General features: G+C 63.6%; 50 protein-coding genes and 1 pseudogene (2 of these 51 only partly in view). 32 read left to right on the top strand and 19 right to left on the bottom strand.

Annotated elements, in window-relative coordinates:
* The 3 genes from NKH60_RS05475 to denD form a co-directional block, all read left to right on the top strand.
* Positions 1-301 carry the 3' end of a cation diffusion facilitator family transporter gene (locus tag NKH60_RS05475; RefSeq protein ID WP_352682539.1) on the top strand. Its footprint begins 683 nt before the window's first position, so 301 of the gene's 984 nt are visible here — the last part of the coding sequence; the start codon falls outside the window, past its left edge; its stop codon occupies positions 299-301.
* 62 nt (positions 302-363) lie between these two features.
* Entirely contained in the window at positions 364-570 is a 207-nt protein-coding gene (locus tag NKH60_RS05470; protein ID WP_352539338.1) for a hypothetical protein, read from the top strand.
* Position 571: 1 nt separating this feature from the next.
* Positions 572-1,549: a D-erythronate dehydrogenase gene (denD, locus tag NKH60_RS05465; RefSeq protein WP_352682541.1), complete on the top strand. Its 978-nt coding sequence runs from the start codon at positions 572-574 to the stop codon at positions 1,547-1,549.
* 25 nt (positions 1,550-1,574) lie between these two features.
* On the opposite strand, the gene NKH60_RS05460 is transcribed toward denD, so the two are convergent.
* From NKH60_RS05460 to NKH60_RS05445, 4 genes are all read right to left on the bottom strand, one after another.
* The gene (locus tag NKH60_RS05460) at positions 1,575-2,720 is read right to left on the bottom strand and encodes a nickel/cobalt transporter (RefSeq protein ID WP_352871450.1); all 1,146 of its coding nucleotides are present in this window, start codon (positions 2,718-2,720) and stop codon (positions 1,575-1,577) included.
* Positions 2,717-3,385: a DUF1007 family protein gene (locus NKH60_RS05455; protein ID WP_352469555.1), complete on the bottom strand. Its 669-nt coding sequence runs from the start codon at positions 3,383-3,385 to the stop codon at positions 2,717-2,719. Before NKH60_RS05455 ends, NKH60_RS05460 begins: the two co-directional genes overlap by 4 nt.
* 86 nt (positions 3,386-3,471) lie before the next feature.
* Positions 3,472-4,371 carry a LysR family transcriptional regulator gene (locus tag NKH60_RS05450; protein ID WP_352469556.1) on the bottom strand — a complete coding sequence of 300 codons (900 nt, stop codon included), beginning with the start codon at positions 4,369-4,371 and terminating at the stop codon, positions 3,472-3,474.
* A 1-nt stretch (position 4,372) separates the two neighbouring features.
* Positions 4,373-5,572 (bottom strand): amidase, encoded by a 1,200-nt coding sequence (locus NKH60_RS05445; protein WP_352837046.1) that lies wholly within the window; start codon positions 5,570-5,572, stop codon positions 4,373-4,375.
* 563 nt (positions 5,573-6,135) lie between these two features.
* Here NKH60_RS05445 and odc2 point away from each other — a divergent pair.
* Together odc2 and NKH60_RS05435 are read left to right on the top strand one after the other, a co-directional pair.
* Positions 6,136-7,269, top strand: a complete 1,134-nt coding sequence (odc2, locus tag NKH60_RS05440; RefSeq protein ID WP_352612858.1) for an ornithine/lysine decarboxylase — start codon at positions 6,136-6,138, stop codon at positions 7,267-7,269.
* Between the two features lie 208 nt (positions 7,270-7,477).
* On the top strand, positions 7,478-8,080 hold the full coding sequence (locus NKH60_RS05435) for a GNAT family N-acetyltransferase (protein WP_352837053.1): 603 nt from the start codon (positions 7,478-7,480) through the stop codon (positions 8,078-8,080).
* A gap of 60 nt (positions 8,081-8,140) precedes the next feature.
* Here the strand turns inward: NKH60_RS05435 and NKH60_RS05430 are convergent, their stop codons facing one another.
* Positions 8,141-8,425: an SCP2 sterol-binding domain-containing protein gene (locus NKH60_RS05430; protein WP_352448193.1), complete on the bottom strand. Its 285-nt coding sequence runs from the start codon at positions 8,423-8,425 to the stop codon at positions 8,141-8,143.
* Between the two features lie 179 nt (positions 8,426-8,604).
* Here NKH60_RS05430 and NKH60_RS05425 point away from each other — a divergent pair.
* Positions 8,605-8,805: pseudogene (locus NKH60_RS05425) on the top strand (chloride channel protein); the annotation flags it as partial.
* 57 nt (positions 8,806-8,862) lie between these two features.
* Here NKH60_RS05425 and NKH60_RS05420 read toward each other — a convergent pair.
* A complete protein-coding gene (locus tag NKH60_RS05420) occupies positions 8,863-9,873 on the bottom strand; it encodes a nucleoside recognition domain-containing protein (protein ID WP_352837043.1) in 1,011 nt (336 codons plus the stop codon).
* A gap of 118 nt (positions 9,874-9,991) precedes the next feature.
* On the opposite strand from NKH60_RS05420, the gene NKH60_RS05415 reads away from it, so the two are divergent.
* Entirely contained in the window at positions 9,992-10,444 is a 453-nt protein-coding gene (locus NKH60_RS05415; RefSeq protein ID WP_352682548.1) for an Lrp/AsnC family transcriptional regulator, read from the top strand.
* A gap of 85 nt (positions 10,445-10,529) precedes the next feature.
* Here NKH60_RS05415 and NKH60_RS05410 read toward each other — a convergent pair whose 3' ends face one another.
* The 6 genes from NKH60_RS05410 to NKH60_RS05385 form a co-directional block, all read right to left on the bottom strand.
* Complete coding sequence (locus NKH60_RS05410) at positions 10,530-10,775, bottom strand: MoaD/ThiS family protein (protein WP_023675441.1); 246 nt, start codon at positions 10,773-10,775, stop codon at positions 10,530-10,532.
* Entirely contained in the window at positions 10,775-13,039 is a 2,265-nt protein-coding gene (locus NKH60_RS05405; RefSeq protein ID WP_352767312.1) for a xanthine dehydrogenase family protein molybdopterin-binding subunit, read from the bottom strand. Before NKH60_RS05405 ends, NKH60_RS05410 begins: the two co-directional genes overlap by 1 nt.
* Before the next feature lie 2 nt (positions 13,040-13,041).
* Positions 13,042-13,518, bottom strand: a complete 477-nt coding sequence (locus tag NKH60_RS05400; protein WP_352539334.1) for a (2Fe-2S)-binding protein — start codon at positions 13,516-13,518, stop codon at positions 13,042-13,044.
* Complete coding sequence (locus NKH60_RS05395; RefSeq protein ID WP_352742808.1) at positions 13,518-14,378, bottom strand: FAD binding domain-containing protein; 861 nt, start codon at positions 14,376-14,378, stop codon at positions 13,518-13,520. Before NKH60_RS05395 ends, NKH60_RS05400 begins: the two co-directional genes overlap by 1 nt.
* Before the next feature lie 137 nt (positions 14,379-14,515).
* Complete coding sequence (locus NKH60_RS05390) at positions 14,516-16,159, bottom strand: MFS transporter (protein WP_352469562.1); 1,644 nt, start codon at positions 16,157-16,159, stop codon at positions 14,516-14,518.
* A 237-nt stretch (positions 16,160-16,396) separates the two neighbouring features.
* Positions 16,397-17,428 (bottom strand): histone deacetylase family protein, encoded by a 1,032-nt coding sequence (locus NKH60_RS05385; RefSeq protein WP_352539331.1) that lies wholly within the window; start codon positions 17,426-17,428, stop codon positions 16,397-16,399.
* 141 nt (positions 17,429-17,569) lie between these two features.
* Between NKH60_RS05385 and NKH60_RS05380 the strand changes: the two genes are divergently transcribed.
* The 16 genes from NKH60_RS05380 (at position 17,570) to amaB (ending at position 41,393) form a co-directional block, all read left to right on the top strand.
* Positions 17,570-19,237, top strand: a complete 1,668-nt coding sequence (locus NKH60_RS05380) for an amidohydrolase (protein WP_352814309.1) — start codon at positions 17,570-17,572, stop codon at positions 19,235-19,237.
* A gap of 139 nt (positions 19,238-19,376) precedes the next feature.
* On the top strand, positions 19,377-20,471 hold the full coding sequence (locus NKH60_RS05375; RefSeq protein ID WP_352767160.1) for an ABC transporter ATP-binding protein: 1,095 nt from the start codon (positions 19,377-19,379) through the stop codon (positions 20,469-20,471).
* A complete protein-coding gene (locus NKH60_RS05370; RefSeq protein WP_352524553.1) occupies positions 20,471-21,400 on the top strand; it encodes an ABC transporter permease in 930 nt (309 codons plus the stop codon). Before NKH60_RS05375 ends, NKH60_RS05370 begins: the two co-directional genes overlap by 1 nt.
* The gene (locus NKH60_RS05365; RefSeq protein WP_352833781.1) at positions 21,393-22,205 is read left to right on the top strand and encodes an ABC transporter permease; all 813 of its coding nucleotides are present in this window, start codon (positions 21,393-21,395) and stop codon (positions 22,203-22,205) included. The genes NKH60_RS05370 and NKH60_RS05365 overlap by 8 nt, the downstream gene beginning before the upstream one ends.
* A gap of 27 nt (positions 22,206-22,232) precedes the next feature.
* A complete protein-coding gene (locus tag NKH60_RS05360; RefSeq protein WP_352524551.1) occupies positions 22,233-23,261 on the top strand; it encodes an extracellular solute-binding protein in 1,029 nt (342 codons plus the stop codon).
* A gap of 62 nt (positions 23,262-23,323) precedes the next feature.
* Positions 23,324-24,520 (top strand): serine hydrolase domain-containing protein, encoded by a 1,197-nt coding sequence (locus NKH60_RS05355; protein ID WP_352833783.1) that lies wholly within the window; start codon positions 23,324-23,326, stop codon positions 24,518-24,520.
* A gap of 28 nt (positions 24,521-24,548) precedes the next feature.
* Positions 24,549-25,730 (top strand): serine hydrolase domain-containing protein, encoded by a 1,182-nt coding sequence (locus NKH60_RS05350; RefSeq protein ID WP_352871401.1) that lies wholly within the window; start codon positions 24,549-24,551, stop codon positions 25,728-25,730.
* A 119-nt stretch (positions 25,731-25,849) separates the two neighbouring features.
* Positions 25,850-28,162 carry a Tex family protein gene (locus NKH60_RS05345; protein ID WP_352850062.1) on the top strand — a complete coding sequence of 771 codons (2,313 nt, stop codon included), beginning with the start codon at positions 25,850-25,852 and terminating at the stop codon, positions 28,160-28,162.
* A gap of 242 nt (positions 28,163-28,404) precedes the next feature.
* Entirely contained in the window at positions 28,405-29,610 is a 1,206-nt protein-coding gene (locus tag NKH60_RS05340; protein WP_352577767.1) for an acyl-CoA dehydrogenase, read from the top strand.
* Between the two features lie 445 nt (positions 29,611-30,055).
* A complete protein-coding gene (locus NKH60_RS05335) occupies positions 30,056-33,418 on the top strand; it encodes a transglutaminase family protein (RefSeq protein ID WP_352871398.1) in 3,363 nt (1,120 codons plus the stop codon).
* Between the two features lie 6 nt (positions 33,419-33,424).
* Entirely contained in the window at positions 33,425-35,836 is a 2,412-nt protein-coding gene (locus NKH60_RS05330; protein ID WP_352833795.1) for a circularly permuted type 2 ATP-grasp protein, read from the top strand.
* A 7-nt stretch (positions 35,837-35,843) separates the two neighbouring features.
* The gene (locus NKH60_RS05325; RefSeq protein ID WP_352833798.1) at positions 35,844-36,728 is read left to right on the top strand and encodes a transglutaminase family protein; all 885 of its coding nucleotides are present in this window, start codon (positions 35,844-35,846) and stop codon (positions 36,726-36,728) included.
* Between the two features lie 118 nt (positions 36,729-36,846).
* Complete coding sequence (locus NKH60_RS05320) at positions 36,847-37,965, top strand: DNA topoisomerase IB (protein ID WP_352833800.1); 1,119 nt, start codon at positions 36,847-36,849, stop codon at positions 37,963-37,965.
* Positions 37,966-38,049: 84 nt separating this feature from the next.
* The gene (locus NKH60_RS05315) at positions 38,050-38,424 is read left to right on the top strand and encodes a YciI family protein (protein ID WP_292663532.1); all 375 of its coding nucleotides are present in this window, start codon (positions 38,050-38,052) and stop codon (positions 38,422-38,424) included.
* On the top strand, positions 38,421-39,695 hold the full coding sequence (locus tag NKH60_RS05310; protein WP_352448164.1) for an RNA polymerase sigma factor: 1,275 nt from the start codon (positions 38,421-38,423) through the stop codon (positions 39,693-39,695). The genes NKH60_RS05315 and NKH60_RS05310 overlap by 4 nt, the downstream gene beginning before the upstream one ends.
* Positions 39,696-39,878: 183 nt before the next feature.
* The gene (gene amaB, locus NKH60_RS05305) at positions 39,879-41,393 is read left to right on the top strand and encodes an L-piperidine-6-carboxylate dehydrogenase (protein ID WP_352833888.1); all 1,515 of its coding nucleotides are present in this window, start codon (positions 39,879-39,881) and stop codon (positions 41,391-41,393) included.
* A 59-nt stretch (positions 41,394-41,452) separates the two neighbouring features.
* On the opposite strand, the gene NKH60_RS05300 is transcribed toward amaB, so the two are convergent.
* The gene (locus tag NKH60_RS05300; protein WP_352833803.1) at positions 41,453-42,316 is read right to left on the bottom strand and encodes a hypothetical protein; all 864 of its coding nucleotides are present in this window, start codon (positions 42,314-42,316) and stop codon (positions 41,453-41,455) included.
* 718 nt (positions 42,317-43,034) lie between these two features.
* On the opposite strand from NKH60_RS05300, the gene NKH60_RS05295 reads away from it, so the two are divergent.
* Complete coding sequence (locus tag NKH60_RS05295) at positions 43,035-43,847, top strand: nucleotidyltransferase family protein (RefSeq protein ID WP_352849953.1); 813 nt, start codon at positions 43,035-43,037, stop codon at positions 43,845-43,847.
* A complete protein-coding gene (locus tag NKH60_RS05290; protein WP_352833808.1) occupies positions 43,840-44,592 on the top strand; it encodes a metallophosphoesterase family protein in 753 nt (250 codons plus the stop codon). Before NKH60_RS05295 ends, NKH60_RS05290 begins: the two co-directional genes overlap by 8 nt.
* 4 nt (positions 44,593-44,596) lie before the next feature.
* Here the strand turns inward: NKH60_RS05290 and NKH60_RS05285 are convergent, their stop codons facing one another.
* From NKH60_RS05285 to NKH60_RS05275, 3 genes are read right to left on the bottom strand one after another with little or no spacing between them, the layout of a single operon-like run.
* Positions 44,597-44,764 carry a hypothetical protein gene (locus NKH60_RS05285; protein WP_352448160.1) on the bottom strand — a complete coding sequence of 56 codons (168 nt, stop codon included), beginning with the start codon at positions 44,762-44,764 and terminating at the stop codon, positions 44,597-44,599.
* Between the two features lie 60 nt (positions 44,765-44,824).
* Positions 44,825-46,438 (bottom strand): DHA2 family efflux MFS transporter permease subunit, encoded by a 1,614-nt coding sequence (locus NKH60_RS05280; protein ID WP_352833811.1) that lies wholly within the window; start codon positions 46,436-46,438, stop codon positions 44,825-44,827.
* On the bottom strand, positions 46,435-47,610 hold the full coding sequence (locus NKH60_RS05275) for an HlyD family secretion protein (protein ID WP_352833814.1): 1,176 nt from the start codon (positions 47,608-47,610) through the stop codon (positions 46,435-46,437). The genes NKH60_RS05280 and NKH60_RS05275 overlap by 4 nt, the downstream gene beginning before the upstream one ends.
* 268 nt (positions 47,611-47,878) lie before the next feature.
* Between NKH60_RS05275 and NKH60_RS05270 the strand changes: the two genes are divergently transcribed.
* A complete protein-coding gene (locus NKH60_RS05270; RefSeq protein ID WP_023675469.1) occupies positions 47,879-48,310 on the top strand; it encodes a hypothetical protein in 432 nt (143 codons plus the stop codon).
* Positions 48,311-48,597: 287 nt separating this feature from the next.
* Here NKH60_RS05270 and NKH60_RS05265 read toward each other — a convergent pair whose 3' ends face one another.
* The 3 genes from NKH60_RS05265 to NKH60_RS05255 form a co-directional block, all read right to left on the bottom strand.
* Entirely contained in the window at positions 48,598-49,788 is a 1,191-nt protein-coding gene (locus tag NKH60_RS05265) for an NADH-quinone oxidoreductase subunit D (protein ID WP_352833816.1), read from the bottom strand.
* Positions 49,789-49,854: 66 nt separating this feature from the next.
* A complete protein-coding gene (locus NKH60_RS05260; protein WP_023675471.1) occupies positions 49,855-50,280 on the bottom strand; it encodes a hypothetical protein in 426 nt (141 codons plus the stop codon).
* A 147-nt stretch (positions 50,281-50,427) separates the two neighbouring features.
* Entirely contained in the window at positions 50,428-51,102 is a 675-nt protein-coding gene (locus NKH60_RS05255; RefSeq protein WP_352454118.1) for a DUF2161 domain-containing phosphodiesterase, read from the bottom strand.
* A 341-nt stretch (positions 51,103-51,443) separates the two neighbouring features.
* Here NKH60_RS05255 and NKH60_RS05250 point away from each other — a divergent pair, with 341 nt between their 5' ends.
* The 6 genes from NKH60_RS05250 to NKH60_RS05225 form a co-directional block, all read left to right on the top strand.
* Positions 51,444-52,271: a phosphogluconate dehydrogenase C-terminal domain-containing protein gene (locus NKH60_RS05250; RefSeq protein WP_352833819.1), complete on the top strand. Its 828-nt coding sequence runs from the start codon at positions 51,444-51,446 to the stop codon at positions 52,269-52,271.
* A 265-nt stretch (positions 52,272-52,536) separates the two neighbouring features.
* The gene (locus tag NKH60_RS05245) at positions 52,537-53,478 is read left to right on the top strand and encodes a D-ribose ABC transporter substrate-binding protein (protein ID WP_352833822.1); all 942 of its coding nucleotides are present in this window, start codon (positions 52,537-52,539) and stop codon (positions 53,476-53,478) included.
* 113 nt (positions 53,479-53,591) lie between these two features.
* Positions 53,592-54,245 carry a DUF2291 family protein gene (locus tag NKH60_RS05240; protein ID WP_352833825.1) on the top strand — a complete coding sequence of 218 codons (654 nt, stop codon included), beginning with the start codon at positions 53,592-53,594 and terminating at the stop codon, positions 54,243-54,245.
* Positions 54,242-55,786, top strand: coding sequence for a sugar ABC transporter ATP-binding protein (locus NKH60_RS05235; RefSeq protein WP_352469590.1), 1,545 nt, complete (start codon positions 54,242-54,244; stop codon positions 55,784-55,786). The genes NKH60_RS05240 and NKH60_RS05235 overlap by 4 nt, the downstream gene beginning before the upstream one ends.
* Entirely contained in the window at positions 55,783-56,847 is a 1,065-nt protein-coding gene (locus NKH60_RS05230; protein ID WP_023675478.1) for an ABC transporter permease, read from the top strand. The genes NKH60_RS05235 and NKH60_RS05230 overlap by 4 nt, the downstream gene beginning before the upstream one ends.
* A 1-nt stretch (position 56,848) precedes the next feature.
* On the top strand, positions 56,849-57,252 hold the beginning of the coding sequence (locus NKH60_RS05225; protein WP_352682593.1) for a Gfo/Idh/MocA family protein. 631 nt of this gene lie beyond the right edge of the window; 404 of the gene's 1,035 nt are visible here — the first part of the coding sequence; its start codon is at positions 56,849-56,851; its stop codon lies off the right edge, out of view.

Genomic DNA, 57,252 nt, shown 5'->3' with positions numbered 1-57,252 from the left:
CGACCGCGACCTGATCGCCAGGGACATCGAGGCGACAATCAAGGGCGTGCGCGAGGTGCATCACATGCATGTCTGGTCGATCGACGGTTCCAGCAACATGGCGACGTTGCATGCCTGCCTCAATGACGGCGTCGACGCGCATATGGCGGTCAGCGCGATCAAGAAGCGGCTTGCGGCGGAACATGGCATAGCCCATGCCACGGTCGAACCGGAATTCGGCCGATGTGCCGACAGCCATGAGCATGATGACGAGCACGATCACGCGCATGATGCGGCACCGCACCGCGGCCATTATCACTGACTTCGGGAGTTCTGGGCATTGGCAACGATCGACATGAACTCTCGCCACCCTGGCGCCGCGTGATGGACCGCGACACCCGCAATGCGGCAATCGGCGCCGCTTGGGTTTTGCTGCTGTTCGGCATCGCAGCCTATTATCTTCCAACAGTGATGCTGGCGGTCGGCAGGGTCTCGACGGTGCTTGCCGGTGTCGTCGCGGCGATCTTCATGGTGGCAATCTTCGTCGTGTTCTGGCTGCGTAGCCGCAGCCAGCGCAAAAAGGGAAAGTGACATGCGCATTCTGATTACCGGCGCGGCAGGCATGGTCGGCCGCAAACTCATCGCCAGGTTGGCCAAGGACGGGACGCTCGGCGGCCGCAAGATCGCCGCGCTCGATCTTCACGATATCGTGCCGCCGCAAGCGCCGGTGCTCGAAGGTGTCAGCATTACCCTCCACACCGGCGACCTTGCCGCACCGGGAGCGACCGCAAATCTGGTCGCGCCGCGCCCCGACGTGATCTTCCATCTCGCCGGCGTGGTGTCGGGTGAGGCGGAGGCCAATTTCGATCTCGGCTATCGCGTCAATCTCGACGGCACCAGGGCGCTGTTCGATGCCATCCGCTTGGCCGCCTATACGCCACGCGTCGTCTTCACCTCGTCGATCGCCGTGTTCGGCGCACCGTTTCCCGACATCATTCCGGACGAGTTCCACCCGACGCCGCTGACCTCCTACGGCACGCAGAAGCTGATCGGCGAGGCGCTGCTTGCCGACTATACGCGCCGCGGTTTCTTCGACGGCATCGGTATCAGGCTGCCGACCATCTGCGTCAGGCCGGGAAAGCCGAACAAGGCGGCCTCAGGGTTCTTCTCCGGTATCATCCGCGAGCCGCTGAGCGGCCATGAAGCGATCCTGCCGGTGCCGCGCTCGGTCATACACACACACGCCAGCCCGCGTTCGGCGGTGAATTTCCTGATCCATGCGGCTCAGATCGACGGTACCGCCGTCGGCCCACGCCGCAACCTGACGATGCCGGGCGTCGCCGTCAGCGTCGGCGAACAGATCGAAGCGCTGGAACGGGTCGCCGGCGCCAAGGCGGTGAAACTGATCCGCGAGGAGCCCGACGAGACGATCTGGGCGATCGTCAAGGGCTGGCCGACGCGCTTCGAGGCGCGGCGCTCGAGGGAGCTTGGCTTTGCCGCCGAAACGAGCTTCGACGAGATCATCCGCGTCCATATCGAAGACGAGTTGGGCGGCAATATCCCTAGTTAAAGCGCCCCGATCGGACGCAACGAGGTCAGGCGCCAGTCAGGCTGGCCGAAAGCAGCAGCAGGCCGAACAGGAAGACGAAGGCGGCGCCGCCGATCTCGACGAAGGAATGGATGCGGTTGCCCATGCGGCCGTCGCCGGCGAAATACACCGCCCAGTTCTTCGCGGTCACCGCAAGAGTCGCCAGAGCCGAGACGGTGATTGCGGTGCCGAGGGCCATGGCCAGCACCGACAGGATGCCGCCGAACCATAGCCCGTTCAGCAGGGCGAAGCTCAGCACGATCAGCGCGCCGGAACAGGGGCGGATGCCGACGGCAGCGACAGCCGACCAGGCCGTGCGCCAATCGAAGCGATCACCGGAAAGCAGCGCCGGGTCGGGCGCATGCGAGTGCCCGCAGGTCTCGCAGACCTCGCCCGCCGCATGGCTGTGGTGATCGTGCGCAGCATGGGCGTGGTCGTGGGCGCCGTGGTCATGCGCATGATCGTGGTGGTCATGCGCATCAAGCGCGTGGGAATGTGCCGCATGGGCATGCGCGGAATGTGAATGGCCGGCATGTGAATGGCCGGCATGGGCAGCCGAGAGGCTGTAGCCCGGATTTGCGCCGAACACGCGAAGGATGGCCGGGCCGGCCTTGCGCCACAGCAGCCAGGCGCCGAACAGAGTGACGAAGACATAGCTCATGATTTCGAGGAACCATGCGGCGTCTGTCATCGAGACAGCAGTGCCGCGCAGCAAGAAATAGGCGACCAGCATCACCACGATCGCGGTCAGCGCCTGCAGCAGGGCCGAGACGAAGGACAGCATGATGCCGCGCCGGAGCGCCACTTCATTGGCCACCATGTAGGAAGAGATCACCGCCTTGCCGTGACCGGGGCCGGCGGCGTGGAAAATGCCATAGGCAAAGGACAGGCCGATGAGCAGCCACAACTTGCTGCCGTCCTGGCGCATCGCCTTCATCGCGCCGGCAAGCGCATGATAGAATTCCTGCTGGCGCAGATTGATCCACATCAGGATGTGGGCGAACGGGCCGGTGGCGGTTGGAGCCATGCCGTCATTGGTGCCGATGCCGAGTGAACTCTGGGCGTGGGCGGAGCCGAGAAAGTGCGTCATCACAAAGGCGACGGCCAGAAGATCGAATGCCAAACGCAGGGACGGTTTGGTCACTGGATCTATCCTTCCGGCTGACAGGTCAGTTCAAGTTTGGTGGCAAAGATCTTGCTCATGTCGGTGCCTGTCGGATCATTGAAGAAGGCCTCGGTCAGGGTCTTCTGGTTCTGGGCGATCGCCTCGTCCGGGTTCGGGCGGACAACCTTGCTGGTGCAGGTCGGCGGCAACCCATCGACCTGCAGATTGGCATCCTCGGTGAAATCGATCGCGGTGTAGAAGGTCGGGTCGTAGACGCCGATATCTATCTTGCCGCTCAGTTTGATCGGTACCTTCGGTTCAGATTCAAACAGGATGATCAACTGGTCATTGTCGAAATTGGCCATCAAATGCGGCGGCGGGGTCATTGCCACGTCCTTGCCGTCGACGGTGACGAGCTGGAAATAGTTGAATTCGGCAAGCGAGGCATGGACGGTGTCGGCGACATCCTTCAGCTCCTTGTCGTCGAGTTTCAGGTCGGAATTCTTGTCGAACTCCATCATCACCGTGCTCGAAAACAAATCGTCGAAGCGCCAGACATGGCGCAATGCCTTCACAGTTTGGTGATCCGGGCCGAGGACCACTTCGAGGCGGGCTTCGGCGAAGACGTGGGGATGCACCTCAGCCGGTCCGACGGCGGCAAACGTCGCGGTCAAGGCCGAAGCCAGCATGATTGCTTGCCGTTTCAGGTGCATTCTCGGTCGCGATTCAATCGACTTCGGTGAATTGCCGACAGTTACCAGAAAGCGGGCGAAAATGGGACCGCAACGCGGCTGAAAGCTCATGCGTTGTCCAGCGTCTTGAACCACTGCACCAGGAAGTCGACGAAAACGCGAACTTTTGCAGGCAGATAGCGCCGGTGCGGATAGACGGCAAAAATGCCGCCGCCGGGCAGAATGCGGTCATCCAGCGCAGTCAGCAGCTTGCCGCTTTCGATGTCGGGCGCGGCGATGAAATCCGGCAGGACGGAAAATCCCAATCCAGCCACGGCAGCGGCCCTTGCCGCCATCGGGCTGTTGACCTCGATCGGGCCGGAAACCGAAACGCTCACCGTATCGCCGCTGTCGCCTTTGAACGGCCAGTTGGTGAGCCAGCGCCCATTGGTGTCGATGATGCAAGGCACGCGGGCAAGGTCTTGCGGCCTGACCGGCATGCCGTGCCTGGCGATCAGTTCAGGAGACGCGCAAAGCCGTACCGAAAATGGCGCCAGGCGTCTGGCGATCAGTGAGGAATTTTCCAGCCGCGAAATGCGCACTGCCAGATCGAAACCCTCTTCGACCAGATCGACGAAGCGGTCGTCGAGATGAATGTCGAGCACGATGTCGGGATGCTGCTTGGCGAAGTCGATCAGCGATTGGCCGATCGGCGCGTCGGCAAAGGTGCGCGGCGCCGACAGCTTGATCCTGCCGCGCACGTCGCCGGAGGATTCGCGCACCGCATCGGCAAGGCTGTCGACCTCGCGCACGATCTCCGAGGCGCGCCGGTAATAGGTGTGGCCGGCCTCGGTCAGGGAAAACTGCCTGGTGGTGCGGTTGAGCAGCAGCGCGCCGAGCTCGTCCTCCAGCTCGCGCACATATTTCGACAATAGCGCCTTCGAGCGGCCGATCTTGCGCGCCGCCGCCGAAAATCCTTCGGCCTCGACCACGTCGATGAAGGCGCGCATGCGGGTCAGCGTATCCATGTCATGCGCCTCCTTGGTGGGCCGAAAGGATGCGGGCGGCCAGCGCAATCAGCTGCCGGTCGCTGTTCTTCGGACCGAGCAGCGAAAGGCCGAACGGCGCCCCGCCGGTCTTGCCGAGCGGCAGCGTGATTTGCGGAAAGCCGGACAGGCCGGAAAGGCAGAGCAGTCTCAGCGCCCGCTCGCGATAGGTCTGCAAATCGTCGAATGACGCGGCCTTGAGCGGCGCGGCACCAGGAGCGGTTGGAAGCACAAGAACGCCGTCGTCGCCAAGCAGGCCGGCCAGTTCGAGGCGAAACGAAACGCGACGTTCCGTTTCACATTGCGCGGTTGCCGCGTCGATTGTCGCGCCGTGCTCGAAACGCTCCTTGACACCGGGTCCCAGCATGCGGTCGCCGCCGGCGATCCAGGCGCCGTGACTTTGCCAGGCTTCATAGCCTTGCAGCTTGCGGAAGCACCAATAGAGATCGTCGGTCGAATGCGACAGCGGGCCGACGCTGCGCGGTGCGCCCAGCACCGAAGCGACACTGCGGAGCATGGCGCGATATTCGTCGGCCTCGTGCGGGCCGAGCACGAGGCCGTCCAGCGCAGCGAGAGTGACGGGGCGTCTCAGTTCATGGGAATGCGGATCGTCGCCGAGCAGCACCGTGCCGACCTTTTCGTAGATGACGATGTCGCTTGCGAACCAACCGAATGTGTCCAGCGAAGGCGCCAGCGGCATGGCGCCGTCGAGTGGGATACGGCCATGCGTCGTCCTGAGGCCGATCAGGCCGCAGAAGCTTGCCGGCGCTCGGATCGAGCCGCCGGTGTCCGATCCGGTTGCAATGTCGGCCAGCCCGCCGGCGACTGCCGCGGCAGAACCGGAGGACGAGCCGCCGGTGACGCGGTCGGGTGCTGCCGGGTTGATGGGCGACGGGAAATGCGCGTTCAGCCCCAGCAGGGAAAATGCGAGCTCGTCGGTCTGCGTCTTGCCGACGAAGCGGGCGCCCGAATCAAGCAGCGCCTGGACGGCCGGCGCGGTCGCCATGGCCGGTGAAGCGTCCCGGTATTTCTGCGGATTGCCGCAGCCGGTGCGGTAGCCGGCGACGTCGAAGATGTCCTTTACGGCAAGCCGCAAGCCGGCAAGCGGGCCGGATTGCGCATTGGTAACAGGGACTTGATCAAGATCGAGAAAAACGTTCAGCGGGCCGCGAGTGCCTGTCATGCGTTCGATATCCGGATGTGCTTGCCGCAGCATTGTTCTTCTGGTTGCCGCAGCATTGTTCGATGCCACAAATTTTACAACCTGCCATACGATTTTTATTGATTGTGAAATCTTTCGATCTTATATCGCGCTTGCCCAAAGTCGCACGTGCCTGTGGGTGTCCGCCGATCCTCGAATGGTGAGGGTAATCGGTAAGGTAACTGGAGCCAACCCCTCCAGTCGGTTTAGCGGCCAACCGCCAACCGAGGACACCTTGAAGCAACGACGGTGCGGGCCTTTCTGGTGTTCTGCCGGTCGTCCAAAGACCGGGGTTACTGAAGAGGCACACCTTCATTGCCGGCAGTGCGGACGGGTCTCCCATCCAAGCCAAGGCAGACAAAGCGAACCGAGGCCGGGCAAGGCCAAGGTTCACCGCCGCGAGACGGCGCTTCATGGTTCCGGGGTCTCCACCGGCTGGTTCCATGGATTTGACGTCCCGCCTTTGTCCACCGCGTGTTCGCGAGGTCGAGAGCCCGCGTCCGCAAGCCTTTGTGCGCGCCGCAAGGCGCTGATGGAGAGACCCGATGGCTACTCAGCGCATCCTTGACTTTCTCGCCACCCGACGTCCGAACGGCCCGTGCCTGGTCGTCGACCTCGATGTCGTGCGCGACAATTTCCGCGCCTTCGAGAAGGCGCTTCCCGATTCGAAAATCTACTATGCGGTGAAAGCAAATCCGGCGCCGGAAATCCTGCGCCTGCTTGCTGCGATGGGCTCGTCCTTCGACACCGCTTCCGTTGCCGAAGTCGAGATGGCGATGGACGCCGGTGCGCCGGCGGACCGCATCTCCTTCGGCAACACCATCAAGAAGGAGCGCGACATCCAGCGCGCCTACCAGCTCGGCATCAAGCTGTTTGCGGTGGACTGCGTCGAGGAGGTCGAGAAGATCGCTCGCGTCGCTCCCGGCGCCCGCGTGTTCTGCCGCGTCCTGACCGACGGCGAGGGCGCCGAATGGCCGCTGTCGCGCAAGTTCGGCTGTGTGCCGGCGATGGCGGTCGACGTGCTGCGCCATGCCAGGGCGCTCGGTCTCGATGCTTATGGCGTGTCGTTCCATGTCGGCTCGCAGCAGACCGACCTGACCGCCTGGGACCGCGCGCTGGCCGACGCCAAGAAGGTGTTCGCGACGCTGGCCGACGAAGGCATCGTGCTGAAGATGGTCAATATGGGCGGCGGCTTCCCGACCCGCTATCTCAGGGATGTGCCGGTGGCGCAGGCCTACGGCCAGGCGATCTTCTCGGCGCTCAGGAAGCATTTCGGCAACGCGATCCCCGAGACGATCATCGAGCCGGGCCGCGGCATGGTCGGCAATGCCGGCGTCATCAAGTCGGAAGTCGTGCTGATCTCGAAGAAAGCCGATAACGACAATGTGCGCTGGGTGTTCCTCGACATCGGCAAGTTCGGCGGTCTCGCCGAGACGATGGACGAGGCGATCCGCTACCCGATCGTCACCGCGCATGACGGCAGCGAGACCGCGCCTTGCGTGCTCGCCGGCCCGACCTGCGATTCGGCCGACGTGATGTACGAAAAGACGCCGTACCCGCTGCCCCTGTCGCTGACCATCGGCGACGAGGTGCTGATCGAGGGCACCGGCGCCTACACGACGACCTACGCCTCGGTCGCCTTCAACGGCTTCGAGCCTCTCCGATCCTACGTGATCTGAGGGCTCGCAAGAGTTGCTCAGATCATCCCCGGTGGGCGCCTGTCGCCCGCCCAGGCTCGCCTGTGGAACAATCCGCTTGTGCAGGATCGCGGAAATGAACATTGCAGATCTCATTGTTGAAGGCGTGGGAATCTCCCCCCTCGAGGGGGAGATGGCCGCGAAGCGGCCAGAGGGGGTCGGTTCGACTGGACTCGGCCTCCTGCCGCAGATGGAGGCCGGCGCTTCACGCGCGACAACCCCCTCTGTCGCCTTCGGCGACATCTCCCCCTCGAGGGCGGAGATTGCGGTCGTCGCCGAAACCGCCGCCGACGTCCCGGCGCGCGAGGCTTTGCTCGATCGCGCCATGGGGCCGAAGCGCCGGAAGAAGTCGTCGGAAAAGCTGCGGCGCGGCCGCCGGCCTTCGGAGGGCCTTGCCTTTGTCGCGCGCGATGCGTCGGGCACTGTTGCCGGCACGGTGCGGCTGTGGGACGTGGTGCTGGGCGAGGGCGGCACGGCAGCGCTGCTGCTCGGCCCGCTTGCGGTCGACCCGGCGCTGAAAAATGCCGGCATCGGCTCGGCGCTGATGCGCCATGCGGTCACCGAGGCCGAGCGGCTTGGCCATGTGGCGATCCTGCTGGTCGGCGACGCGCCCTATTACGAGCGCTTCGGGTTTTCGGCCGCAAAGACCGGCTCGCTGGCCATGCCGGGGCCTTACGAGCGGCACCGCCTGCTGGCGCGGGAACTGGTTGTCGGCGCGCTCGACGGCGCGCAAGGCACCCTGAAGGCGGCAGGGCGCAAGTTGAAGGCGCAGAGGCTGCCGCTCGCTGCGTGACGGATCAGAAACAAGCCGCCCATTGCACGGCGGCTTGTTTTCATCCCTGACCGGAGTGGATCAGCCGATCAGCTGGCTCAGCGCCATGGCGACGCTCATGTCGCCTTCGACCTTTATCTTGCCGGACATGAAGGCCATCGTCGGGTTGAGGTCGCCTGATATCAGCGAGTCCAGATCGTCGAGCGACAGCTTTATGGTGCAATCGGCCGGCGCATCGGTGGTCGAGACATCGGCGCCGTCGATGACGATGACGCCGTCGCTGCCGGTGTCGAATTTCACCGAGCGATCGAACCCGGCACTCGCCACGCGCGACCTGATGTTGTCGGCAATCTCCTGAACGCTCATGGCGGTTCTCCTCGTCTGCTTGCGTTCGTCGCTCGCCGCTTGCCTGGTTTTACAGCCACGGCCGCCGGCGCATATAGCTTCGGGTTGACGTTTACGTCAACGCAGTTCCCCGAGGTGAAGATGGGCTTTATCGCCGCAGCATCACGCGGGCATGGTTGCCGGTGCTGTCCTTCGCCAAATTCAGGGATGCGGTGCTGGTGCCGAGCATGAACGTGCAGTCGGCGGCAGAGACCTTCCAGCGCGCCGGCGCCGAGGAATTGGCGGTGGTCGAGGATTTCACCGACCGCAAGGTGGTCGGGCTGCTGACCGAAGGCCACCTGATGCGGCGCTATGCCGAAGAACTCGACAAGGCGCGGCGCGATCTGTCGGGCGAGGGGTAGCCGCGTCCTGTCCCGATAGCGATTCGACACACATGTCGGCTGCTGCGTAAGGAGGGCTCACGTCAACGGCCCGCTAATCGCCGGCTCCGAAATCCGATTGCGCGGACTGTCTTCTTCCTTGTGGAAGAGTGTCTTGAAGAAAAGAGCGTCGGGAACCGCCTTGATTACTTTTGCGATCACGGCGGTCGCGAGCACGGCAAACGCTAGGCGACCGAGAAGCACGCTCGTAACATCAGCGCCAAGTGTGACAACGACCAACGTATCCTCAATGAGGCTATGGGCAAAACCCATGAACACGCAGGCAAGGAATATCTGACGCGGCTCCGCGCTAGGCGTGCGCGCCTCGCGGATCAGCAGTCCTGCGCCATAGGAAATCCCGAGAAACAGGCCGACAGCGGCGAAAGGTACCGTCTGCTTTTCGATGCCGGCGAGCCGAAAGAGCGGTGCAAGCCCTCTGTTCATCCACTCCAAAATGCCCGACATCTTGAGAAGCTCGATCACCCAGCTCAGCGCAAGCAGAACAACGAGCATGATGCCCAGGGTTTTGAGCGTACCCAGGAGAAAGCCGCCCCAGTCGGTGCTTTCATTTGTCGGCATCCACGCCGGCTTCACCGGTCCTGACAGCCATCCGGTCACGGCGAATATCTGATGCAGAAGGACAGCAAAGACCAAACCCCCGCCAATACGAAGCGCCGCGGTGACCAGGAAGCTCGGCCCGGCCCTCTTAATGATCCGTTGCTCGATCGGAATAGCATGTGCAAACAGCAAGAGAGCCGAAAGAACCGTCATGTCGGCAGTGCTGAGCGCCGAAACCGGAACCAAGGTGAATACGATCACAAGCGCGCCCCAGATCCCGACCAGCAATCCCGTCAGCCAGGCAAAGGCGAGTTCAGGTGGCAACCCCACCTGCAACATGAGCGGGGAGAAGAACGGAGAAATCGCCTGGATGACGCCAAGGTCCTGCAGCAGCCGCGTGGCAATCGCAACCGGAACGATCACGCGAACCAGTTCCCAATAGATTTCAAGCGTCTCCAATGTCTTGCGATAGAAGGCGGCGCAAATTGCCATCATGCTGCTCCATCATCCCTGGAGCCATCTGAGTAGCGTGAGACGCTTCGCATTTGTGGTCAAAGTTTGCGATTCCGTGCAATAAAATTGCAACGCACCGACGCTGAGCGCGACCGACATGGACAAGATCGACAGAAGGCTTCTCAACCTGCTCCAGGATGATGCCTCACGAACTAACGCCAAACTGGCGGGGTTAATCGGGCTTTCCCCTTCGAGCTGCCTGCGCCGCATACGACGACTGAAGAAAAGCGGTGTCATCAGCCGCGTCGTCGCGCTTCTCGCACCGGCAAAGGCTGGCCGGGGCTTGAAGGCGATCGTCACCGTCGAACTGGAGCGTCATGGTGAGCAGTATATGCGGGACTTTCTCGAGTTGGCCGCCCAGGAACCGGCCGTCACTCAGGCCCACAGTGTAAGCGGCGAAACCGACGCCGTCCTCATGCTCCGCCTGACGGATATGGAAGAGTTCGATGCGCTGTGCGAGCGACTGTTCCGAGACCGAAGCAACGTCGCGCGGTACCACACGATGTTCGTGATCCGAACGGCCAAAGAAGTGACCGCAATTCCACTGTAGATGTTAGGTTGCGATAGACTTGCTAGGCCGCGAATTCATAAACGAGCATTGGCCGCACGGAGCGCGGCTTGAGCTCGAGCCCAAATCATCCCCCGGCAAGGCGCGGCAGCAGGAAAATCTCCGCCCCTTCCGGCAGTTCTTTCGACCAGGTGTCGCGGTAGATCGTCCCGTCGATGGCGACGGCGATGCCGCGATCGATGTAGGGCTCGAGGCCGGGATACTGCTCAGCCAGTTTCCTGAACAGCTCCCGAATATCCTTCGCCTCGATTTCGACCTTGCTCTTGCCTCCGGCGATCGCGCCGAGCGACCCCCAGAGCGTTACTTCGACCATCAGCCTCCCCGTTCCGCCTCGATCGCCGCCAGGATGCGCGGCGGCGACATCGGGATATGGGTCATGCGCACGCCCGCGGCGTTCGACACCGCATTGGCGATCGCCGCCAGCGGCGGCACGATCGAGGTCTCGCCGACGCCGCGCACCCCGTAGGGATGGTTGGGATTGGGGATCTCGAGGATCTGCGTGTCGATCATCGGCAGGTCCGAGCAGACCGGGATCCGGTAGTCGAGGAAGCCAGGGTTCTGCAGCCGCCCGTCCTTGCCGTAGATATACTCCTCGTTGAGCGCCCAGCCGATGCCTTGTGCGGCACCGCCCTGGTATTGCCCCTCGACATAGGTCGGATGCACCGCCTTGCCGGCGTCCTGAACGACGGTATAGCGCAGCACCCTGGTGGAGCCGGTCTCGGGATCGACCTCGATATCGCAGATATGGGTGGCGAAGGAGACGCCGGCGCCGTCGGCGACGAGTTCACTGTGGCCTGCGATCGGTCCCCCCGTCTTCCCTGACGCGGCTGCGATCTCCTTCAGCGACAATGCTGCAAGGTTGCCGTATTTCTCGCCCTTGGCAATCGCGTGACCTTTTTCCCAGACCACATCGTCGACGGGAATGTCCCACATCTGTGCGGCGCGTTCCCGCAACACCTTGATGGCGTTGCGGGCGGCCGAGATCGTCGCCATGGAGGAGGAGAAGGTGCCGCGGCTGCCGTCCGTCATGTCGTTGTAGCCGAGGCTGGAGGTATCGGCGACCACCGCCTTGACCTGCTCATAGGGGATGCCGAGCTCCTCCGCCGCGACCAGCGAAAGCGACGCGCGGGAACCACCCACATCGACCGTGCCGACGGCAAGCGAGACCGAGCCGTCCATGCCGATGTTGAGGTCGGTGCAGGTCTGGCCACCGAAATTGAACCAGAAGCCGCAGGCCATTCCGCGGCCCTGGTTCTTGCCGAGCGGCGCCTTCATGTGCGGATGGTTCTTCACCGCCTCCAGCGTCGGCCCGATGCCGATCGGGCCGTATACCGGTCCATAGGACGATCTGGTGCCTTCCTGCGCCGCGTTCCTGATCCGGAACTCGACCGGGTCCATGCCGATCTCCTTGGCCAGCTCGTCGACCGCACTTTCCACTGCAAACGCCGCCATCGGAGCCGACGGCGCGCGATAGGCCGCGGTCTTGGGCCGGTTGACCAGCACTTCGTAGCCGACCGTCCTGACGTTCTCGAGCTTGTAGCAGGCAAAGGCCGTCATGGCGCCGATCTCGGCCCACGTACCGGCATAGGGGCCGCAGCTATAGCGCAGCGTCGCCTCGGCCGCCGTGATCGTGCCGTCCTTGCGGGCGCCGATCCGAACGTCGATCGAGGTGGCGCTGGTCGGGCCGGAGGCGCGGAACACCTCGTCGCGCGTCATGACCAGCTTGACCGGCCGCCCGGCCTTGCGTGACAGCGCCAGTGCCACCGGCTCGGCCCAGACATGGGTCTTGCCGCCGAAACCGCCGCCGATCTCCGAGGAGGTGACGCGCAGCTTCGAGGCTTCCATGCCAAGCAGTTGGGCGCAATGTTGGCGGTAGACAAAATGGCCTTGCGTACAGACCCACAGGTCGGCGGTGCCGTCGGAGCTGACATTGGCCACGCAGGCATGCGGCTCGATATAACCCTGGTGCGTCTGCTCGGTCTTGAAGGAGCGCTCGACGACGAAGTCGGCCTGGCCGAAACCTACGTGGATGTCGCCATGGCCGTACTGGGTGCGCTTGGTGACATTGGAAGGCTTGACGGGCTTTTGCTCGAGGCCCTCGGTGAAGATGGCGTCGTTGACCAGAGGTGCGGAGTGCTTCATCGCCTCGTCGACGTCGGTGACATGCGGCAGCACCTCGTAGTCGACCTCGATCAGCTTCAGTGCCTGCCTCGCCGTGCGGGCATCGACCGCAGCCACCGCGGCCACGGCATGGCCGTCATAGAGCGCTTTCTTGCGCGCCATGCAGTTGTCGAGGATGTCGTACATGGCGGCATCGCCGTCGGTGAGGTCGGGCAGGTCGGCCGCGGTGATCACGGCCTTGACGCCGGCGAGCTTCTCCGCCTTCGACGTGTCGATCTTCCTGATCGTGGCATGCGCATGGGGGCTTCTGAGAACGCGCCCGACCAGTTGCCCGGCCATGTTGAAGTCGGCGCCATAGCGTGCGCGGCCCGTCACCTTGTCGACGCCGTCGGGACGGATGGGACGCGTGCCGACAGAGGTGAAATTGCGTCCGGAGTAACGCGGATCGAAATTCATCGTCATGCTCCCTTCATCACGCTGGCCGCGTCCTGAACGGCACGCACGATCTTGTCATAGCCGGTGCAGCGGCAGAGGTTCCCGGCGAGGCCGAAGCGGATCTCCTCCTCGGTCGGATCGGGGTTCTTGGCCAAAAGGTCCTTCGCCGCTATCAAAAAGCCCGGCGTGCAGACGCCGCATTGAAGTGCGGCGTGCTCCAGGAATTTCTGCTGCAGCGGATGCAGCCTGTCGCCGTGCGCCATGCCCTCGATGGTCTCGACGTGCCGGCCCTCGGCCTCCGCGCCGAGCACCAGGCACGAGCACACCAGCCGATCGTCGAGGATGATGCTGCAGGCCCCGCAGTCGCCGGTGCCGCAGCCTTCCTTGGCGCCCGTCAGCCCCAGGCGGTCGCGCAGGACATCAAGCAGCGTCTCGTCCGGCTGGCAAAGGAACTCGACATTGTCGCCGTTGATTGTCGTTGATACTGCCACACCAGCCATCATTTGCCTCCTGCGCGTGCATAGGCGGTCGTGGCGGCCCGCTTGGCCAGCACACCCGCGACTTTCCGTCTGAATTCGATGGTGCCGCGCTTGTCGTCGATCGGCCGGCAGGCGCCCGAGCAGACCTTGGCGAGCCTCTCCAGCGTGGCTTCGTCCAGCTTGGAGCCGATGAGAACCTCGGCGGCCTCCTCGACCAGAATCACCGTCGGCGCCACGGCGCCCAACGCCAGACGGGCGGATTTGACGCGACCTTGCTCATCGAGCGTCAAGTTCACGCCGGCGCTTACCACCGCTATGTCCATCTCCGTGCGCGGAATGAAACGCAGATAGGCATCGCCCGAACGCGGCAGACGGCTGTCGAGCAGGATTGCCTCGATGATCTCGCCCTTGGCCAGCGACGTCTTGCCCGGCCCAGTCGGCACCGCTTGCACGGCAATCGTGCGCCTGGTTCCCGGGCCGACGACCACAGCCTTGGCGCCAGCGGCGACCAGCGCCGGCACGCTGTCGGCGGCCGGCGAGGCGTTGCACAGATTGCCGACGATGGTGCAGCGTCCCTGCACCTGCTTCGAGCCGATCAGCTTGGCCGCTTCGACGACGCCAGGCCATGCCTTCTGCAGGGCCGTGTTCTCGCCCAGCAATGCGCAGGAGACCGCCGCGCCGATGCTGAAGCCCTCGGCTGTTTCCCTGATCTCGCCAAGCCCGTCGATCGCCTTGATATCGACGATCAGGTCGGGTTCGATAAACCCGCCTTTCATTCGCACCAAGAGGTCGCTGCCTCCGGCGAGGATGGCGGCCGTGCCGGCTGATCCGGCCAACTGGCCAACGGCATCTTCCATTGAAAGCGGACGTATGTAGCGCATCGTCTCCCCTTAGTGGTCATAGTCACACCAACTGATATAACCGTCTCTCCACAATGGCCATCCTGTTCGTGCACTCGCGGATTGGGCCAGGCGCCGCAATCTCATTTTGCTCGTCCAACTGGACGCACCGCCAGCCACTAATGCTCGATCGGTCCCTTCGGCATCACCAGCGCGGTGCCGGCTGTCGTCGGGCGCTCGATCATGCGGCGGACGCGCGGTGGCTCGTTGCCGCTGTGCAGCGCCCTTATGCGCTCGCCGATGACGGCGTCGGCGTAGGTGGCGCGCCGATTGTGGCGGATATATTCGACCCAGGTCGGCGTGTGGTAGTGCTCGATCCATATCGAGGGATTTTCGAGATCGCGCGCCAAGGTCCAGTTGCGGGCGCCATCACGGCGGCGGATGCGGCCGCGCTCGGCCATGGTGGCGAGGAATTCCGGTACGTCCTCGTTGCGGATGACATATTCGATCATGATGGCGATGGGACCGCTGCGCGGCTTGAGATCAAGCGCCAGATGCGGCTCCTGAAAACGGTTGAGCGGATCGAGGTTGAGCACGGCCTGCTGCGGCAGCGGCAGCAGCAGGCCGATGGCGCCTCCCGCCAGCATGGCGACGCTGGCCGCCATCAGGGCGACTTCGGCGCCATGCGCGTCGGCAACGACACCCCAGACCCAGCTGCCGAGCGCGATGCCGCCGAAGGTCGCGGTCTGGTAGACCGAAAGCACGCGGCCGACCACCCAGCGCGGCGTCGACATCTGCACGGTGACGTTGAAATGCGACAGCGCCGTCACCCAGCAGGCGCCGCCGAGCAGCAGGCCGAGCGACGTCTGCCAGGCATGATCGCTGACGGCGGCGTTGAAGGCGCAGACGGCGAAGCCGGCGAATGCCATGCGTACCATGGTCTCGCTGGACAGCAGCTGCCGCAGCCTGACGCTGGTCAGCGCGCCGCCGACGGCGCCGATGCCGAAAGCCCCTAACATGATGCCGTAGCTCAGCGCATCGCCCTTGACGACGTCACGCGCGACCAGCGGAAGCAGTGCCAGGACCGCGCCGGCGCTGAAGCCGAAAGCCGAGCTCCTGACCAGCACCTTGCCGATATTGGGCGACATGGCGACATAGCGCAGGCCGGCACCCATGGCGGCGCCCAGCGTCTCGCGCGGCAAGGTCGATGCCGGCAGTTCCGGCTTCCAGCGGGCCAGCACGACGATGAGGCCGACATAGCTCAGCGTGTTGACGGCGAAGGCCGCGGCAGCGCCTGCCGCGGCAACGATGATGCCGCCGATCGCCGGGCCGACGCTGCGCGTCAGGTTGAAGCCCATCGAGTTGAGCGCGATCGCCGCCGGCACCTTGGTGCGAGGCACCATGTCGCCGACCGAAGCCTGCCAGGACGGACTGTTGAGCGCGGTGCCGCTGTCGATCAGGAAGGTGAAGGCGAGCAGCGTCCACGGCGTCATCAGGTCGAGATAGGTGAAGACGGTCAGGAGAGCCGAGACGACGAGCATGAAGATCTGGGCGATCAGCATGACTTTGCGCCGGTTGAAGCTGTCGGCGATGGCGCCGGCCAGCAGCGCGAAGAGCATGATCGGCAAGGTGGTCGAGGCCTGGACCAATGCCACCTGGTAGGACGAGGTGGCGATCGTCGTCATCATCCAGGCGGCGCCAACGCCCTGGATGAGGCCACCGAAGTTGGAGACGAGGCTGGCGGACCACACCGCCCGGAAGATGCCGTGCCGGAACGGCGCCAGCGCCGAGGCGCTTTCGCTTTCCGGTGTGTCGTCGTTCATAAATGCTTTCCCGGGCTCAAATGCGTTTGTTCTTCCGATCAATAGGCCCCGCAAGCCGTGGGTTCAAAAAATAGAACATCATTTCGCAAAGGGCGAACGCATTCTGGAAAAACATCATGGTCCAACAACAGGATAGCGGGCGGGTCAGCGCGTGCCGCCGCAGGCTGAACGATCGGTCAGGCAGGCGGTACCGCTTGCCGAGCGCTGCCATCTGATTGGCAGGCACCGGCGGCACTTCTAGCGGTCCTCGAAGCCGGTCAGCACGCCGACGGCGTTGATGCCGATCTCCTCGACGGCGTAGCCGCCTTCCATGACGAACAGCGTCGGCAGGCCGAGCCTGGCGATGCGGCGGCCGATCCTGGGATAGTCGGGGGTCTTCAGCTTGAACTGGCTGATCGGGTCCTTCTCGAAGGTGTCGACACCGAGTGAAACCACGACAACATCAGGAGCATAAGCCGAAAGCCTCGTGCAAGCGTCCTCGAGTGAGGCGTTCCACACCTCCCAGCCGGTGCCGAAGGGCATCGGGTAATTGTCGTTGAAGCCTTCGCCGTCGCCCTCGCCGCGCTCGTCGGCATGGCCGAGGAAGAAGGGATATTCGGTCATCGGATCGCCATGCAGGTTCAGCACCTGAACGTCACCGCGGCGATAGAATATCTCCTGGGTGCCGTTGCCGTGGTGATAATCGACGTCGAGGATCGAAACGCGCCCGGCGCCATGGTCGCGGAACCATTGCGCGGCGACGGCGGCGTTGTTGATGAAGCAATAGCCGCCCATGAAGGCCGCCCCCGCATGGTGCCCTGGCGGGCGGCACAGCGCGAAGGCGGAAGGCTCACCGGCCTTGACCAGCGCGGCGGCGGTCAACGCGACGTCATAGGACGACTTGATCGCATCCCATGTGCCTTTGACGAACGTCGCGCCACCGTCGAAGGAGTAGAAGCCGAGCAGCGCATCGATGCCTTTCGGGCGCACGTCGCCGCGCAGGCCGCGCGTCGGCCAGGTGAAGGGAATGGCCGAACCGCTGCGGCCCGATGCTTCCCAGAGCGGCCACACGGTCGGCAGGAAATCGATGTAGTCGCTGGCATGCACCTTCCTGGCGGCGGCGAGGTCGTGGCTTTCCGGCGGCAGGATCGGACCGAGCTTCTCGCTCTCCACCCGCGCCCTGATGAACTCGGCGCGCGACGGCTTTTCAAAGGCCGGCACGATGGCGCCGGCGATCAATTCGACATTGCCGGAATGGCCGGCATGGAAAGGCGAAAAAACAGTCTTCATGAAATTGTTCCGTGGTGAGACGCGGCGACCCTAACCGTCCTGCACTGCCTTTCACAAGGCGCTGGGCCAACCAGCCATGGCTTGCTGGCCCGGCAGCCGGTCGTCTAGCCTGCCGGCAGCGCAACCGACCTGCGGGTAATCATGAGTTCAAATGCCGACCTGATCGTCACCAATGCCCGTGTGCTGACCATGGACGAAGGCAATCCGACAGCCGAAGCGGTGGCGATAAAGGACGGCAACATCCTGGCGGTTGGCGATCGCCGGACGATCGAGGCGCTGAAAGGGCCGGCCACGAAGATCATCGATGCGCAAGGCGGTTCGGTGGTGCCGGGCTTCATCGAAGCACATATGCACCTTTTCGGCGGCGCCGCCGAACTGGACAATCTGCACCTTCAGGGCGTGCATGGCTTCGATGCGCTGAGCGACGCGATCCGCGCCTACGCTGCGGCACGGCCGAACGCCAAATTGCTGCTTGGGGCCGGCGTCGACTATACCATCCTTTCCAAGGAAGAGCCGGTCACCCGCCATCATCTCGACCGCATCATCGCCGACCGGCCGTTCGCCATGTCGGCTTCCGATCACCACACGATGTGGGCCAACACCAAGGCGCTGAAGCTGGCCGGCATCCTGCACGGCAAGCAACTCGGCCCCGGCAACGAGATCGTCATGGGCGCCGACGGCCTCGCGGCCGGCGAATTGCGTGAGGGCGAGGCGTTTGGGCCGATCCTCGAGCTTTCCGGGCAGAACCGCGTGCGGCTCGGCCTTGCGACAGGCGGCGAGCCCGAACCGTACCCCTCCGCAGCCGAAGTCGCGGCCGATCGCGACCTGATGCATCGCGGTCTGGAATGGTGCGCCCGCCACGGCATCACCTCGATCCAGAACATGGACGGCAATCTCTACCAGCTCGAACTGCTTGCCGGTTTGGAGCAGGAAGGGCGGCTGCTCTGCCGCACCAAGATACCTTTTCATTTCAAGAACTTCATGACGCTCGACAAGCTGGAAAAGGCATCGAGCATGGCCAACTCCTATCGATCGGAATGGCTGTCGTCCGGCATGGTCAAGATGTTTTACGACGGCGTGCTGGAAGGCTGGACCGCGGTCATGGTCGACGACTATGCCGACCGGCCGGGCTGGCGCGGTGAGCCGCTGTTCACGCCAGAGCATTTCGCCGAGGTGGCAGTGGAGGCCGACCGGCGCGGCCTGCAGATCGCCGTGCATTCGATAGGCGACGGCGCTGTGCGCGCGGTCCTCGACGGTTACGAGGCGGCGCGGCGGAAGAACGGCAGGCGCGACAGCCGGCACCGGGTCGAGCACATCGAGGTCACCACTGCCGCCGACGTGCCGCGCTTTGCCGAACTCGGCGTCGTCGCCTCGATGCAGCCGCCGCACCCGCCCGGCGCCATGGACTTCCCGCTGGAGCCGACGCTCTCGCGCATTGGCCGCGAAAGATGGCCGCTCAGCTATGCCTGGCGGACGCTGAAGCAGGCGGGCGCGCATGTCGTTTTCGCTTCCGACTGGCCGGTGTCGCGGGTCGACCCGATCCTGGGCATTCAGGCGGCGGTGCTGCGCAAACCTTGGGCAGAGGGCGATCCCGACCAGAGCTTCTCGCTGCTGGAAGCGCTTGCGGGCTATACGGTCGAAGGGGCCTATGCCGAATTCATGGAACACCGTAAGGGCCGGCTGAAACCAGGCTATCTGGCCGATCTGGTGGTGCTGTCGGCCGATATCGAGGCAACTGAACCGGCTTCCTTGCACAAGGTGCGTTCGGTCAGCACCATCTGCGGCGGCAAGATCACTTACCGGGGTTGATGATGGCGCTGACTATGGCATGGGGCTTGCGTTCTGAACCGAGATCCAGATGCATGGTTGCCAAGCCGACCGGCATATGCTGACAATCGAATGGGAACTGGATCCGCCATCAAGAGCGGACATGAAAATGGGGTAATGCGTGCCGGATCAACCGGGTAAGAGTGCAATCGAGGTCCGCAGCGTCCGCAAGGTGTTCGGTACCGGGGACGCACAAGTCGCCGCTCTCGACACGGTTTCGGTGTCGATCCGCGAGAACGAGTTCTTCACGCTGCTGGGGCCGTCGGGCTGCGGAAAGACGACGCTGCTCAGGCTGATCGCCGGCTTCGATTTTCCCAGCGAAGGCGAAATCCTGCTGCACGGCCACGACATCGCGCCGCTGCCGCCGTTCAAGCGGCCGGTCAACACCGTCTTCCAGTCCTATGCGCTGTTCCCGCACATGACAGTGGCCGAGAATATCGGCTTCGGGCTGGAGATGCTGGGCAAGCCGAAGACCGAAATCAAGGCGCGCGTCGCCGAGATGCTGAAGTTGGTCAAGATGGAGGCGCTGAGTGCCCGCCGCACCAGCCAGATCTCCGGCGGCCAGCAGCAGCGCGTCGCACTGGCCCGCGCGCTGGCGCCGCAGCCGAAAGTGCTGTTGCTCGACGAGCCGCTGTCGGCACTCGACTACAAGCTGCGCAAGGAAATGCAGATCGAACTGAAACGGCTGCAGCACCAGACCGGCATCACCTTCATCTTCGTCACCCATGACCAGGAAGAAGCGCTGACCATGTCCGACCGCATCGCCGTGATGTCGGCCGGCAAGATCCTGCAGGTCGGCACGCCCTGGGACATCTATGACAAGCCGGCCGAGCGCTTCGTCGCCGACTTCATCGGCGAAACCAATTTCCTGACCGCGGCCATCACCGGCATCGGCAACGGCAAGGCGCGCGCGACACTAAAATCCGGCGCGACGATCGACGCGACGGTGGCTGAGGGCTTCCAGCCGAAGGAGAATGCGACGCTGGTGGTCAGGCCGGAACACGCCAAGCTGACCGGCGGCAAGGGCGATCTTTCCGGAACCGTCGAAAACATCGTCTATTTCGGCACCGACACGCATATTCATGTCCAACTGGACAGCGGCGAAGCCTTCACCGTGCGCCAGCAGAACACGCGCAGCGCAGGCTGCGGTTTCGAGCGGGGCGACAAGGTCGGCGTCTCGATCGGCAACGACGCCGCGCAAGTGCTGAGGGATTGATGGCAGTCACGTTTTCCCAAGCTGCATTGTTCGAAGCAGAGGCGGAGAAGGCCAGCGCCAGGCGCCACCGCCTGCTTTCGTTACCAGCTTTGATAATCATCGGCATTTTCGGCGTGCTGCCGCTTCTCATCATCCTCATCTATTCATTTCTTGCCGCAGCACCTTACGGCGGCGTGCAGTGGAAGTTCTCGACAGACGCCTATCTGAACTTCCTGTTCCAGCGCGATATTTTCGACGACACGCTGCAGTTTACGCCGGATTTTCTGATTATCTATCTGCGCTCGTTCGTCTTCGCCGTGGTGACGACGGTCATCTGCCTGCTGCTCGGCTTTCCGACAGCCTATTTCATGGCCACGCGACCGCCGGCGCAGCGCAACTGGTGGGTGCTGCTGATCACCATCCCGTTCTGGTCGAACCTGCTGGTGCGCACGCTCGCCATCATGTTCATCATCCGCGACGAGGGCCTCATCAACAACGCACTGATGGCTCTGGGGGTGATCGAGAAACCTATCACCATGCTCTACACCAACTTCGCCATCCAGCTCGGCCTGTTGTACTCGTTCCTGCCGTTCATGGTGCTGCCGCTCTATTCCAGCCTGGAGAAGCTGGATTTCCGGCTGGTCGAGGCCGCCTACGATCTCTATGCGACCCGTCGGCAGGTGCTATGGCGGGTGATCATCCCGCTGTCGCTGCCCGGCATCATCGCCGGCTGCCTGCTTGTGTTCATTCCGGCCCTCGGCGCCTATGTGACGCCGCTGATCCTCGGCGGCGGTATCCACCTGATGATCGGCGATCTCATCGCCCAGCAATTCGGCTCCGGGCGCAACTGGCCGCTCGGCTGCGCGCAGGCGCTGATCCTGATGGCAGCGGTGCTGGTCGCGCTCTACTTCTATGTCCGCAACACGTCGGGGAAGATGAGGCATGGCTGACCCCCGCAGCGCCGATATCAAGGACCAACCGGGCTTCCGCTCGATCGCCATCATCTGCCTTTGCGTGCTCTACGCGCCGATCCTGATCCTGATGATCTTTTCGCTGAACACCGGGTCGCTGGTCACTCGTTGGGAAGGCATCGGCTTTAGTTGGTATGGCAGTGCGCTGCTCAACGAGGAATTCCACAACGCCGCCAAGAACACGCTGATCATCTCGGTGAGCGCCACCATCATCTCGACGATCGCGGCGACGCTGGCGGCGATCGGCATGACCCGGGTGAAGCCGTGGCGCGGGCTGTCGGCCGCCTTCATGGTCATCAACCTGCCGCTGATGGTGCCGGAAATCATTACGGCGGTGGCAACGCTCTCGTTCTTTGCGCTGATCGCGGGCACTCTCGGGCTCAATTTCGGCATCGGCAATCTGATCCTCGCCCACACCGTCTTTTGCATTCCTTTCGCCTATATGCCGATCCGGGCGCGTCTCGAGGACATGGATCTGACGCTCGAAGCTGCCGCGGCCGATCTCTATGCCACGCCCTGGCATGCTTTCCGGCGCATAACGCTGCCATTGCTGGTTCCCGGCATCCTGTCGGGTGGGGCGCTCGCCTTCATCGTCTCCTTCGACGATTTCACCATCACGCAGCTGGTCGCCGGCCCCGGGCAGACGACGCTGCCCCTCTACATCTGGAACCAGATCAGGCGGCCGATGACGCCGGAGATCAATGCCATCTCCACCATCCTGCTGCTGGTGTCGATCCTGTTCGTCTCGATATCGTTCCTGATCGCGCGCCGCCGCGCCAAGTGAGTCAATGGGAAGGCAAAGGAGACTGTGATGTCTAGGAAACTGATGGCTGCCGTTTCGACGGCAGCACTTTTATGGGCAGTACCTGCACTCGCCGATGGTGAGCTGCACATCTACAATTGGGGTGATTACACCAACCCCAAGCTGATCGAGAAATTCGAAAAACAATACAACGTCAAGGTGACGCTGGACGACTACGATTCCAACGAGACCATGCTGTCGAAGGTGCGCGCCGGCAATTCCGGCTACGACATCGTCGTCCCGTCCGACTACACCGTGAAGATCATGATCGATGAGGGCCTGCTCGAAAAGACCGAGCCCAATGCGATGCCGAACGGCAAGAACCTCGACCCGCGCTTCGTCGACATCTACTGGGATAGTGGCCGTCACTACACCGTGCCGTGGCAGTTCGGCACCACCGCGTTCGAAGTCAACACCGACAAATACAAGGGCGACATCGACACGCTGGCAATCCTGTTCGACCCGCCGGACGAGTTGAAAGGCCAGATCAACATGCTCGACGATGTCAACACCGTGATGCACGCGGCCGAGCGCTATGCCGGCGTGCCGCGTTGCGGCGCCGACAAGGCCAATCTGAAGAAGGTCAACGACATTCTCATGGCCGCCAAGCCGTCATGGAAGACCTTCAGCTACGACACCATCACCAAGATCACCTCGGGCGATGTGATCGTCACGGAGGCGTGGAACGGCGCAACCTATCGTGCGCGCCAGAAAATTCCGGCGATCAAATACGCCTATCCCAAGGAAGGCATCGAAGGCTGGATGGACAATGTGGCCGTGTTGAAGGGCGCGAAGAACCTTGAAAATGCGAAGCTGTTCCAGGACTTCGTCATGGCTCCGGAAAACGCGGCGCTGATTTCGGAATTCGCCGGCTACGACAACGGCATTACCGGCAGTCACAAGTTCCTGTCGCCGGATTTCGCCAGCGCGCCGGAAATCAATCCACCGGCTGGTGCGCCGACTGCGGAATTCGTGCCACCTTGCCCACCGGAAGTGGTCGAGATCTACAACAAGATCTGGACCAATCTGCGCAAATAGGCTCGACGTGGGATCGATCGAAGGGAGGCTTCGGCCTCCCTTCTTTGCGACAAGGGGATTGGATGAAATCTTATCGCAACAGCGAACCGGCGCCGCCGATCATGCAGGGTTCGCCGCCGCGGATGGTGCCGCCGAAGCTCGACTGGGACCGGCCGCCATGGAATCGTTGGGCGTTCCAGCACATCCGCGAATTTCTGCCGACCGTCGAAGTCTGGCGCGGCAATGGCCATCGGCATCGCTTCGAGCGCGCCGAGGTCGATCTCGACGCGCTGTCGGTGAATGACAGCATGGGGCAGCCGACGACGCTCGCCGGACTGCTCGATGAGACCTATACGGACGGGTTTCTCGTGCTCAAGGACGGCAAGGTCGCCTATGAGCGCTATTTCAACGGCATGGCCGAACGGACGCTGCATCTATCACAGTCGATGGCGAAGTCTGTCACGGCCTCGGTGTTCGGCATACTGGTCGGGCGCGGGCTGATCGATCCGGCCTTGCCGGTGACGGCCTATCTGCCGGAGCTGGAAGCGACCGGCTGGGCAGGCGCCAGCGTGCAGCATGTGCTCGACATGACGAGCGGGGTGCGCTTTTCCGAGGAATACACCGACCCCTATTCCGATATCGGCCAGGTCGATGTCGCCACCAGCTGGAAGCCGGTGCCGCCGGGCAGCGATCCGGCCTTCCGCTGGCCATCGCATATGTTCGAACTGATCCTGGGGGTCAAGGAAAAGAGCCGGCCGCACGGCGCTGCCTTCGAATACCGCTCGATCGAGACCGACGTGCTTGCCTTCATCATGGAACGGGTGAGCGGCAAACGGCTGGCGCAGCTGGTTTCGGACGAACTCTGGCAAAAACTCGGCGCCGATGAAAGTGCCTGCTTTACCGTCGACAGCGCCGGTTATGCGGTCGCCGACGGGGGCTTCAACGCCACGCTGCGCGACTATGGCCGCTTCGGCCAGCTGATCCTCGACAATGGGGGCGGCATCGTGCCGGCCGACTGGATCGAGGCGACGCGCAATGGCAGGCATGGACCGGATTTCAGTCCCAGCCTGCCGGAAGGCAGCTACCGCAACCAGTTCTGGATCGAGGACCCGCGCTCGCGCGCGCTGATGTGCCGGGGCGTGTTCGGGCAGCTGATCCACATCGACTGGAATATGAAAATGGTCGTGGTGAAGCTTTCGAGCTATCCGGATTTTACCAACGTCGCCTATTCGGTGGCCACTCTGAAAGCCGTGCACGCCATTGCCGCGGCGCTCGCCTAGAACGCCAAAGACCCGGAAGGAAGCGCCTATGGCTGGCAAGACCGCGTTCGAGACCAGGTATGGCTTTGCCCGCAATGAGGTTCTGCTCGGCAACTGGCGGGAAAGCCCGTTCAGCCGGTGGTCGTTCCAGAATGTCGGCGAGCTGGTGCCGAGCGCTGCCGTGGCGGCAAGGCCGGGCAGCAGCGAGGCGCCGGCGCAGGATTTCGGCGGGCTACTTGGCGAAAAGGTCGCTCTTGCAGGCGGCGCGGAGACGGTCGCGGCTTTTCTCAGGCGCTCCGATACCGACGCGCTGACGATCATGAAACGCGGCAAATTCGTCGGCGACTGGTTCGCGCCGCATATGGAGTTTGGGGCGCGCCACATCGTCTTTTCGATCAGCAAGTCGCTGACCGCCATTGTTGCCGGCATATTGGAAGGCGAGGGGATTTTCGATCCGCAGGCACCGGTAAGCCGCTATCTGCCCGAAGCCGCCGGCTCGGCCTATGGCGATGCGCGTGTGCGGCACGTGCTCGACATGAGTGTCAGCCTCGATTTCGAAGAGGCCTATCTCGATCCGGAAAGCGCCTTCGCCCGCTACCGCCGCGCCATGCTGTGGAATCCGGGCGGGGGCATCGAGAGCCTGGCCACTTTCCTCATGACGCTGCAGGGCCTGGCCGAGCCGCATGGCCGGACGTTCCGCTACCGCTCGCCCAATTCCGACCTGCTCGGCATCCTGCTCGAACGTGCGTCGGGCCGGCGCTTCGCCGATCTGATGCGCGAAAAATTATGGGAGCCTCTCGGCGCCGTCAGCGACGCCTCGGTGACAGTCGACACGGAAGGCACGGCGCGCACTGCCGGCGGCATTTCGGTGACGCCGCGCGACCTTGCACGCGTCGGCGAGATGATGCGGCAAGGCGGCGTGGCCAATGGCCGCCGCGTCGTCCCGGAAGCCTGGATGCGTGACACGACCGAAACTGGCGGTGACGCCGGGGCCTGGCGGCGCGGCACGATGGCGTTCCTGTTTCAGCGTGGCCGCTATCGCAACAAATGGTACCAGACGGGCGCGGCAAGCGGCGCCTTCTGCGGCATCGGCATCCACGGCCAGTGGCTTTACGTCAATCCGAAGGCCGAAATGGTAATCGCAAAGATGTCGTCGCAGCCGGTACCGGTCGACGATCCGCTCGATCTGGATATGATTTCTTTCTTCGAGGCGCTGAGCCGGATGGTCTGATCCATCCAGACGCCCCGACCTTTCCTGTGGACCTCTCGCCGGGTTGAAAATGGCGCAGTTGGCGCGGCAGTGCTCTGCGCCTATGGTCGCTGCTCGTTTCGACTAGCGACAGGTACGACATGGCAGCCGACATCAAGCGCATCGCAACCATCATAGCCGCCGAGATCGCCGCCCGGCCCGAGCAGGCCGCGGCGGCGATCGGCTTGCTCGATGACGGTGCGACCGTGCCGTTCGTGGCGCGCTACCGCAAGGAGGTCACCGGCGGCCTCGACGACACGCAGCTGCGCGACCTCGCCGAGCGGCTCGCCTATCTGCGCGAACTCGACGCGCGCCGCGACACCATCCTTGGTTCGATCCGCGAGCAGGGCAAGCTGACCGAGGAGCTCGAAGCAAAGATCGCTGCAGCCGCTACCAAGGCCGAACTCGAAGACATCTACCTGCCTTACAAGCCGAAGCGCCGGACCAAGTCCGAGATCGCACGCGAGCGCGGGCTCGGGCCTCTGGCGGAAGCTATTCTCGCCGACCGTACGGCTGTACCCGCCGAGCTGGCGCTGGCCTACATCAGCGAGGACGTGGCCGACGCCAAGGCGGCGCTCGAGGGTGCGCGCGACATCCTGTCCGAACAGTTCGCCGAGAATGCCGACCTGGTCGGCAGATTGCGGACCTACATGAAGGAACGCGCCTTCCTGCGCTCGCGCGTCGTCGACGGCAAGCAGGAGGCCGGCGCGAAATTTTCCGACTATTTCGACCATGTCGAGCGCTGGGCCAACGTGCCGAGTCATCGCGCGCTGGCCATGTTGCGCGGCCGCAACGAGGAGGTTCTGTCGCTCGACATCGAAGTCGATGCCGATGACGCCTCTCCGGTGAAACCGGTTGAGCGGATGATCGCCGACGCCTACGCCATCGGCCGCCAGTTGCCGGGAGACCGCTGGCTGATGGAGGTCGCCGGCTGGACCTGGCGCATAAAGCTGTCGCTGCACCTGACGCTCGATCTGATGCGCGATCTGCGCGAGCGGGCCGAAGAAGAAGCCATCCATGTCTTCGCCCGCAATCTCAAGGATTTGCTGCTTGCCGCGCCCGCCGGCTCGCGGCCGACGATGGGGCTCGATCCGGGCATTCGCACCGGCGTCAAGGTGGCGGTGGTGGACGGCACCGGCAAGCTGCTGGCGACGACAACGGTCTATCCGTTCCCGCCGAAGAACGACGTGCGCGGCACGCAGGCCGAACTGGCCAAGCTCATCCGGCTGCACAAGGTCGAGCTGATCTCGATCGGCAATGGTACCGGCAGCCGCGAGACCGAAAGGCTGGTGGCCGACATGCTGGCTGATATGCCTGCCGGGTCCGGGCCGAAGCCGCTCAAGGTGATCGTCAGCGAAGCCGGTGCCTCGGTCTATTCCGCCTCGGCAGCGGCGGCAGCTGAATTTCCAGGCCTCGACGTGTCGCTGCGCGGGGCGGTGTCAATCGCGCGGCGCCTGCAGGATCCGCTCGCCGAACTGGTCAAGATCGAGCCCAAGTCGATCGGCGTCGGCCAGTACCAGCACGACGTCGATCAGTACCGCCTCGGCCGCTCGCTGGAAGCCGTGGTCGAGGATGCGGTCAACGCCGTCGGCGTCGATCTCAACACGGCGTCCGCACCGCTTCTGGCGCGCGTTTCGGGTCTCGGCGCATCGCTGGCCGAGGCGATCGTTGCGCATCGCGATGCCTCCGGCCCGTTCGCCAGCCGCCGCGAACTGTTGAAGGTCTCCCGCCTTGGACCCCGCGCGTTCGAGCAATGCGCCGGCTTCCTGCGCATTCCAAACGGCAGCGAACCCCTCGATGCCTCGGCCGTGCATCCGGAGGCCTATGGCGTTGCCAAGAAGATCGTCGCGGCCTGCGGGCGCGACGTCCGCTCGCTGATGGGCGACAGCGCCGCACTCAAGGCGCTCGATCCGCGCGTCTTCGTCGATGAGCGCTTCGGCCTGCCGACGGTGCGCGACATCCTGGCGGAGCTGGAAAAGCCCGGCCGCGATCCGCGCCCCGGCTTCAAGACCGCGACCTTTGCCGACGGCATCGACGACATCAAGGATCTGAAGCCCGGCATGCAGCTTGAAGGCACCGTCACCAATGTCGCGGCCTTCGGCGCCTTCGTCGATATCGGCGTGCACCAGGACGGATTGGTGCACGTCTCGCAACTGGCCGATCGGTTCATCAAGGACGCGCATGAGGTGGTCAAGGCCGGCGACGTGGTCAAGGTGCGTGTCGTCGATGTCGATATCAAGCGCAAGCGCATCGGCCTGTCGATGCGCAAGGATGGTGGCGGTGGCGCACCGAAGCCGCGCGACAATGGCGGCAGGCCGGTGCCGCGCGCGCCCGCGCCCCAACGCCAGCCGGAGCGGCCGGTGCAGCAGGGCGCGTTCGGCGCCGCTTTGGCCGATGCGTTGAAGCGGAAGTAATTTCGCGAGCCGGGCTGCGCCGCCAGGTCAGACGGCGGCGCTCGACATTGATGATCCATCACCAATGCTCATGGATCGGCGAAGCTATTTCGTTTGATTTTTTCAGGACGGGAGCCGATAAGCCGCGCGTTTCAAAATTTCTGTTTCGATGCATGTCGTTATCCCCAAGCTGCGGAACACCCTCGGGTCAGGCCCGCGGGCAAGCTTTGGGCGACATGCATGAGTTTGGGAGACCGAGAGCCATGGCCGCCGACAAGAACGCATTCGTCTGGGATGATCCTTTCCTGATCGAGGACCAGCTTTCGGAGGACGAGCGCATGGTGCGCGATGGCGCCGCGGCGTTTGCCGCCGACAAGCTCGCTCCGAAGATCGAGGAAGCCTATCTCGAGGAGAAGACCGACGCCGGGATCTTTCGCGAGATGGGCGAGGCCGGACTGCTCGGCATCACCATCCCCGAGGAATATGGCGGGCTCGGCGCCAACTACGTCACCTACGGGCTGGTCGCGCGGGAAGTGGAACGGATCGACTCGGGCTATCGCTCGATGATGAGCGTGCAGTCGTCGCTGGTGATGTATCCGATCCATGCCTATGGCTCGGAAGAGCAGCGCAAAAAATACCTGCCGAAGCTGGCGTCGGGCGAATGGATCGGCTGCTTCGGCCTGACCGAGCCGGATGCCGGCTCCGATCCGGGCGGCATGAAGACGCGGGCCGAAAAGACCGCGAGCGGCTACAGGATCTCCGGCTCGAAGATGTGGATTTCCAACGCGCCGATCGCCGACGTGTTCGTCGTCTGGGCAAAGTTGTCCGACGAAAGTGGGGGCGCGCATGACAACCAGATTCGCGGCTTTGTCCTGGAAAAGGGCATGAACGGGCTATCGGCGCCGAAGATCGGCGGCAAGCTGTCGCTGCGAGCCTCGATTACCGGCGAAGTGGTGATGGAAGGCGTCGAGGTCGGCGAGGACGCGTTGCTGCCCAATGTCTCGGGTCTCAAGGGACCGTTCGGCTGCCTCAACCGGGCGCGCTACGGAATTTCCTGGGGCGCCATGGGCGCGGCCGAGGATTGCTGGCACCGCGCCCGCCAGTATGGCCTCGACCGCAAGCAGTTCGGCAAGCCGCTGGCCGGTACGCAGCTTTTCCAGAAGAAGCTCGCCGACATGCAGACCGAGATCGCGCTCGGCCTGCAGGGCAGCCTGCGCGTCGGGCGGCTGATGGATGAAGGCAAGATGGCGCCGGAGATGATCTCGCTCGTCAAGCGCAACAATTGCGGCAAGGCGCTCGACATCGCCCGCCAGGCCCGCGACATGCATGGCGGCAATGGCATCCAGATCGGTTATCACGTCATGCGCCACGCCCAGAACCTGGAAACCGTCAACACCTACGAGGGCACGCATGACGTGCATGCGCTGATCCTCGGACGGGCGCAGACCGGGTTGCAGGCATTCTTTTAGGGTTCAGGCTCCGCTTCCAGGATGCCCGTGCCTGGTATCTCCCCTCGCAAAGCGGGAGATCGGCAACTTTCGTCGACCATGCCACATTTTGTTCTTGCTTTGTGCCGGCAGCTATGCTACTAATCTGGGTATGGTGCTAATTGGCTCCAACGACCCGCCCGCCGAGGCGGGTTTTTTCTTTTCCGCTCTTTTCGACGAAGCATCGCGTGTGCTGCCGATCATCGATATCGGCGGGAAGCGCCCGGTGCTGACCCGCCGGACTTCGGCTCTGCAGCGTTGCAACGTCTTGCCGCCACACTGCGGAATCCCGGGGTCGGCGCTCCGTTTCGTGAAGCTGTGAAAGCTGCTTGATTTAGGTGCAGCGCAACATCTCTGCTTGGAGAATGGTCAGCATTCGTGTCAGGGTTCAGCGAACTCCTTTTGAAACGCCGACTTCAGGGGCACCATGGCAATTCTGGCAGCCGTCTATCACCTGACCCACTACAAATACGACCGGCCGGTCGTCTTGGGCCCGCAAGTCATAAGGTTGCAGCCTGCGCCGCATTCCCGCACCAAGGTGCTCAGCCATTCGCTGAAGGTCGGGCCGGCAAATCACTTCGTCAATCTGCAGCAGGACCCCTACGGCAATTTCCTGGCCCGCTTCGTCTTTCCCGAGCCGGTGACGGAGTTGAAGATCGAGGTCGATCTCGTTGCCGACATGACGGTCTACAATCCGTTCGATTTCTTCGTCGAACCGTCGGCCGAGACGTTTCCATTCGAATACCCCGAAGAGATCCGGGACGATCTGACCATCTACCGAACGCCGGAACCGGCGGGGCCGCTGTTGGAGGCATTCCTGAAAACCATCGCGCGCCACCCGACCAACACCGTCAATTTTGTCGTCGACCTCAATGCGCGGCTGCAGCGCGAGATCGCCTATATCGTGCGCATGGAAACCGGCGTCTTCTCGCCCGAGGAAACGCTGGCCGCCGGCAAGGGGTCGTGCCGCGATTCGAGCTGGCTCCTGGTGCAGATACTGAGGAACCTCGGCATCGCCGCGCGTTTCGTCTCCGGCTACCTGATCCAGCTCAAACCCGACCTCGTTGCGCTCGACGGGCCGCCCGGCACGGCGACCGATTTCACCGACCTCCATGCCTGGTGCGAGGTGTATCTGCCGGGCGCCGGCTGGATCGGCTTCGACCCGACCTCCGGCCTGCTCACCGGCGAAAGCCATGTGCCGCTCGCGGCAACGCCCCATTTCCGCAATGCCGCGCCGATCTCCGGCATGGCGAGCTTCGCCAATGTCGAATTCGGCTTCGACATGCGGGTAGACCGCATCGCCGAGCGTCCGCGCATTACCAAGCCGTTCTCCGACGAGAGCTGGCAGGCGCTGGACGCGCTGGGGGTCCAGGTCGATGCTGCGCTCCGGGCCGGCGATGTGCGGCTGACCATGGGCGGCGAGCCGACCTTCGTCTCGATCGACGATTTCGAGGCTGCAGAGTGGAACACCGCCGCCGTCGGGCCGACCAAGCGGGAAAAGGCCGATGCCCTGATCCGCCGGCTGCGCGAACGCTTCGCGCCGGGCGGCTTCCTGCATTACGGGCAAGGCAAGTGGTACCCCGGCGAAAGCCTGCCACGCTGGACCTTCTCGCTCTACTGGCGCACCGACGGCGAGCCGGTGTGGAGCGACCCGTCGCTGATCGCGCATGAAAAGAGCGAGGCGGATGTCGGACCGAAGCAGGCCGAAGGCCTGCTGACGGCGATCGCCGACGAACTCGGCATCGACAAGACGATGGTCAGCGAAGCCTATGAGGATCCCGCCGAATGGCTGCTCAAGGAAGGCAAGCTGCCGGACAACGTCGATCCTTCCAATTCGAAGCTGGAGGACCCCGAGGAGCGCAGCCGCATGGCGCGGGTGTTCGAACGCGGGCTGACCAAGCCGTCGGGCTATGTGCTGCCTGTCCAGCGCTGGAACAGCCAGGCGTCCGGACCGCGCTGGCGCTCGGAGAAGTGGAAGACGCGGCGCGGCAGGCTGTTCCTGGTGCCCGGCGATTCGCCGGTCGGCTACCGCCTGCCGCTCGGCACGCTGCCCTATGTGCCGCCGGCGCAGTTCCCCTACATAGTCCCGGTCGATCCATCGCTGCCGCGCGGACCATTGCCGGCGCGCGAGGCGATCTTGCCCGGTTCTGCTTCTCCGGCCGAACTGGAGGGCGCCGACGAGATGGCACGACGCCAGCAGGCGGTATCCTTTACGGCCGTTACCGGCCAGCAGGACCGCGTCGAACAGGAGATCACCGAGATCGGCGGCGCCGGGCGCACGGCGCTTTCGGTCGAGCCGCGCGACGGACGGCTTTGTGTGTTCATGCCGCCGGTCGAGGCGCTGGAGGATTATCTCGAACTGGTGGCGGCGGCTGAGAACGCGGCAAGGGCGATCGGCCTGCCGGTGCATATAGAAGGCTACGGCCCGCCGCACGATCCGCGCCTCAATGTCATCCGTGTCGCACCCGATCCCGGCGTCATCGAGGTCAATATCCACCCCGCTGCGAATTGGCAGGATTGCGTGGCGACGACCACGGCGATCTACGAAGAGGCGCGGCAGACGCGGCTTGGCGCCGACAAGTTCATGATCGACGGCCGCCACACCGGCACCGGCGGCGGCAACCACGTCGTCGTCGGCGGCGCAACGCCCAATGACAGTCCGTTCCTGCGCCGCCCCGACCTGTTGAAGAGCCTGGTGCTGCAATGGCAGCGGCATCCGTCGCTGTCCTATCTGTTCTCCGGCCTGTTCATCGGCCCGACCAGCCAGGCGCCGCGCTTCGACGAGGCGCGCCACGATTCGCTTTACGAACTCGAAATCGCGATGGCGCAGGTGCCGCATCCGGACAAGGGCGCGGCACCCCTGCCGTGGCTGGTCGACCGGCTGTTCCGCAATCTTCTGACAGACGTGACCGGCAATACCCATCGCTCGGAAATCTGCATCGACAAGCTGTTTTCGCCGGACGGGCCGACCGGCCGGCTCGGGCTGGTCGAATTCCGCGGCTTCGAGATGCCGCCCAACGCGCGCATGAGCCTGGCGCAGCAATTGCTGGTGCGCGCCATCATCGCCCGGGCCTGGAAGAACCCGCTCGACGGCCGCTTCGTGCGCTGGGGCACTTCGCTGCACGACCGTTTCATGCTGCCGCATTATGTATGGGCGGATTTTCTCGATGTGCTGGACGACCTCAAGCTGAACGGCTTTGCGTTCCGTCCGGAATGGTTCGATGCCCAGCTCGAATTCCGCTTCCCGTTCTGCGGCGACGTCCAGCATGCCGGCGTCAAGCTGGAGCTCAGGCAGGCGCTCGAGCCGTGGCACGTGATGGGCGAGCAAGGCGCGATCGGCGGCACCGTACGGTTTGTCGATTCCTCCGTCGAAAGGCTGCAGGTGAAGACCGAGGGGCTCAACCCGGAGCGTCACGCCGTCGTCTGCAACGGCCGCGTCGTGCCGATGAAGGTGACCGACAACCGCGAGATCGCGGTGGCCGGCGTGCGCTTCAAGGCCTGGCAGCCGGCGTCCGGCCTGCATCCGGCGCTGCCGGTCAACACCCCGCTGGTCTTCGACATCTATGACCGCTGGTCGGGCCGCGCAGTCGGCGGCTGCGTCTACCATGTCGCACATCCCGGCGGGCGCAGCTATGACACCTTCCCGGTCAATGGCAACGAAGCGGAGGCGCGGCGGCTCGCTCGCTTCGAGCCGCGTGGCCATACGCCGTCCAGCTATGTGCTGCGCAACGAAGAAGCCTCTGAAGATTTCCCGATGACCCTTGACCTTCGGCGGCCGCAAAGACTCTGATCAGCCATGGCGAAGGGGAATCACAAAAGGCTGCGCAGCAAGCCGCAGACCCACAGTCTGCTGGAGCACTACCAGCCGATCGACGGCGTCGTCGACGAGATGGTCGATGCGTCGGGCAATCCGCGGCCGGCCTGGCGGCACTTCATCGAGTCGCTGGAGGACCTGGGGCCGGAAAAGCTTGCCCAGCGCTTCGCCCGCGCCGACCAGTACCTGCGCGACGCCGGCGTCTACTACCGCGTCTATGACAAAGCCGGCGCCAACGAGCGGGAATGGCCGCTGGCGCATGTGCCGCTGCTGATCGAGGAGCAGGAATGGGCTGACATCAGCGCCGGCCTGGTCCAGCGCGCCGATCTGTTCGAGGAGACCATCGCCGACATTTACGGGCCGAACCGGCTGGTCGAGAAAGGCATTCTGCCGGCCGGATTGATCGCGGCCAGCCCGGAATATTTGCGGCCGGTCGTCGGCACCAGGCCGGCGAGCGGCCATTTCCTGCATTTCTGCGCCTTCGAGCTCGGTCGTGGCCCGGACGGCCGCTGGTGGGTGCTTGGCGACCGCACACAGGCGCCGTCGGGCGCCGGCTTTGCGCTGGAAAACCGCGTCGCCACCACAAGGGCGCTGTCCGACATCTACGGCGAAATGCATGTGCACCGCCTGGCCGGCTTCTTCCGTCGCTTCCGCGACGCGCTGATCGGCATGGCCAGGCAAGCCGGCGGCCGTGTCGCCATCCTGACGCCGGGACCGCTGAACGAAACCTATTACGAACATGCCTATATCGCCCGCTATCTCGGCATCATGCTGCTCGAGGGCGAGGACCTGACCGTCTCCGGCGGCAGGCTGATGGTGCGCACGGTTTCGGGGCTGATGCCGGTGAGCGTCTTGTGGCGGCGGCTCGACGCCGCCTTCGCCGATCCGCTTGAATTGCGGCCGGACTCGCAGATCGGCACGCCGGGGCTGGTCGAGGCGGTTCGGCAAGGGGCGGTTTCGGCCGTCAATGCACTGGGCTCCGGCCTGATGGAGACGCGCGCGTTGCTCGCCTTCCTGCCCAAGATTTCGCGCGCCCTGCGCAACGAGGAACTGCTGCTGCCGACGGTCGCGACATGGTGGTGCGGGCAGGAGACGGAGCGTGAACATGTGCTCGCCAACATCGATAGCATGGTGATCGGCCCGGCGCTGTCGACGCGGCTTGCCTTCGAGGACGACGGCTCGACCAAGCTCGGGTCGGCGCTGTCGGTCGAGGAACGGGCCGAACTGGTCGCCAGGATCGAACGGGACGGCGGCGACTTCGTCGGCCAGGAAGCGGTGACGCTGTCGACCACGCCTGTCTATGTCGGCGGTTGGCTGGAGCCGCGGCCGGCAAGCCTGCGCGTCTATCTGGCGCGGACGCCGGAAGGCTGGACCGTGATGCCGGGCGGGTTTGCCCGTGTCGGCTTTTCGCTCGACCCGACGGCCATCGCCATGCAGCGCGGCGGCCAGGCGGCGGATGTCTGGGTGGTCAGCGACAGGCCGGTCGAGCGCGAGACACTGCTGCCGCAGGAGCACGACAGCTTCACCCGAACCCTGCCGGGCAGCCTGCCCAGCCGCGCGGCTGAGAACCTGACATGGCTCGGCCGCTATATCGAGCGATCGGAAGACACGGTGCGCATCCTGCGCGCCTACCATGTGCGGCTGGCCGAGACATCCGATCCCGAGATGCCGCTGCTCGCCGATATCAGCGACTATCTCGCGCCGTTCGGCATCGACGTCGAGACGGCAATCCCATTGGGGCTCATCGGCACGCTGGACAGCGCCGTTTACAGCGCCGGGCAGATCCGCGACCGCTTCTCGCCCGATGGCTGGCTGGCATTGAAGGATCTGTCGAAGACCATCCATCAATTTGCCGCGACCGTGGCGCCGGGCGACGACGCGACAAGGGCAATGACGGTCATCCTGCGCAAGCTGGCCGGGTTTTCCGGCCTGCTGCACGAGAACATGTACCGCTTTGCCGGCTGGCGTTTCCTGGAAATCGGCCGCAGGCTCGAACGCGGCATCCAGATCGCCCGCACGCTCGCCCGGCTGACCGGAGCCCAGGCGCCGGAAGGTGCGCTCGACATGATGCTGGAGATCGGCGACAGCGTCATGACCCACCGTCGGCAGTATCCGGTGCAGGCGGGGCGGCGCACCGTGGTCGACCTTCTGGCGCTCGATCCGCTCAACCCGCGCTCAATCCTTTTCCAGCTCGAACGGCTGAAGGCCGAAATCGCGCTGCTGCCCGCTGTCGGCGCTGAAGGCCATATGTCGCCGGCGGCCAAGGAAATCCTGCAGCTCAACACGTCGATCGCCATCAAGGAGCCCTCGGACATGACGGCCAAGGCCCTCGGCGATCTCGCCAATGAAATCGGCGGGCTCTACAACAGCCTCGCCAAAGCCTATTTCGGGTAGAGACAGCATGCTCTACGACATCAGGCTTCACCTGCGTTACGACTATGATGCGGCGGCCGGCGGTGGCCGCCATCAGGTGCGCGTGCTGCCGCCGACCATCCCTGGCGTGCAGCGCGTCATCGCCGCTTCACTGTCTTTTGTGCCGGCGCCCAGCGAACGTTCCGACTTTTCCGACTTTTTCGGCAACAGTGTCACCTCGATCGCCTTTCGTGACGCGCATGATGCGCTCGACATCAGGATGAGCGCGCGTGTTTCAGTGTCGCGGCCCGAACCCGGGCTCGACGTATCGCCGGACATACGCCGGCTGAGGGAAGAACTCGGCGCAGTGCACTCGCTGGCGCCGGCTTCGCCGCATCACTTTCTGGCCGCCAGCGATCATGCCGGCATCGACGCGGCAATCACTGCCTATGCGAAAGGCAGTGCCGGCGGTTCGACAGTCGGCACGGCCATGGCTCTGTGCAACCGCATTCACCGCGATTTCACCTATGACGGCGAGGCGACCACCGTGCAGACGCGGGCCAGCGACGCCTTTGGCCTGAAGCGCGGCGTCTGCCAGGATTTCTCCCACATCATGATCGCCGGCCTGCGCGGCCTCGGTATTCCCGCGGGCTATGTCAGCGGGTTCCTGCGCACCATCCCGCCGCGCGGGAAGCCGCGGCTCGAAGGCGCCGACGCCATGCACGCCTGGGTCAAGGTGTGGTGCGGGCGCGATGCCGGCTGGCAGGAATTCGATCCGACCAATGGCATGCGGGCTAGCAACGACCATATCACGGTCGGCTACGGCCGCGATTACTCCGATGTGGCGCCGATCGTCGGCGTGCTGAAAACCACCGGTGGACAGGTCGGCGAGCAGGCGGTCGACGTCGTTCCGGTCGTGCTCGAAAAGGCGTGACGACGCACGTCTTCGACGCACGGCGACGTCGATAGGCTGTTCTGGGACCAAGAGATCAAGAGGCGTTGGAACCCGCAGCCGGCAAGCGGCTTATCTACGGAAATTCCGTGGAGAGGACATGCTGGACAAATCCGGGTCGTCGTCTGGCCAATCGGCTGTGAGGAAAGCTGCACCAAAAAACGCGGTGCCGCACAACGGAGCGCTGGAGAACGGCGCGCAAGCCTCGGCCGTTCGGGCCTCGCTCAACTATGTCACCGACACTGAACCCGGTATTCGCCGGCTGCGTTCGGGCAAGGGGTTCTCGTACAAAGGACCCGACGGGCGGATTGTCGACGGGGAGGCGCTGGCACGCATCAAGGCGCTCGCCATTCCACCGGCCTGGACGGATGTGTGGATCTCGCCGGATGCCGACGGTCACATCCAGGCGACCGGTCGGGACCAGCGCGGCCGCAAACAATACCGCTATCACCCGCACTGGGCGGAGGAGCGTGACGGCGTCAAATATTCGAGCCTGATTGCCTTCGCCGAAAGCCTGCCCGAACTGCGGCGGCAGATCGACGTCGATTTGCGCCGTCACGGCCTGCCGCTGGAACGCGTCGTTGCGGCTATCGTCTGGCTGCTCGACAACACGATGATCCGTGTCGGCAATGCCGCCTATGCCCGCGACAACAAGAGTTTTGGGCTGACCACGCTGCGTGACCGCCATGTCTACATCAAGGGCTCGAGCCTGCGCTTTGCCTTCATCGGTAAATCCGGCAAGGAATGGAGATTGAAACTTGTCGATCGCCGGATTGCCAAGGTCGTGCGTGGAGCGCAGGACCTGCCGGGCCAAAAACTGTTCCAGTATCTCGACGAGGACGGAAACAGGCATCCGGTGCGCTCAGACGACGTCAACCGCTATATCAGGGAAAATGCCGGAGCGGAGTTCAGCTCCAAGCACTTCAGAACCTGGGGTGGCACCATCCATGCGGCGTCGCTGTTTGCGCAAACCGAACGTCCGGAAAGCCAGGCGCAGCAAAAGCGGGTGATGAACAATGTCATCGACAAGGTTGCCGAGCGGCTCGGCAATACGCGCGCGGTTTGTCGCCAATGCTACATCCATCCGGAAGTGTTCCGCGCCTGGCCCGAAGGACGGCTGCTGGACGAAATGGCGGATGCCAACCAAGGCAAGCGCTCGATCGCCGGGCTCGACGACGAGGAGGCCTTGGTCTTGAGATGGCTGAAGGCGAGGGAATGACGCCGGACGGAGCGTATTTTTTTGTCGACGCCATGTCGGCATCGGTCCTAGTGTTTCGTCCTTTGACAGAGAAAAGGACGACCCATGCTCTACGCGATCCTCTGCTATGCTTCCGAAGACGTCGTCTGCTCCTGGAGCAAGGAGCAGGACGACGCCGTCATGGAAAAGCTTATCGGTGTGCAGGAAAAATATGCCCAGGCGGGCCGGCTTGGCCCGGTGGCGCGGCTCTTGCCGACGACCGCGGCGACGACGCTGAGGAAGGTCAAGGGCGAATCGATCGTCATCGACGGCCCGTTTGCCGAAACCAAGGAACAGTTCCTCGGCTTTTACACGCTCGAATGCGCCGACCTCGATGAGGCCGTCGACTTCGCGCGCGAGCTTTCCGAGGTCAACCCGAGCGGCGGCTCCTACGAAATCCGGCCGGTCTCGCTGTTCAATCCCGCCAAGGTTTCCGCATGACCGAACTCGCCTGGATCAGCACGGCAATCAGCACCGCTCGCCCGCAGGCGATGGGGGCATTGCTGCGCTACTTCCGCGACCTCGACGCGGCGGAGGAAGCATTCCAGGACGCCTGCCTGAGGGCACTGAACAACTGGCCGAAAAACGGTCCGCCGCGCGATCCGGCAGCCTGGCTGATCTTCGTCGGCCGCAACAGCGGCATCGATGCGGTGCGCAAGCGCGCCAAGCAGGCGCCGCTGCCGGAGGAGGACCAGATCTCCGATCTGGAGGATGCCGAGAGCGACGTCGCCGAGCGGCTGGACGGGGCGCATTACCGCGACGATATTTTGCGGCTGCTGTTTATCTGCTGCCATCCCGACCTGCCGGCCACACAGCAGATCGCGGTGGCGTTGCGCATCGTCTCCGGCCTGACGGTCAAGCAGATCGCCCGCGCCTTCCTCGTCGGTGAAAGCGCCATGGAGCAGCGTATCACGCGCGCCAAGGCGCGTATCGCCGACGCCGGGGTGCCGTTCGAGACGCCGGGAGCGGTCGAGCGCTCCGAACGGCTCGCCGCCGTCGCCGCCATGGTCTACTTGATCTTCAACGAAGGCTATTCCAGCAACAGCGGCGAGGCTTCGGCGCGTGCGCCGCTTTGCGAAGAGGCGATCCGGCTGGCCCGGCTGCTGCTCAGGCTGTTCCAGACCGAGCCGGAGATCATGGGGCTGACGGCGCTGTTGCTGCTGCAGCATGCACGCTCGCCGGCTCGCTTCGACGAGAACGGCGAGATCGTGCTGCTCGAAGACCAGGACCGCAGCCTGTGGAGCCGCAAGATGATCGATGAAGGCCTGGCGCTGGTTGACAAGGCGTTGCGCCATCGCAAGCCCGGTCCCTACCAGGTGCAAGCGGCGATCGCCGCACTGCATGCGCGGGCGGAAAAGCCCGAGGACACGGACTGGAACGAGATCGACCTGCTCTACGGACTGCTCGAGCAGATGCAGCCGTCGCCGGTGGTGACGCTCAACCGCGCCGTCGCGGTCTCCAAGGTGCGTGGACCGGAAGCCGCACTCGCCATGATCGAGCCGCTGGAGGGAAGGCTTTCCGGCTATTTCCATTTCTTCGGCCTCAAGGGCGGACTGCTGATGCAGCTTGGCCGCGGCGAGGAGGCGCGTGTCGCTTTCGACCGCGCTATCGCGCTCGCCAACACGGCCGCCGAGGCAGCGCATATCCGCATGCATATCGACCGGCTGATGAAAGAAAGCGCCGTGCGGGAAACCGCCAAGACGGCACACTGATTCGCTCTATCTGGCTGGTTCAACAGTCGGACGCCGGCTTGGACCATGCCGGGGTGGCGATTTCTCCCTGAAACGCGTAATGCCACGCCATGACAGCGCCTGGTGTGCCGACCGGCAGGGAGTGGGTATGGCGCAAGGCTTGGACCGACGCCATATGAGCGACGGGATCTGAAAGGGATGAAAATGACGATTGCGAAGGAAACGGCCGGGCTTCTGGCGAAACTGGGCGTTGCCGAGCGCGCGCTTACGGGCGGCGATCTTATCGTGCGCAGCCCGGTGACCGGCGAGCAGATCGCCGCGCTGAAGACCATCTCGCCGGCCGATGCGGCAACGACCATCGACAATGCCCACAAAGCTTTCCTGGCGTGGCGGCAGGTGCCAGCTCCCAAGCGTGGCGAACTGGTGCGGCTGCTCGGCGAGGAATTGCGCACACACAAGGCCGAGCTTGGCCGGTTGGTATCGATCGAAGTCGGCAAGATCCCATCCGAAGGTCTTGGCGAAGTGCAGGAGATGATCGACATCTGCGATTTCGCCGTCGGTCTTTCCCGGCAATTGTACGGCCTGACCATCGCCACCGAGCGTCCCGGCCATCGCATGATGGAGACCTGGCATCCGCTCGGTGTCGTAGGCGTCATCTCGGCCTTCAACTTTCCGGTCGCGGTGTGGTCGTGGAACGCAGCACTTGCGCTGGTCTGCGGCGACGCGGTGGTGTGGAAGCCGTCGGAGAAGACACCGCTGACGGCGCTCGCCTGTGAGGCGATTTTTGCACGCGCGGTAAAGCGTTTCGGTGCTGACGCGCCGCAGGGACTGGCGCCCGTGCTGATCGGCGATCGCGCCGTCGGCGAGATCCTGGTCGATCATCCCAGGGTGCCGCTGGTCTCGGCCACCGGCTCGACGCGCATGGGCAGGGATGTCGGCCCACGGCTGGCGAAGCGCTTTGCCCGTGCCGTGCTGGAGCTCGGCGGCAACAATGCCGGCATCGTCTGCCCGACGGCCGATCTGGACATGGCGCTCCGCGCTATCGCCTTCGGCGCCATGGGCACGGCCGGCCAGCGCTGCACGACGCTCAGGCGCCTGTTCGTGCATGAGAGCGTCTATGACCAGCTCGTTCCGCGCCTGAAGAAGGCTTATGAGAGCGTCTCGGTCGGCAATCCGCTGGAGACAAGCGCTCTGGTTGGCCCGCTGATCGACAAGGCTGCCTACGAGAATATGCAGAAGGCGCTGGAGGAGGCGGCTTCGCATGGCGGTAAGATAACCGGCGGAATGCGGGTCGAGAACGGTCACCCCGACGCCTACTATGTGCGTCCGGCGCTGGTCGAAATGCCGCGGCAGGTTTCGCCCGTGACAGAGGAAACCTTCGCGCCCATCCTCTATGTGATGAAATATTCGGAATTCGACACCGCGCTAGAAGAACACAATGCGGTGGGAGCGGGGCTGTCATCCTCGATCTTTACCCGCGACCTGCAGGAATCCGAGCGCTTTCTTAGCGTCGACGGATCGGACTGCGGTATCGCCAACGTCAATATAGGCACGTCAGGGGCCGAGATCGGCGGTGCCTTCGGTGGCGAGAAGGAAACCGGCGGCGGCCGCGAGAGCGGCTCCGATGCCTGGAAGGCCTATATGCGGCGCGCCACCAATACGGTGAATTATTCCAAGGCGCTGCCGCTTGCGCAGGGCGTGTCGTTCGACATCGATTGAAAAGCCAGACCTCCGTCGCGGCGGCGCGAAAGCCGCCACGACGGCGTTCGGCTCGCGGTTCAGCTGGCTTGCGAAGTTACAACACAGTTGTCGAAGGCTGCATCGATGATGGCGAGCTTGACCGCCTGGGCGGTCATGTATTCCTGATAGAACTCGCTCGACACCCACATGACCGAGTGACCGCGCTGGCCCAACCAGCCGACGCTGCCGAGTTCTTCGGCATCGCCCAATTTGCGTGACAGGTGGGTCCGGGAAAGCTTGAGCCAGTTCGCGAAATCTCCGATTGAGACGACACCGGTCGGGATTCGGCCCAGGTCGGCATGATCGGGGTCGACGCCGGACATCAGCCAATCCATGACGATGCCGCCATTGTCGAGCCAGGTGAATAAGGAAAAGGTCTGTCTCGGCTCCCGCACGGCATGCGACGAAAGCAGGCCGTCGGCCACCAGCGGCTGCAGTTTGGCGAGCATGTCCGGTTGTGCGACGAATGCAGCCAGTCGAAATCCGCTGTCCAGGCTGTCCAGCGTTCTGAGATGAGCCATGACCCAGCCGGCAACCGTCTCCAGAGTGCCCGCGGTCGGCTCAAAGGGGCGGATGCGCCCATATTTGATCGGCAGATGCCGGATGAAGCCGTAATGCAGCATCTCCTTCAGAAAGGCGTCGGCGGTGTTGCGGCTGGCCACCGAATGCCGGCAGATGTCGTCCATGAACCGTGCGGACGTAAGTCCCTTGCGATGATCGTCCGGCTCTCGATTGAAATACAAGGCAAGGCCGATATGGGCCATCAGCCAACGTTGTTGGGTGGCGAATACGGAGGCCAGCCGCGGGTTCGCTTCATAGGTCTGGAGAAGCGTCCGCGACTGAGCCTGGACATGGCGACGCAGCGCCGGATGGCGGGCAATGTCTTCAGAAACCAGCGCCATCCCCGCCGAGCCCAACCAAATTTGCAACTGGAAATACGATCACAATTTCAGCCTTCGCGGGTCGTGTCCAGAGCCGGCGCATCAGGATACGAGCCGAATCCCGCCGGCTGGTAGCTGAATTCCGCCACTTGATCGCCGAGGCTGATCTCGCGAGGCGCTGATCTCCCTGCAGAAGGCTAGCCCGCTCGAACCCGCCAATGATGGCCTCGCCCCGTCCAGCCCGTGCTCCCGCCGATGGCGACGCGGAACCAACACAAGCTTTGCTCGTTGAAGAACGCTGATTTGGACTGAGACTGTGAGGAACTACAAAATGGAGAATGGCCTTTTCGCCACGCCGCCTGCACCGTTACGGAAAACAGAGTCGGTTTGGCTACGGGCGCTCAAATGGCTGTTGCGCCGGGTGCGCAGCGCCTCCGACAGCTCCGGAACCATGTTGAAGCCAATCCTTTCCGGACCTGAGGATGATAGCGGGCCTACTCCGCCTCGACGCGCTTGAGGCTGATTGCACTGCGATCCTGACGCCAAAATAACCGGTCGCATGTCTTTTCATCACTGCCGCGACGGCGACAGCCATGACCGCTTCGAAGGCCTGCGACGGCGATGTGTTCGCCTGATGCAGCGGCGGGAGCGGCAGTGCCGCGTAACGGCGGGAACCATCGGGCGTGCTTGGCTATTAGATACAGGCGGCTGCTGGTCTGCCGGGCCAGGAGCCATAGCTATGATCATTAATCCCCCACCGGAAAGCGCCATCCCGGCATCCGTTCCGTCGGTCGATCCAAAAGCCGCCCCGACGCCTCGCAATGCCGAAGCGGAGGTCTTTTATATCGAGGCGATCCGCGAGCTTGTCACGACCGGCATCCCCTTTCTCGTCGCCGGCACCTATGCCGTAAGCGCCTATACCGGGATCACCCGCCTGACCAAGGATCTCGATATTTTCTGCAAGGCCGGCGACTGCCCGCGCATCCTCGCCCATTTCAAGCGGATCGGTTACGCCGTCGTGGTCGAGGACGACCGGTGGCTCGGCAAAGTGTTCAAGGGCACGCATTTTTTCGACGTCATTTTCGCCTCGATGAACGGCACAATGCCCGTCGACGACCTGTGGCTGGAGCACGCCCGTCAGGGCGAATTGCTGGGCAGCCAGGTGCGGATCATCGGCCCAACCGAGCTTATCTGGTCCAAAAGCTTCATCCAGGACCGCCGCCGCCACGATGGCGCCGACGTCGCGCACACCATCCTCAAGGCGCACGACCAGATCGATTGGCAAAGGCTGCTTTCCTACATGGAAGTCCATTGGGAAGTCTTGCTGATGCATCTCTTGAACTTCCGATGGATCTATCCGACGGAGCGAGACCGTGTGCCGGCGTGGCTGCTCGACGAATTGCTCGACCGGCTGGCCAAACAGCGCGAACTGCCGCCTTCCCGGATGCGGATCTGCCGCGGGCGCATGCTTTCACGAACCGACTATGAGATCGACGTCAAGGAATGGGGCTTTGCCGACGTCGGCGGTGAAGGAGAACATAGCAATGGCTGACGAGCTCGAAACTGCTTCGCCGAAGGCGGAAAACGGCAGCGCACTCAAAGTCGCCGCCATTGGCGATCTGCATGTCGGCAAGGAGGACCAGGCCTCGTACCGCGATCTTTTCGGCGAGATGTCGCGTGCAGCCCAGGTTCTCGTGCTGACGGGCGACCTTACCAATCTCGGCAAGCCTCGGGAGGCCGAAATCCTTGCCGAGGAACTGCGTGCCTGCACGATCCCGGTCGTCGCCGTACTTGGCAACCACGACTATGAGTCAGGCGCCGTCGAGCAGGTCACCGACATTCTGCGCCAGGCGGGCGTTCACCTGCTCGACGGCGAGGCGATAGAGATTCACGAGGTCGGGTTCGTTGGGGTCAAGGGTTTCGTTGGCGGTTTTGGGTCGCGCATGCTCGGCTCCTTCGGCGAACCGGCGATCAAGTCAATGGTGGCGGAAAGCGTGAACGAAGCGATGCGGCTTGAAAACGCAATGCGGCAGGTCCGCGCCAAACGCACGCTTGTCGTTCTGCACTACGCGCCTGTCGTCGAGACGGTCGAAGGCGAGCCGCTGGAGATCTTCCCGTTTCTCGGTTCGTCACGCCTGGCCGAGACAATAGACCGGTTCCAGGTCAGCGCGGTGGTGCATGGCCATGCGCATCGCGGCGCCTACGAGGGCCGCACACCGGGCGGGGCGTCGGTCTATAACGTTGCCATGCATGTGGCCAAGCCGACCGGCCGCCCCTACGCTGTGCTCGAAATCTAATAGGCTAGATGTTGAACGCCCGCTTCGGCGGAATATCGTTTTCATCCGGATTGGGAATGGGGTCCTCGTCGGGGAGCCTGTCGGGGTCCGGCTCACGCACGGGCTTGGGATCGGGGATGGGAGGCGGCGGCACCGGGGTCGGCATTGGCTCGGGTGTAGGAATAGTGGCCATCGTGATCATCTCCTCTTGGCGCAGAACAACGCAATGGGTCAGCTGGTTCCCGCCTTCTGGTCAGCCCATCTCCGGATTCGCCTGTCTGCTGCCCGACTTGCTTGATCGCAGCAGCAGAGCAAGCGGAACGAGCAGGGCGGTTGCCACCGCGCAGTAGCGGAAGACATCGACATAGGCGAGCAGCGTGGCCTGGCGGGCGATCAACTGGCCAAGCCAGCCGATCGCCTGCTGCTTCGCCTCGACCATCGGCGAACCCTGGGCGACGAAATGCTCGGTCGCCTGCCGAAGCGCCTGCTGATAGGCGGGCGACGACTGCACGGTGTTGCCGACCAGATTCGATTGATGGATCTGGGAGCTTTGCGCAATGACGGTGTTGGACAGCGAGACGCCGATGCTGCCGCCGATATTGCGTGCAACGTTGATCAGCGCCGATGCCTGGTTGGTCTTCTGCGGGGGCAGGCCGACATAGGCCGCGGTCGAGATGGGAATGAACAGGAACGGCAGCCCGACCATCAGGAAAACACGGGCAAAGGCAAAGAAGCGGAAGCTGGCGTCCGGGGTGAGCGAGGTCATATGCCAGAGGGCCACTGCGACCACCGACATGCCCATCATGATCAGGTATTTGGGCTGCACGATGCTGCCTACAAATCCGGACACCGGCATCAAGATCAGCATGGCGATGCCGCCCGGCATCATCGAAAGGCCCGAGAGCGTCGCGGTGTAGGCAAATGTCGTCTGCTGCAGCTGCGGCACGATCTGGGTGGTGCTGAACAGGATAGCACCGACCGCCATCATGACCAGGAAGGCCGTGCCGAACTGGCGCGTGAACAATAGACGCATGTCGACGACCGGATCGCTGCGACTGAGCTCCCATGGGATAAGCAGCAGGAACGCGATCGCGGAAATCACTGCGAAAGTGGTGATGAAATCCGAGGCGAACCAATCGTAGCGCTGGCCCCGGTCGAGGAAAATCTCCAGGCACCCCAAGGCCGTCGCCACCAGGACGAACCCGATCCCGTCGATCTTCAGGCCGCCCTTCAGCCGTTCCTTGCGTTCGCGTTCGAGTACGTCCGGTTCGACCAACAGCCATTGCACCAGGGCCAGCGACAGGATGCCGAACGGCACGTTGATGAAGAAGATCCAGTGCCAGGAGAAATGGTCGGTCAGCCAGCCGCCGATCGTCGGCCCGACCGTCGGTGCGACGATGACGGCAATGCCGTAAAGCGCGAAGGCCTGCGAGCGCTTTTCAGGCGGAAAAGTGTCGGCAAGGATCGATTGCTCGCTTGGCGCCATGCCGCCGCCGCCGAGGCCCTGAAGGACCCTGAACAGGATGAGCAGTTCCAGGTTGGGCGCCAGTCCGCACAGCAGCGACGCGACGGTGAAGGTCGCAACGCAGAGCATGTAGTAGCGCTTTCGGCCGATGACGCTTGCCAGCCAGCCGCTGACCGGAATGATCACCGAGTTGGCAACGAGATAGGTGGTAATCACCCAGGTGCTTTCATCCATTCCGGCCGCCAGGCTGCCGGCGATGTTGCGCAGGGCGACATTGGCGATCGAGGTGTCCAGCACCAGCATGAAAGTGGCGATGGAGACGACGACGGCGATGAGCCACGGATTGTGTGTCCCGGCGGCGGATCGGCTTTCGCCCTGATTTCTGGCGGTTTCGCCGTTCATCGCACCTTGACCGTCGGCACCACCGACAGGCCTGGCCCGAGAAGCACATCCGGCGGCTTGTCGAAGACGATCTTGACCGGCACGCGCTGCACCACCTTGACGTAATTGCCGGTGGCATTTTCGGCCGGCAGGAGGCTGAAGGCGGTGCCGCTGCCGGCCTGGATGCTGTCGACGCGGCCATGAAAGGACTTGCCCGGGTAGGCGTCGATGTCGATATCGACCGGCTGTCCCTGCCGCATCAGATCGAGCTGCGTCTCCTTGAAATTGGCCTTCACCCAGACCTCGTCGGGAACGAACATCATCAATACCTGGCCGGGTTGGGCGTAGGTGCCCTTAGCGGCGGAAATGCTCGTTGCGCGCCCGGCTGCGGGTGCTGTGATAGTCGTGCGCGACAGCGTCGTGCGGGCTTGCTCCTGGCTGGCCTTTGCCTGCTCGAGCTGCGCCTCGGCGCTCCTGGCCTGTGCCTGCAAGACCGAAACCTGGCTTTTTGCGGAGGCGACATTGGCCTCGGCGCTGTCCAGCGCGGCCTGGTCCTGACGCAGCGTCGATGCCGCCTGCTGCGCCTGCTGCTGCGTTGCTGTGCCCCTGGCCAGGAGTTCGCGATTGCGTTGATCCTCGGCCTTGGCGAAATCCAGCGCTGCCTTGGCCTGTGCAACCTGCCTCTGGGCAGCGTTTACCTTTGCGTTTTGAGCCTCGATCTGGGCGGCGACATTGACGATTTCGGCCTCGGCCGCGGTGACGCCGGCGTCGGCCTGCTTCAGGTTTGCCTGATAGTCGCTGTCGTCGATACGCAGGAGGACATCGCCCGCCTGTACATCCTGATTGTCGGTAACCGCCAGCTCGGTAAGGCGGCCGGCTATTTGCGCACCGATCGTCACTGTGCGCGCATCTATGAAGGCGTCGTCGGTCGATTCGTACTGGCGAGCGTTCAGCCACCAGATCGCGATGCCTGCCGCGACGAGCAACAGCGCAAGCGCGATGGCTGCGGCCGCATAGGGATGGCGCCTGGGAAAGCCGAGCAGACCGGCCTTTCGTTGCGAGGCATTCCCGTCGGGTTTTTCCTGCCGGGGCTCTGCCGATCGCTCACGAGATTCTCGAACCGGGGCCGGTTGCTCCCGGGTTTCATTTACAGGCTCGACGTCTTGCTCGACGCGTTGAGGCTTCGTGTCCAACGGAATTGCTTTCAAGACTGATATTGCAGCCGCCGAAGCGGACGCAAAGCCAAACGGCAAGCTTCCGCAAAAGTTCCTGTCCGGAAACGGGTTCGGTTAACGGGTCGACATCGAACACAGGCGGGGGCGCGTCGGAATTCGAGCGCCGCTTCACCGGGCAGGTGATCTGTACGCCTCATGTTGCGGCGGTCCGGCCTTGTCAGCGCTCCGTGGCGCGATAATTGCTCATGTAGGCGTGGGCGAATTCACCTGTCGACAGGAGCCGACCATGAAACATCAAACACTCGACCAACTGCAGGCCGTCGCGGAAGTTGAGTCCTTCGCGGCGTATCCGGCGATGACTCGAACCCAGCGGATTGAACGTTGGGCGGAACTTCTCGAACAAAATCCGACGCGATGCCTTGGGGCGCTTCCAGGCACCGAATATATGAACAGGGAAGCGCGTGACAGATCGCGTGGCGCTGGGACGCCGCTCACTGTCGCCTTCGAGGATCCGGTTCTGCGTGCCATGGGCCTCAGCGATGATACCTATGGTGAGGCAAAGCGCTTCTTCGAACTGAGCGACCGGCAGTTGCACCAAATCGTCTGCCATTGCCATGTCGGCGCTACGATGCAAGCGAGATGGGCCGCTGCCAGGGTGCGCGGGATAGTTCGCGGCAACAGATTTGTTGCCTGGATGAAGGGCTTGATCGTGCATTGAGGCGGTACGGGGAACGGCGGAACACGCGTTCTTTCCGCGTCGTGGAGAGCGCTTCCGAACTTGGAAGGGCTCGTGCGCCGTCGGGCCGCGCAGATTGTGAAACTCCTCGACGCTTGGCTGCGCCTTGTCGCGGCCATGCGTCCGTCTTTGATGTGAGAATTTGAGCTGGCCCGCCGCAGGTGAGGGCCTTCGTCTGGCCGGCGGCCGAGCGCCGTCCAGGCCTGCCTGCGCGGCTACTAACGACACAAATGATTCTGCGATCGGGGAAGATCCTGCGACCTGGCTAACTAGCGATCGATTTCTCCGAACACGATGTCGAGCGAGCCGATGATCGCGGCAACATCGGCGATCATATGGCCTCGGGACAGGAAATCCATCGCCTGCAGGTGGGCGAAGGAAGGTGCGCGGATCTTGCATCGGTAGGGAACGTTGCCCCCGTCCGACACGAGGTAGACGCCGAATTCACCCTTCGGCGCCTCGACGGCGGCATAGACTTCACCGCTCGGCACGCGAATGCCTTCGGTATAAAGTTTGAAGTGGTGGATCGTCGCTTCCATCGAGCGCTTCATCGTGGCACGCGGCGGCGGCGTGATCTTGTGGTTCGGAATCGCGACCGGTCCCTGGCCTTCGGGTGAGCGCAACTTTTCCAGGCATTGCCGCATGATCCGGACCGACTGGCGCATTTCCTCCATGCGTACGAGATAGCGGTCGTAGCAGTCGCCATGCTTGCCGACCGGAATATCGAAATCCATCTCCGAATAGCATTCGTATGGCTGCGCCTTGCGCAGGTCCCAGGACGCGCCCGATCCGCGTACCATCACCCCGGAAAAGCCCCAGGCCCAGGCATCATCGAGGCCGATCACCCCGACATCGACATTGCGCTGCTTGAAGATGCGGTTCTCGGTCAACAGCTCTTCGAGATTGTGGCAGACCTTGAGGAACGGATCGCAGAACTTCCAGATGTCGTCGAGGAGTTCCGGCGGCAGATCCTGATGCACGCCGCCGACCCTGAAATAATTCGCGTGCATGCGGGCGCCGGACGCGCGCTCATAAAAGACCATCAGCTTCTCGCGCTCGGCGAAACCCCAGAGCGGCGGCGTCAACGCGCCGATGTCCATGGCTTGCGTGGTGACGTTGAGGAGGTGCGATAACAGCCGGCCTATTTCGCAGAAAAGCACGCGGATGAGCTGTCCGCGTTTCGGCACCGATATTTCGAGGAGCTTCTCGGCGGCGAGACAGAATGCATGCTCCTGGTTCATCGGCGCGACGTAGTCGAGCCGGTCGAAATAGGGCAAGGCCTGCAGGTAGTTCTTGTACTCGATGAGCTTTTCGGTGCCGCGATGCAGCAGGCCGATGTGGGGATCGGCGCGTTCCACGATCTCGCCGTCGAGTTCGAGCACCAGCCGCAGGACGCCGTGAGCGGAGGGATGTTGTGGCCCGAAATTGATGGTGAAGTTGCGAACTGCAGCCTCGGCCATGACAGTCCTCCGCGATCGGGCGGCCTTCGTTTCCGTGCCGGAGCCGGCTTGTCCGCTTTCAGCCGCTCACGTCGTCGTCTGGATGATCAGCGTCAGCGTGCCGTCGCCGTCGATATTGGCCGCCACGACCTGCGTGGAATTAAGCCCGTTCGCCGCCAGCGCCGATGCCGCCTGCGGCGATGCGTCGATCGAACTTTGCAGGATGCGCAAATCCTCGGCGCTGGTCTGGGTGACGACGGCCTCCGCCTGTGCCTTGATGTCAGGAGGCAGATCCTCCATCGCCACGATTGTCACTGCGGTGAAATTCTGGGCGGAGAAGGCTTGGTCAGGTGTAGTCTGGTCGGGAGTGGTCCCTTCGGGCGTGGCTTGCTCTGGCAGGGTTTGCGGGGCCGTCGGCGGGACAGGGGCAAGCTCTGGTCCCACGGATTGCGCATAGACCGGCGAGGCAAGGGCCAGTGCCGAAAGTGTGGCAATTGTCGTCGATAGGCGCATAGCCGTTCCTTCCGTTTGCTCAGCGGACGATCAATTCGGTGACGACAAAACCATCGTGTCGAAATATGGTTCCGTGACCGAGGTGATGTCTTGCCGAAAGCCGTGATTGGCGCGGAAAGCAGGGCGCGAAATCCGGCGTTGCCTGTCTCAGGCAGCGGTGTGGCTGCGATCGGGCTGCGGCCAGCGCTGCAACGCCTCACGGCCCTGAGCGGTCAGTTCATAGATCCCGCGATCGGTGCGCGCGAACCAGCGATACACATTGTGCAGCAGGATCTTAGGCGCGTTCGGCAGGTTGGGCTTCAAGTCACGCGGCCGCTTTGGGCCGTCGGCGAGGGCTGCGGCGCATGCCAGCGCCTGCTGGCGATAAGCGGTCATGATCGGCGCACGCGAGCCGCCGCCGGCGACAGGATCGCCCTGCCGACGCCGATGTTCATCGATCAGCTTCGAGCGGCGCCGGGGATCGCGACGCGGAGCCAATGCCGTCGGGCTGAGCAGCACCTGAACCTCGCCGTTCGGTCGCACGCCAAGCAGGCCAAAGCCGAGCCGACGGCAGAGATTGCGGTATCTCACATCGCTCTCACGGCCCTTGCCACGGGCCGACATGCATGCCGCTAGCCAGACCTCGTCGCTCGCCGCCATACGGTCGACGCCCTGGAGCACCAGTTCGAGGTTGAACTTCAGCTTCAGCTCGCAGATGACGACGATCGGCGGAGAGTCGGCACTCAGCGCCAGCAGATCGCAGCCGCCGATCTCGCCCTTGACCATGAAACCCAGGCCTTCCAGGAAGGCCTTGACCGGGCTGTAGAGTGACGTTTCGAGCATGGGCCTTTGTCGGCTGCGAATCATCCCGCCGATCGGCGGTTCAGCGCGATGATCGCTCCTTGCCGTTGAACAGGAGGTAAACGACGGCCAAACAAGTGGTCAGAGCCGTGCCATGGCCGCTTGCCAATTTGGTATGCTGGTATAATGTGTACCTGAGGTAGCATGCTCCGCGTAGCTGCGCTGTGCTGGACATCCGGGCGCCCGAGACATCGTCCATGGCATCGTCATTTGAGCGGCGGCTCCCCTGCGTTCTCTAATCCGCCAACCGGCGGCAATGTGCATACAAGTCAATGGGATGACGATCGGCAGGGCCATCGTTGGAATTCAGGAGTAACGGACACATGACAACGATTGCGCTGTTTGGTGCGGGCGGCAAAATGGGTTACCGTCTGTCGACCAATTTTCGCGGATCTCCCTATACGATACGCCATGTCGAGGTCAGCGACGCCGGCCGCGAGCGGCTTAAGTCGGGCCTCGGCATCGATGCCGTCAGCGCCGATGAGGCGCTTGATGGCGCCGATGTGGTGATCCTGGCGGTGCCGGACACGCATATCGGCAAGGTCGCGGCGAACATCGAGAGCAAGCTTGCATCAGGCACGATGGTCGTCGTGCTCGACGCCGCGGCACCTTTCGCCGGGCATTTGCCGAAGCGGTCGGACCTGACGTATTTCGTCACTCACCCGTGCCATCCGCCGATCTTCAACGATGAGACCGACATGGCGGCGAAGAAGGACTATTTCGGCGGCGTCAAGGCCAAGCAACACATGGTCAGCGCCTTGATGCAGGGACCGGAGGAGGATTTCGCCAAGGGTGAGGCGATCGCCAAGATCATCTGGGCCCCGGTCATGCGCTCGCATCGCGTCACCGTCGATCAGATGGCGCTGCTCGAGCCCGGCCTTTCGGAAACGGTATGCGCCTCGCTGCTCGTCGTCATGAAGGAGGCCGTTGACGAGGTGGTGGCGCGCGGGGTCGACAAGCAGGCGGCGCTCGACTTCCTGCTTGGTCATATGAACGTGCTTGGCGCCGTCATCTTCGGCGAGACCAAAGGCGTGTTCTCCGACGCCTGCAACAAGGCGATAGAGTTCGGCAAGCCGGTGCTGATGCGCGACGACTGGAAGCGGGTGTTCGAGCCGGAGGAGATTGCCGCGAGCATTCAGCGCATCACTTGAGGGCAGCAACGCGTTCTCCGGAACATGTCACCTGAAATTGTCATTGACTCATTATACCAGTTGGCTTAGCTGTTCGATGGATCGGACCGTCAAGCTTCGCAGCAGGATCAGGCGCTGGATGAGTGGAGGATAGGGGGAGCGATCCGTCGAGGTGAAGCCGGCCAAGGGCTTGTGAATCTGACGCGACCCGCCGCCTACGACCGGCTAACGAAATCGAATGCATATAGCCTTGGGATAAGGCACGGATTTTCAACGGGAGGAATACATGAAACTGACACGCAGAATGACGCTTGCGGCTTTTGCCGGCATGCTGGCGCTTGGCACCGCCGCACCCGCCTATGCGGCGGATTTGATCGCCATCATCACGCCCTCGCATGACAATCCGTTCTTCAAGGCGGAAGCTGTCGGCGCGGAGGCGAAGGCCAAGGAACTCGGGTACGAGGCGTTGGTGCTCGTCCATGACGACGACGCCAACAAGCAGTCCGAATTGATCGACACGGCGATTGGCCGCGGCGCCAAGGCGATCATCCTCGACAATGCCGGCGCCGACGCCACCGTCGCCGCGGTGCAGAAGGCCAAGGACGCAGGCGTTCCTTCCTTCCTGATCGATCGCGAGATCAATGCCGCCGGCGTTGCCGTCGCGCAGATCGTCTCCAACAATTATCAGGGCGCCCAGCTCGGCGCGCAGGAATTCGTCAAGCTGATGGGCGAGAAGGGTAATTTCGTCGAGCTCGTCGGCAAGGAATCCGACACCAATGCCGGCATCCGCTCCAAGGGTTACCACGACGTCATCGACGACTATCCGGACCTGAAGATGGTGGCGCAGCAGTCGGCCAATTGGAGCCAGACCGAGGCCTATTCAAAGATGGAATCGATCCTCCAGGCCAATCCCGATATCAAGGGCGTGATCTCCGGCAACGACACGATGGCGATGGGCGCTCATGCGGCACTTGCCGCTGCCGGCCGCAAGGACGTCATCGTCGTCGGCTTCGACGGGTCGAACGACGTGCGCGACTCGATCACCTCCGGCGGCATCAAGGCGACAGTCCTGCAGCCGGCCTTCGCGCAGGCGCAGATGGCGGTCGAGCAGGCCAACGACTTCATCAAGAACAAGAAGTCCCCGGCTGAGGAAAAGCAGCTGATGGACTGCGTCCTGGTCAATGGCGACAATGCCGCCAAGCTGGAGACGTTCGCGCTCACCAACTGAGCCGGCGTAACATCAAGCAGCAAGGGACGAGCCTCCGGTTCGTCCCTTGCTTCCATTTCGCCCTTGCCTCCATTTCTCTGGGTGCTCCTGACCGCCATGCCGAACGAGCCGACATGTTCAACACGCTGACCCGGCCGATCTTTGTCGCGTTGTTCCTCGCAGCAATAGGCAGCCTGACCGCCTGCAAGATCCTGCCGACGCCGTCGGCGGAAAACGGCGGCACTGGCTCCGCATTCGATCCCGACAAGATGGTCGAGGACATCTGGGCGGCGAAAGTCATACCCTATCTGCAGCAGAAGGCCGGGCCGTTTGCCGAGGTTCACACCTTGGCCAAGACCGATCCCGCCGCTGCCGGCGCCAAATACGGCAACCCGAAGAAGCAGGCGAATTCGCCATGGACCTTCGCCGTTCGGCTCGAGGGCAAGGTCGTGGCAGCCAACACACAGTCACGCGCGGCGACGATGGACGTCGATGCCGACGGCGACGGCAAGGCGGACGCGCGGGTGCAGATCGGACCCGCAATGCGCGGAACCGCGCTGCGCGACAGCCTCGACTTCATCCAGTTCAACGATTTCACCAACCAGATCGACTTCGCCCAGTTCGGCAAGGCTTTCAACGCCTATGCCGACAAGACCGTGCTTTCCAAGCTGCCGCGCGAGGCACTCGAGGGCCGCAGCGTCGAGGTACTTGGCGCCTATACGCCGGGCAGTGGCCAGGACCTGCCGCTGGTGACGCCGGCGGAGGCAAAGATCGGGCCGAAGTCATGAGCGGCGATCAAGATGTCATCCTGAAGCTGGAGGACGTCTCGAAAGTCTATTCCGGCACCGTCGCGGTCAAGCGGGCGAATTTCGAGGTGCGCAAAGGCGCGGTCAACGTGCTGGTCGGCGAAAACGGAGCCGGCAAATCGACGCTGATGAAGATCATCGCCGGCGTCGAGCAACCGACGCTCGGGCGCATCCTGCTGGACGGCGAGGAGGTTTCATTCTCGTCTTCCGGGGATGCCGTGAGCCGCGGCATCGGCATGGTTTTCCAGGAGCTGAATCTGTTCGGCAATCTGACTGTCGCCGAAAATATTTTCGCCACCCGCGAGATCACCAACCGCTTCCGCAAGATCGACCGCAAGGAGCAGGAGCGCCGCGCGGCGGAGTTCCTTGAACGCCTGGAAGCCGGCATCCGGCCCGACATGCTGGTCGAGGATCTGCGCATCGGCCAGCAGCAGCTGGTCGAGATCGCCAAGGCGGTTTCGCTCGATGCGCGCATCCTGATCATGGATGAACCGACCTCGGCGCTCAGCGCGGCGGAAGTCGAGATCCTGTTCAAGGTGATTGCCGACCTCAAGGCACGCGGCGTGGCAATCGTCTACATCTCGCACCGGCTCGAGGAACTGATCCGCATCGGCGACACCATCACGGTGCTGCGCGACGGCCGCATCACCGGCCAGGCGGAGATGAAAGACGTCGACACCCAGTGGATCGTGCGGCAGATGATCGGCTCGGACGCCAAGGACTTCGCCAAGGCCGACGGCCATGTGCCGGGCGAGGAAATATTCCGCGCCGAGGATATCTGCCTGCCGCGCGTCACCGGCGGGCTTGCGGTCGACCACGTCTCGCTGTCGCTGCGCGCCGGCGAAATCCTCGGCATCTATGGCCTGATGGGCGCCGGACGCAGCGAGCTGTTCGATTGCATCATGGGCCGCCACGGCCATTCGACGGGCACGATATTCATTGCCGGCAAAAAAGTGCACGAGCGCGACACGACGCGGCGCATCCGGCGCGGCCTGGCGCTGATCCCCGAAGACCGCCAGCGCGAAGGGCTGGTGTCGATCCTCTCCGTCGCCAGCAATCTGACGCTGGCCAGCCTGTCGCGGTTCGTGCGCCTGTTCCACATTCGCGGTGCCGCCGAAAGACAGGCGGTGGCCCGGACAGTGCGCGAACTGGCGATCAAGGTCGCCGATCCGGCGCAGGAAGTCTCGTCCCTGTCAGGCGGCAACCAGCAGAAGGTGGTGATCGGCAAGGCGCTGCTCACCGGGCCGAAGGTGCTGTTGATGGACGAGCCCAGCCGCGGCATCGACGTCGGCGCCAAGGCCGACGTGTTCCGCACCATGCGCAAGCTGTCGCGCGACGGCCTAGGGATTCTGTTTGCCACCTCCGATCTCGACGAAGTGATGGCGTTGTCCGACCGCATCGCGGTGATGAGCAATGGAAAACTGACCGGCATGTTCGACCGCGCCGAGGCGACGGAGGCCGCACTCGTCGCTGCCTCCGCCTTCGGCCACGGACCGGTCCCGCACGGAGAGCAAGACGCATGACTGACATCCCAGCCAAGGCGGCGGTCAACTCCATGTCGGGCGGCTCGGTCCTGCTGACGCTGATGAAGGCGAGGACGTTCATCGCGCTGATCGCCGTGCTGTTATTCTTCTCGATAGCCGCCCCCAATTTCCTATCGGCCGCCAATCTTATCCTGATGTCGAAGCATGTGGCGCTGAACGCATTCCTCGCAATGGGCATGACCTTCGTCATCATCACCGGCGGCATCGACCTGTCGGTCGGCTCGATCGTCGGCCTGTGCGGCATGGTGGCCGGCTATCTCGTGCTCAACGGCATCGACCTGCAGGTCGGCTATACCATCTATTTCAACGTCTTCGAGATCGCGCTGATCACGCTTGCCGTCGGCATATTGATCGGCGCCGTCAACGGCTTGCTGATCACCAGGCTCAACGTTGCGCCGTTCATCGCCACGCTCGGCGTGCTCTATGTCGCGCGCGGCCTGGCGCTGCTGTCGTCCGACGGGCGCACCTTCCCCAATCTCGTCGGCAAGCCGGAGCTCGGCACTACCGGATTCGGCTTTCTCGGCGCCGGCCGGTTGCTCGGCCTGCCGGTCGCGCTCTGGATTTTGCTCGTCGTTGCGCTAGGGGCGGCCTATCTCGCCAAATACACCCCGCTCGGCCGCCACATCTTCGCGGTTGGTGGCAATGAACGGGCGGCGCGGATTTCGGGCGTCCGCGTCAATATGGTGAAGATGTTCGTCTACATGTTCTCCGGCTTCTGCGCGGCGATCGTCGGGCTGATCATCTCGTCCGAACTAATGGCCTCGCATCCGGCGACCGGAGAGAGCTTCGAGCTCAACGCCATTGCCGCGGCGGTGCTCGGCGGCACCTCGATGTCGGGCGGTCGCGGCACGATCGGCGGCACCATTGTCGGCGCCTTCGTAATCGGCATCCTTTCGGACGGGCTGGTGATGATGGGAGTGAGTTCGTTCTGGCAGATGGTGATCAAGGGCCTCGTCATCATCGTCGCCGTCGTCGTCGACCAGGCACAGCGCCGGCTGCAGAGCCGTGTCACGCTGATGCAGATGGCAAAGGCCGGCTGACATGGCGGAACTGCGTGGAGCGCTGATCGGCTGCGGCTTCTTTGCCATCAACCAGATGCATGCCTGGCGCGACATAGAGGGCGCCTCGATCACCGCCATCTGCGACCGCGATCCGGACCGGCTACGGATCATTGGCGACCAGTTCGGGGTCGCACGGCGCTATACCGACGCGGCGGCGCTGTTTGCCGGCGAAAGGCTGGATTTCGTCGACATCGCCACCACCGCACCAAGCCACAGAATGCTCGTGGAGATGGCGGCGCAGCACGGCGTTTCGGCAATCTGCCAAAAACCGTTTGCGCCGACGCTTGCCGACGCCAAGGCGATGGTAAAGGCCTGTGCTGACGCCGGCGTGCCGCTGATGGTGCATGAGAATTTTCGCTGGCAGTCTCCGATCCAGGCGGTGCG

It is taken from the genome of Mesorhizobium sp. M1006, from assembly GCF_040318825.1.
Lineage (GTDB): Bacteria > Pseudomonadota > Alphaproteobacteria > Rhizobiales > Rhizobiaceae > Mesorhizobium.
This window is presented reverse-complemented; position numbering and strand designations above follow the sequence as displayed.

What these genes read in the sequence shown, in the direction of transcription:
- NKH60_RS05330 (WP_352833795.1), top strand. Translation starts at nt 33,425, where the DNA reads ATGGCGAAGGGGAATCACAAAAGGCTGCGCAGCAAGCCGCAGACCCAC.
- NKH60_RS05385 (WP_352539331.1), bottom strand. Translation starts at nt 17,428, where the DNA reads ATGAAGACTGTTTTTTCGCCTTTCCATGCCGGCCATTCCGGCAATGTC.
- NKH60_RS05395 (WP_352742808.1), bottom strand. Translation starts at nt 14,378, where the DNA reads ATGCGCTACATACGTCCGCTTTCAATGGAAGATGCCGTTGGCCAGTTG.
- NKH60_RS05230 (WP_023675478.1), top strand. Translation starts at nt 55,783, where the DNA reads ATGACTGACATCCCAGCCAAGGCGGCGGTCAACTCCATGTCGGGCGGC.
- NKH60_RS05350 (WP_352871401.1), top strand. Translation starts at nt 24,549, where the DNA reads ATGGCTGGCAAGACCGCGTTCGAGACCAGGTATGGCTTTGCCCGCAAT.
- NKH60_RS05285 (WP_352448160.1), bottom strand. Translation starts at nt 44,764, where the DNA reads ATGGCCACTATTCCTACACCCGAGCCAATGCCGACCCCGGTGCCGCCG.
- NKH60_RS05430 (WP_352448193.1), bottom strand. Translation starts at nt 8,425, where the DNA reads ATGAGCGTTCAGGAGATTGCCGACAACATCAGGTCGCGCGTGGCGAGT.
- NKH60_RS05345 (WP_352850062.1), top strand. Translation starts at nt 25,850, where the DNA reads ATGGCAGCCGACATCAAGCGCATCGCAACCATCATAGCCGCCGAGATC.
- NKH60_RS05310 (WP_352448164.1), top strand. Translation starts at nt 38,421, where the DNA reads ATGACCGAACTCGCCTGGATCAGCACGGCAATCAGCACCGCTCGCCCG.
- NKH60_RS05410 (WP_023675441.1), bottom strand. Translation starts at nt 10,775, where the DNA reads ATGGTCGAAGTAACGCTCTGGGGGTCGCTCGGCGCGATCGCCGGAGGC.
- NKH60_RS05280 (WP_352833811.1), bottom strand. Translation starts at nt 46,438, where the DNA reads ATGAACGGCGAAACCGCCAGAAATCAGGGCGAAAGCCGATCCGCCGCC.
- NKH60_RS05290 (WP_352833808.1), top strand. Translation starts at nt 43,840, where the DNA reads ATGGCTGACGAGCTCGAAACTGCTTCGCCGAAGGCGGAAAACGGCAGC.
- NKH60_RS05335 (WP_352871398.1), top strand. Translation starts at nt 30,056, where the DNA reads ATGGCAATTCTGGCAGCCGTCTATCACCTGACCCACTACAAATACGAC.
- NKH60_RS05470 (WP_352539338.1), top strand. Translation starts at nt 364, where the DNA reads ATGGACCGCGACACCCGCAATGCGGCAATCGGCGCCGCTTGGGTTTTG.
- NKH60_RS05260 (WP_023675471.1), bottom strand. Translation starts at nt 50,280, where the DNA reads ATGCGCCTATCGACGACAATTGCCACACTTTCGGCACTGGCCCTTGCC.
- NKH60_RS05340 (WP_352577767.1), top strand. Translation starts at nt 28,405, where the DNA reads ATGGCCGCCGACAAGAACGCATTCGTCTGGGATGATCCTTTCCTGATC.
- NKH60_RS05295 (WP_352849953.1), top strand. Translation starts at nt 43,035, where the DNA reads ATGATCATTAATCCCCCACCGGAAAGCGCCATCCCGGCATCCGTTCCG.
- NKH60_RS05320 (WP_352833800.1), top strand. Translation starts at nt 36,847, where the DNA reads ATGCTGGACAAATCCGGGTCGTCGTCTGGCCAATCGGCTGTGAGGAAA.
- NKH60_RS05270 (WP_023675469.1), top strand. Translation starts at nt 47,879, where the DNA reads ATGAAACATCAAACACTCGACCAACTGCAGGCCGTCGCGGAAGTTGAG.
- NKH60_RS05250 (WP_352833819.1), top strand. Translation starts at nt 51,444, where the DNA reads ATGACAACGATTGCGCTGTTTGGTGCGGGCGGCAAAATGGGTTACCGT.
- NKH60_RS05315 (WP_292663532.1), top strand. Translation starts at nt 38,050, where the DNA reads ATGCTCTACGCGATCCTCTGCTATGCTTCCGAAGACGTCGTCTGCTCC.
- NKH60_RS05370 (WP_352524553.1), top strand. Translation starts at nt 20,471, where the DNA reads ATGGCAGTCACGTTTTCCCAAGCTGCATTGTTCGAAGCAGAGGCGGAG.
- NKH60_RS05265 (WP_352833816.1), bottom strand. Translation starts at nt 49,788, where the DNA reads ATGGCCGAGGCTGCAGTTCGCAACTTCACCATCAATTTCGGGCCACAA.
- denD (WP_352682541.1), top strand. Translation starts at nt 572, where the DNA reads ATGCGCATTCTGATTACCGGCGCGGCAGGCATGGTCGGCCGCAAACTC.
- NKH60_RS05245 (WP_352833822.1), top strand. Translation starts at nt 52,537, where the DNA reads ATGAAACTGACACGCAGAATGACGCTTGCGGCTTTTGCCGGCATGCTG.
- NKH60_RS05240 (WP_352833825.1), top strand. Translation starts at nt 53,592, where the DNA reads ATGTTCAACACGCTGACCCGGCCGATCTTTGTCGCGTTGTTCCTCGCA.
- NKH60_RS05390 (WP_352469562.1), bottom strand. Translation starts at nt 16,159, where the DNA reads ATGAACGACGACACACCGGAAAGCGAAAGCGCCTCGGCGCTGGCGCCG.
- NKH60_RS05365 (WP_352833781.1), top strand. Translation starts at nt 21,393, where the DNA reads ATGGCTGACCCCCGCAGCGCCGATATCAAGGACCAACCGGGCTTCCGC.
- odc2 (WP_352612858.1), top strand. Translation starts at nt 6,136, where the DNA reads ATGGCTACTCAGCGCATCCTTGACTTTCTCGCCACCCGACGTCCGAAC.
- NKH60_RS05455 (WP_352469555.1), bottom strand. Translation starts at nt 3,385, where the DNA reads ATGCACCTGAAACGGCAAGCAATCATGCTGGCTTCGGCCTTGACCGCG.
- NKH60_RS05325 (WP_352833798.1), top strand. Translation starts at nt 35,844, where the DNA reads ATGCTCTACGACATCAGGCTTCACCTGCGTTACGACTATGATGCGGCG.
- NKH60_RS05420 (WP_352837043.1), bottom strand. Translation starts at nt 9,873, where the DNA reads ATGGCAATTTGCGCCGCCTTCTATCGCAAGACATTGGAGACGCTTGAA.
- NKH60_RS05415 (WP_352682548.1), top strand. Translation starts at nt 9,992, where the DNA reads ATGGACAAGATCGACAGAAGGCTTCTCAACCTGCTCCAGGATGATGCC.
- NKH60_RS05450 (WP_352469556.1), bottom strand. Translation starts at nt 4,371, where the DNA reads ATGGATACGCTGACCCGCATGCGCGCCTTCATCGACGTGGTCGAGGCC.
- NKH60_RS05300 (WP_352833803.1), bottom strand. Translation starts at nt 42,316, where the DNA reads ATGGCGCTGGTTTCTGAAGACATTGCCCGCCATCCGGCGCTGCGTCGC.
- NKH60_RS05360 (WP_352524551.1), top strand. Translation starts at nt 22,233, where the DNA reads ATGTCTAGGAAACTGATGGCTGCCGTTTCGACGGCAGCACTTTTATGG.
- NKH60_RS05405 (WP_352767312.1), bottom strand. Translation starts at nt 13,039, where the DNA reads ATGAATTTCGATCCGCGTTACTCCGGACGCAATTTCACCTCTGTCGGC.
- NKH60_RS05355 (WP_352833783.1), top strand. Translation starts at nt 23,324, where the DNA reads ATGAAATCTTATCGCAACAGCGAACCGGCGCCGCCGATCATGCAGGGT.
- NKH60_RS05400 (WP_352539334.1), bottom strand. Translation starts at nt 13,518, where the DNA reads ATGGCTGGTGTGGCAGTATCAACGACAATCAACGGCGACAATGTCGAG.
- NKH60_RS05255 (WP_352454118.1), bottom strand. Translation starts at nt 51,102, where the DNA reads ATGCTCGAAACGTCACTCTACAGCCCGGTCAAGGCCTTCCTGGAAGGC.
- amaB (WP_352833888.1), top strand. Translation starts at nt 39,879, where the DNA reads ATGACGATTGCGAAGGAAACGGCCGGGCTTCTGGCGAAACTGGGCGTT.
- NKH60_RS05445 (WP_352837046.1), bottom strand. Translation starts at nt 5,572, where the DNA reads ATGACAGGCACTCGCGGCCCGCTGAACGTTTTTCTCGATCTTGATCAA.
- NKH60_RS05235 (WP_352469590.1), top strand. Translation starts at nt 54,242, where the DNA reads ATGAGCGGCGATCAAGATGTCATCCTGAAGCTGGAGGACGTCTCGAAA.
- NKH60_RS05380 (WP_352814309.1), top strand. Translation starts at nt 17,570, where the DNA reads ATGAGTTCAAATGCCGACCTGATCGTCACCAATGCCCGTGTGCTGACC.
- NKH60_RS05435 (WP_352837053.1), top strand. Translation starts at nt 7,478, where the DNA reads ATGGAGGCCGGCGCTTCACGCGCGACAACCCCCTCTGTCGCCTTCGGC.